Below are 57,671 nucleotides of genomic sequence, written 5' to 3'. Positions count from 1 at the left end.
GCCACATCCAGAGTGGAGAAGCCGGATGATCCGGAGAACGGTGATGACTCCCCTGCTCCCGCGATCGCTTCCCGGTTTCTACGCGACTCCAGCCAGGAATAGGCGAAGGCGGTGGGACGTGCGGTGGCTCCGAGGTTCGGGACGTTCATCCCCACCTTGAACCAATCCGAGCGGATGGCGGCGGCGGTTTCCCTGCCCATGCCCTCGAGTTCGTAGGAAAGGGTGTTCGTCTCGACAAAGATGACTTCGGCGGATGGCAGCAGCCCCTCGTCGATGGCGCGGAGGGTGATCACGGCACTGGCCCCATCGCAGCCGAGGTTTCCCGTCTGCGGACGCTCCGGCAGACGACCCGTGAGGGAGGAGCCCAGGAACAGCACCCGGGGGTGGTCCTTCGCCCCGGTCTGGAGGCGGGAGATGGAGGAGAAATAGTTCGACTCACTCTTGCGCGTCTTCCCGCCCACCAGTTTCAGGGCAAACGTCTGCGCACCGAAACATCCGGCGAGGGCAACGAGGAGGATGACGGGGTAACGGGCCATGGTCGGTCAGAACTGGAAGTAGATGAAGCCCCGCGGCGCGCCGGGGTTGGTGATGACCAGGAACAGCATCACCGCGTGGACGATGCCCTCCGCCCATGGGTTCCCCGCCTGTTTCACCCAATACGGGCGATGCTCCTGCAGCCATCCCCAGAGGTGGTAAAGCACCGCCATGCCGCCATAGGCGAGGAGGGCGAAAACGGGCTGACCTTTCACGCTCCAGCCGCCACTTCCCATCATCTCGAAAAACAGGCGGATATGCGCCATGTCCGGCATGAGGAAGGTGAGCCACAGGAACATGACCGCATGGAAGGCATACGCCCAGCGGAAGCCGTCACGCAGCCAGCGCCACGGACCGGTGGATGCGAGGGAACCCGCGCGGCTGCGGAAGACCAGCCGCTCGAACGCCAGCAGGCCGCCGTGGAGGGTACCCCACAGCGCGAACTTCCACTCCGCACCGTGCCAGAGGCCGCCCAGGAACATCACCAGGAAAAGATTGAAGTAGGTGCGCCCGGAACCTTTCCGGTTTCCACCGAGGGGGATGTAAAGGTATTCCCGCAGCCAGGAAGAGAGCGAGAGGTGCCAGCGCCGCCAGAATTCCGTGATGCTCAGCGACAGGTAGGGAAACCTGAAGTTCTCCGGCAGGCGGTAGCCGAACATCAGGCCGAGGCCGATGGCGATGAGCGAATATCCGGCGAAGTCCGCGAAGATCTGCAGCCCGTAGCCATAGAGCATGGCCATCAGCGAAATGGGACCGCTGGTCCGCAGGCTGCCCTCCACGGTGAGCAGGACAGTTTGCTCCGCAAGGTTGTCCGCGACGAAGATCTTGAGGAAGTAGCCGGTCACCAGGTAGCGGCGGACCAGCGTCCAGTCGATGTTGCTCCACAGCTTTTCGCGGATCTGGTCAACGAAGTCGTGCGCCTTGACGATCGGCCCGGCGACGAGCTGCGGGAAGAAGACAATGTAGAGCGAGAGATCCCCCAGTGATGCCGCGCGCCCGGCACCGGACCGGCCGAGGCGGCGCTGCGTTTCCTGGCTCACGTTCCCGCGATGGACATCCACCAGCAGGCTGATGGCATGGAAGGTGTAGAATGAGATGCCGATGGGCAGCGGGATCGAGCGGACCCAGGCGACTGCGGACGAATGCACACCCGGTATGGTTCCCAGCAGGATGCCCGCGTACTTGAAAAAGGCGAGAAAGCTGAGGTTCAGCACGATGGCCCACACCAGCCAGCGCTTGGCCGCCACGGCGCGTTCCTCCCGCTTCGCGGACAAGATCCTTTCGACGGAGATGGCGTTGAAGACACAGGAAACGCCCAGCAATATCAGCAGCCGGGGATCCTCCCAGCCGTAGAAGATGGAGCTGGCGGAAAGCAGCACCCCAACCTGCCAGACACGCGCCAGGCGCGCCGGCACGGGGACATAGTACAGGACGAGCGTGATCGCTAGCAGGACCAGGAACTCGAACGAGTTGAAAAGCATGGGGGGAGGACCTATCAGATACGGTCCTTCCTCCTGTTTCAACCCCCGGCACTCACGTGATCGCGTGTCAACGGAGCGCTGGCTTCAGTTCAATAGTAGGGCCGCAGCATCAGGTAGCAGACGGGGCCGGTGGCGGCGACGTAGAGCCACATCGGGAAGACCCACTTCACCAGCCGGCGGTGGGCGGCAAAGCGGTTCGTCCAGCCGGAAATGAAAGCGAACAGGATGAAGGGCAGGCTGATCCCCGCCAACACGATGTGCGTGATGAGGAGGAAGAAATAGACGGTCCGCATGGCTCCTTCCCCGCCGTAGCGGGTCTCCACCGTGGTGAAGTGGTAAGCCACATAGCACAGCAGGAAGCCGACCGACAGCGCCATGGCGGCGAAGATGAAATTCCGGTGCAGCGCGATCTTCCCCTGCTTCACCGCCACCAGCGCGCCGATGAGGGCGATGGTGACCAGCGTGTTGAGGACGGCGTGCACGGGCGGAAGGAAGGACATGGACCAGCCTTCAGGCAGCGGGATCTTGTAGGGGCTGCGCATCATGACCACCAGCACCAGCACCACGGCGGTGAGGATCCATGCGGTGATGCCCAGTTTCCTGGAAAGGGCTTCCTGCGGGGGGCGTGACAGCCACGCTTTGTGTTCAGGGGTCATCGGGAAAGATTCACTTCTTGGCGAGTTCCAGACGGATGCGGTCGAAGAGTTCCTTCTTCATCCGCTCATACATCTGCGGGTCACGTTTCTTCGCTTCCTCGGAGCGGGCGTCCGCCAGCGGCCACTTGCCGATGACGTTGAAATTCCGGTCCACCAGCAGGAAGCCGAGGTCGTGCTGGTAGCGGCCGTTCGCCTCGATGTCCAGCGGGTCGGAGCGCTCGCGCACGCCGAAGAACTTCAGTTCCTTTTCCAGGTAGCTGTGGGTCGCCTTGGCTTCACCGGCGTTGAGGAACCACCAGTTCTTCGTGTCCGCGCCCAGCACCTTCGCATACTCCTTCAGCTTCTCCGGCTTATCCTCCTCGGGATCGACGGAGATGCAGGCGATGTGGAAATCCGGATCAGATTTGAACGCCTCATAGATCTCCCGCAGCTCGGAGCCGTTGCGGACGGCACAGTGAGGACACACGGCGAAGAACTCCGCGGCGACCCAGACCTTTCCCCGCAGGTCGGAGAGCTTCACCTGTTGATCGTCCTGGTTCACGGCGGGGAGGTCCCTGCCGATCGGGAAATAGTCGGTTGGCGTGGTTTTGCCACTGTCGATGATGAGCTCCTGCGATGCCTTCTCGCCGGGGAAAGTGGAACGGGTGAGCACCGCCGCGGCGATGATGAGGGCGGAGACGACGGCGACGCCGGTGTAGAAGAGGAAGATGGTTGTTTTGCGGCTCATGGCTGTTTCATGGATTCCGGAGGCGTTTCCGGGATGAGAACACGAAATACACGACTCCCCCGATGGCGAGCGCGACACCCGCTCCGAGGAAATACAAGGGGGCCTTGCTGTCGGACTGCTTCTGGACCGGCTCCGTGAGCAGGATGTCGATGGTCTTCACCAGGAGAGCTTCGAGTTCTCCGGCGTTGGAGCGTTCCGTCCCGGTTTTTATTCCACGTTCGTCCCACGAAGCGGCCTGGTCGAAATCAAACGGTCCCACATACGGGGAACCACCACGCTTCTGGGGGACGACGGGCTGGCGGACGATGCCGTTGCGGTCCAACAGCACCAGGGAGGTGTCGAAGACCCATTTCCCGTCTTCCTGGTGGGGGAAGATGGCCGCCTTGAACTCCTTTTTCACATACTTGTGGAGCAACTCCGCCTGGTTGGTCCCCACCCACCACTTTGGCAGGCTGGCACCCAGGGCGGTGGCGGCGGCGGTGAGTGACTCGAGGGCTTTCTCCGGAGGTCCGGGATCGACGACGAGGGAAACGAGGGCGACGCCGTCGTTGGCGGCGTATTCCTCCGCCATGCGTTTCATCACGCCGTTGGTCCGTGCGGAGGTCTCCGGCTGGGCCGAGCTGACGACCTGGATGAGGATGACCTTCCCGGAAAGGTCGAGCAAGGCGGCCCGGCCGCCGTCCTGACGGACGAGGGGGAGATCCTTCTCCGGCGTGAGACGGTTGCTGTTCATCGCCGGGCGGTCGCTGGTGGCCTGCTTGCGGTTGTAGCTGCGGTAGGCTCCCAGGATGGCCACGGCACCCACAACCATGATGACCACCAGGATGAGGGCGGTCATCCAGAGCTTGCGGGGATCCGGCGTTACGGGTTCGAGCTGGACGGGAGGCTGCGGCATGCGCGCGAGAGCGTAGCCCCCGGACGCGGCTTGGCAAGCCACAGGGTCAACAGGACCTCAGGGCGCGGAAATCCGCCCCCGGAAAAACCGCCGGGGCCCGGTGGGCAAAGGGATTTCCAGCGTCCTCTCGCCCGCCGAAGCTGGAAAAACGGGCGAATTTCCCGGCACATCCCACGGCTGCCAGGAGCCGGGAGCGAGCGTTTCGCTGGTTTCGATGACCATCGCGCGGTTCGCGGGCAGCGTGTGGCGGAAACGGAGCTGGCCGCCGGAAATGTCCGTTTTCAGGAGCGATGGCGGGTTCCCGGACTCCGGCGGGGTCCCCGCCAGATACTCCGTGCGGTTGTCCAGCCCGTCACCGTCGGGATCCTGGTCCGGCGCGGCCTTCGCCGGTGGCGGATCCCCGAACATGGCCACCTGCCACTGGGCGAAACTCCGCCGTGCGGGCAGGTCCGCGTTGATCCAGTCCGTGAGGAGGGCGACGCCGGAGGAGTCGATGACGTTCGAACCGATGGGCGGCATGCGCGACGGGATGCCCTGCATCCTCCGCAGCGCCACGGAGTGGGTGACATCCCCCGGCACGACGAAGCGGTTGGCGGCATTCCCCGCGGGATCGAGCAGGACGCCGTTGACGATCATCGCGGCATCCGTCTCCACCGTCGCGCGGGCGTCCCAGTTCCCGCTCGCGGGACCGCCGGGCTGGTGGCACTGGGAGCAGTTCACTGCCAGGTAGGAGCGCACCCGCCACTCCCGGCTCTGGGTGGCATCGTCCGGCACGGCATAGGCCGGGAGGGTGTGGACACCGCCGACGGTGTTGGAGAAATAACCCGCGACTTCCAGTGCGGTGAGCTGGTTCCGCGTCTGCGCGCCGTAAAGGTGGTCGCGGTTGAGCTGGCGGGTGTTGAAGGAAAGCGCGTGGCCGCCCACCGAGGTGTGGCAGTTCATGCACTGCCCGCGGCTGGGGAACCGCCATGTCTGTGAGGTGGGGGAACCATCCACGGTGATGGTGAGCGGATCATCCCTTCCCTCCTCATCCACCAGATCCGCGTCCGTCTGGTCCGCCCGCCAGCGGTAGGACAGCCCGTAGGTGCCGCCCGTGGTCTTCACCAGGATGCGGGTCTCCAGCTTCCGCGCGGAGGATGGCTGGCCACGCACCGTCTGGATGTCGAAGTGTTTCACCCACACCATCCCGGCGGGCAGGGTCCAGTTCCCGTCACGGCTGTAGGTGACGTCATCCGTCGTATTGCGGATGGAGAACCACCGGCGCTTGATGGCGTGGTCGCTCCAGAACGGAAGATTCACATTGTAGGGCACGATGCCCGCGTGCGGGGTGAGGGTGGCGAGATTGGAAAACGCACCCACGGCGGAAAGGGTGGCCGGAGGGGCGGTGCCGGTGGTTTCCGAGCGGACGAACCGCTTCACCTGTCCATTCGCGCAGAAGAGAAGTTCACCGTCCCGCGGATCATGCCCGAAGTGGACGATGCCGCCCTCCGAACCCAGTTTTTTGGCCGTCCACGTACCGTTGTTTTCCCGCAACGCCACGATGGGTCCGCTGAGGTCCGCGAAGACATAGGCACCGAACAGCTCGGTCAGGCGGTTGCCCCGGTACACGGCCCCGCCGGTCACGCAGTTCCCTCCCAGCACGCCGTTACTGGAACGGCCGTAGTCATAGATGGGATCGATCGGGAAAAAGCCGTCGGCAGGCGGATCCGCCGGCGATGGCGGGCTGTTGTATTCATGGGTGCCCTCGCGCCAGGACCATCCGTAGTCCCCGCCTCGGGTGATGATGTTGATTTCCTCCCACCTTCCCTGCCCCACGTCCCCGAGATAGAGTCGTCCCGTGGGCCGGTCGAAAGACCAGCGGAAGGGATTGCGCAGGCCCGTGGCCCAGATCTCATTGCGGACATCCGCCGGATCGATGTCGATGTTGTGCCAGGTCATCCGTCCGATGAAGGGATTGTCCGCCGGGACCTTGTAGGCGGAGGCGTTCACCGCGGAGGGGTACGAGGTGGAGTTCTGCTGGTGGGACTGCGGCGTCAGGTTCCCGGCGCGGTGGTCCACATCCAGCCGCACCATCTGCCCCCAGAAGCCGGTCCGGCCCGCGGCGGGGTCCTGGGTGATGAAGCGCGCATTGTCATGCTGATCCCCGCTACCGCCCTCGTCCCCCAGTGAAAGATAGAGGTACCCGTCAGGACCGAAATCAATGGTGCCGCCGTTGTGGTTCGAAGCGCGGTCATAGATCGTCAGCAGGGGTTCATGGGAGGCTATGGCGGCGTTGTTCGTGGTGGATCCATCCATCACGACGCGATGGAGCCGCTGGAACAGTTTTCCGTCATCCGCGACGAAGCTGAAATAAACGAACAGCGTCCGGTTCACGGCGAACTCCGGATGGAACGCAACAGAAAGGAAGCCATTCTCGCCTCCCCGGGTGAAGGTCTCTCCGGATCCCAGCAGGTCGCGCAGATCCAGGTATTCCGACGCGACCGGCTGCGCCGGGGTGAGGTTCACCACCTTCAGGATTCCATCCCGCTCCGCGACGAACAGCCGGTGCGTCTCATGCCGCACGGACACGACGGACATGGGTTCATTGAATCCGAGGCCCCCCAACGCGTTCTCCGTCGTGTATTCCGTGGCCGAGGGCAGGGACGCAGGGAGATTGAGCGTGGTGTTCGGGACGCGGACGAGCTGGCCACCCGCCATGGCGGAAAGCATCAGTGTGAGCAGAGCCGCACGACAACCCCTCATCCGGACACCGGTAACCCGTATCCGGAAGAATGCGACGGCTTTCTATCTCAATCCGCCAGTTTCCAGCATTCCAGGAAGCCGCTGGCGAAATCCGCAGGCCGGTTGGCGATCCACGCCGCCACCTCCGCGACGGGGAACCACATCGCGGCGTCGATCTCCGCGCAGGGGAATTTCACGGAGCCATCATGCCGCGTGCGATAGAGGCGGACGTGTTCCCAGCCGGTTTCCGGGCAGGGCTTTACGCGCCCCACTTCCTCCACCGCCGCGCCGGAGATGCCCATTTCCTCCTCCAGTTCGCGGATGGCCGCGGGTTCATAATCCTCCCCGGAATCCAGGTGCCCGGAAACGCTGGAATCCCATACACCGGGATGGGCGTCCTTCAGCAGCGACCGCCGCTGGAGCAGGATGTCCCCGCGCTTGTTATAAACAAAGACATGCACGGCACGGTGGAGCAGCCCTCGCGCATGCACCTCCGCCCGGGTGGCGGTGCCGGTGACCTGGTCGTCCGCATCCACGACGTCGAAAATTTCCCCGTCCTTCTGCGGCAGGTCTTTCAACGGATGGGGATCAAACGCCCGGGAGAGATCCACCCACTGCTCCAGCGTCAGATCCTCCCCGCGAACGGTGAGAGGCAGGCCCAGCGAACCCGCGACCTCTTCCCATGCGGGTTCCTTCGGCATCTGCTTTTTGAGCTGCTTCCTGCGCTGGGCGAAACCACGGCGGATGATCTCGTCGAAAAGCCGTGCATCAAACGGCGGCAGGCCACCTTTGCGTGGCGTAAGCACCGCCACGCTGGAGTCGATCTTCGGCTGTGGATAGAAGGCCTCCGGCGGCACGGTGCGGAGCGGCCGCACCTCCCACTCCGACTGCACACGCAGGGAAAGCATGCCGTAGTCGTCGGTCCCGGCGGCGGCGGCCAGGCGGTCGATCACCTCCTTCTGCAGCATGACCACCGCTCGGGAAAACGGGTTCGGCCGACTGAGGAGGTTCTTCATGATCGCTCCTCCGGATGAGTAGGGAAGATTTCCCAGGAATTTCAACGGGCGGTGTTTGAAGAGTTTCCGGCCATCGAACTTCGCGCCGTCCTCATGGTGGACCTCCACGGAGGGGTCATCCTTGAACCGCTCCTTGAGCGCGGCGGCCAGACGGGCGTCGAACTCGATGAGGATGACCTTCCGCACGGTGCCCACCACATGCTCCGTGAGCGCCCCGGTGCCGGGTCCCACCTCCACCACGGCGTCATCCGGGGTCAGTTCGAGCCGGGAGACGATCCAGCGCGCCATGTTCGGATCGACCAGAAAGTTCTGCCCGAGCTGCTTGCTGGGGAGCACCCCCGTCTGATCCAACACTTCACGAACTTCCCGACCGGTCATCGGGCCTTTCATGCGCCATCCGCCCGGGGAGCGCAATCCCCGCGTTCACCGGGGAATTGACATTTTCCTCAGCCCCCCTTACCAGAACAGGGAAAATGAAAGCCCTGTTCCGCGGTGTTTCCCTCCCGGTTTTTTTGATGCTGGTGGCTTCCGGCACGGCACAGGCGGTGATCGTCGGTGGCACGCTCGGCACCGGCACCAACAACGGCTCGGAGTCCAGCCTACAGAGCTACCTTTCCTCATCTTCCCAGGCGTCGTTCAACCACTGGGGCAACCTGCTGCGGGTGAATGACGCGTCAGGCGTCTATCTGGGCTACAACCAGAGCACGGGCAACGGATGGGTGCTGGGTGCGGGCCATGTGGGGAATCCGGGAACCATCACCGTTGCGGGGACCAGCTACGCGGTCGTCCACTCCCAGACGGTCACCGGCACGGACCTGCTGCTGATGGAGATTTCCGGCGTTGCAGGCACCGCCGCAGCCGCCCTCCCCACCGTCAATCTCGCAAGCACTTCCGCCACGACCAACGAGTTCGTCCTGATGATGGGACGGGGATACACGACCGCCACCGGCACCAGTGACCCCTATCCATGGGGTTCGACCAGCGCCTCCGACGCCCAAGTCATGCGCTGGGGCACCAACCGGGTCACCTCCGTACAGAACGCGGTGGTCAGCGGGGTCACCAGCATGAACATCATCACGGACTTCGACCCTCCCGGCCCGACAGGGGGACCTGGAGCCGTCACCGCCTATGAGGGCCAGGTGGCCATCGGCGACTCCGGAGGCGGCATGTTCGCCTACCGTGGCGGCCAATGGGTGCTGGTGGGCATCGGCCATTTCGCGGACGACGAAGGTGGATCCGCGGCTGACTCCGCCGAATATGGGGACCGTTCCGGATATACGGATGTTTTCACCTACCGCACGGACATCACCGCCATCACCGGAACCCTGATCCCGGAACCATCCGCCGCACTGCTGCTTCCGCTGGCCGGAGCACTGGTGTGCCGCCGCCGCAGGAGATGAAACGCTGGCTGCACGGTTGACGCCGTGCCCGCCATCGTCTCCCATCCCGGCATGTCCGAGACGAAGCGCAGCAAGCCGATTTCCTCCCTGAGGTGGATCTTCGGCTACCTGATGAAGGAGAAGGTGGTCTTCATCCCGTCGATGGTGGCGCTGTTCCTCACCGCCATCCTCTCCCTTGCCTTCCCATGGTTCCTCAAGGAACTGATTGGCAACCCGACAGACGCCCTCAACGACGGCATCAATCCCACGGAGATCCTCGCGAAGTCGAACCGCATCGTGCTGGAGCTGGTGGCGGTGCTGGCGCTCCAGTCCATCGTCGCGTTCTTCCGGGTCCAGGGCTTCATCCGTTCCGGGGAATCCGCGCTCAACCACATGCGGCGGGACCTTTTCGGCCACATGATCCGCCTGCCGATGCCGTTCTTCCAGGAGCAGCGCGCGGGTGCCCTGAGCAACCGCATCTCCGCGGACCTGAACCTGGTGCGAGAAACGGTGCTGACCACCATCCCGCAGGCGGTGCGCCACACGGTCATCCTCGTCGGCGGCCTCATCGCCATCTTCATCGCCACCTGGAAGCTCTCGCTCATCCTGCTGGGCAGCGTGCCTATCGTGGTACTGGCGATCGCGGTGTTCGGCCGCAAGGTGCGGAAGCATTCGCGGGACGCGCAGGACGCGCTGGCCGACGCCGGCACGGTGATCGAGGAAAGCGTGCAGGGCATCGCGGATGTGAAATCCTTCACCAACGAGCCGCTGGAAGCGTCCCGCTATGACCGCTCCCTCACCCGCTTCCTGGACGTGACAAAGCGCGGCGCGCTGGCCCGCGCGGCGTTCCTGTCCTTCATCATCTTCGCCCTGTTCGGCACCATCGCCTTCGTCTGCTGGTATGGCGCGCGGATGATGGCGACGGGTGAGATCTCCAGCACGGAGTTCCTGTGGTTCGTGCTGTTCGGCGTGTTCGTCGGAGCTTCGCTCGGCACCTTCCCGGAGATCGTCTCCGCGCTGCAACAGACGGCGGGTGCGACGGAACGCCTGCGGGAGCTGATGCACACCGCGACCGAACGGGCAGATGGTGAGGATGGCGTGCGCCTCGGTGGAGCCCTGGCTCTGCGGGATGTCTCCTTCCGCTATCCATCCCGTCCGGACGTACAGGTGCTGGCTGACCTGGGCTTCCAGGTGGAGCCGGGCCAGCGGGTCGCACTGGTGGGGCCGTCCGGCGCGGGCAAGTCCACCGTGTTTTCCCTGATCCTCGGTTTCAACTCACCGGAAAGCGGTGACGTCCTGTTCGACGGCCGCCCCGCCTCGTCCCTTTCGCTCCACGCGCTGCGCTCACAGATCGCCATCGTGCCGCAGGAGGTGCTGCTGTTCGGCGGCACCATCCGTGAGAACATCGAATACGGCAGGCCCGGTGCCACGCCCGAGGAGATCCAGGCCGCCGCGAAACAGGCGAATGCCCATGATTTCATCTCCGCGCTGCCAGAGGGATTCGACACCATGGTGGGCCCCCGCGGCACGAAGCTCTCCGGCGGCCAGCGCCAGCGCATCGCCATCGCCCGCGCGATCCTCGCGGACCCACGCATCCTGCTGCTGGACGAGGCGACCTCCGCGCTCGATTCCGAAAGCGAGAGGCTGGTGAACGAAGCGCTGGAACGGCTGATGGAAGGCCGCACCAGCCTGGTCATCGCCCACCGGCTTTCCACCGTCCGCCACGCCGACCGCATCCTGGTCTTCAATCAGGGCAGGATCGTGGAAAGTGGCACGCACGATGAACTTTTGGCGCACAACGGCACGTATCGCTTCCTCGTAGAAACACAACTCGTCTGATGACCACGACCCGCCGCCGCTTCCTCGCCTCCGCAAGTGCCTTCACCCTCGCAGCCGCCGGATGGATGCGGGCGGCGGAAACGGGGACCGCGAACGCCTTCTCCCCCATCAAGGGAAAGCTGGCCGCAGGAAAAGATGCGATCCTCTTCATCAACGGCGACAGCACTTCCTATGAGCCCAACGGGCCGTATTTCCTTTTTGCCAAGGCCATCGGAGAGGCGATGGACTGCAAGGTGGTGATGCACCGCTGGGGCGAGTGGGAGATGGGCAAGCCGACCGGCCCGAAGCAATACGAGGCCCCCGTCGCGCTGCGCGACACCGGCAAGGCGACGCTCACCGTCTATCTGGCCACCCTGCCCGGTGCCTCCGCCACGGAGATGTTCACGAACGCAAGGCGGGCGCAGGCGATCGACGCCATCCCACTGCCGGACTGCTGCATCCTCCACCACGGACACAACATGCTGGGGGCATTCCAATCGCTGCCAGGTGACAGGACATCCCTGCGCGGCTGGCTTTTCGCCGCCATCGGCATGACCTCGCTGAAATGGCCGGGCGTGCCCCAGGTCATCACCAACCAGAACGCGTGGAAGCGGATCGACAACTACAAGCGCGCGCTGGAGTCCATCCAGGCGGTCGCCGTTCTGCATCCATCCCTCACGCTGGTGGACTCCCACGCGGCGTTTGTCACCGCCGGAATGACCGACGACCTTTACCGGCCAAACGATGTCATCCACCCCAGCGACGGTCCGTCCAACCACAAGGGCGCGGGCCTAGTCACGGCGGCGCTGATGTCCACCTGGACCACTGCAGCGGCGGGCCAGCCATTCTCCACCCCCTCATGGCCGGCGATGCCGGACAAGGGCCTGGCCGATTGGGCGGAACTTCCGGATAGGAAGAATGTGGAGGCCGGAAAATCCCGGGACGGGAAAGCGCTGGAAGTGAGCTTCAAGGATGCGGAGTCATCCATCGGCAAGAAATTCTCCGTCGGGGAAACCGCCGCCATCAGCGGGAAAACCATCAGCATTTCCGCACTGATCGACGTGCCGCCGAAGATGAGGGTGACGGGCAGTTTCCACTGCAAATGCGAGGGGGAACCACGGCTCTTCATCCTGCGCAGCGGAGGATTCAGCGATGGCCGGATGCTGCTGGTGTGCGCGGGCATCAAGGTGGATGCCGACCAAGGCGGCATGCCGGTGGAGCTGAAATTCTCCTCCGCCCTCATCCCCAACGAGCCGTTCGTCGGAGGTCCACTGCGGATCAGCGGCGTGAAGATCACGGAAGGCGGACTGCCGAAGGGTGTCACGGCCTGATGATCGCCGTGAGGCAAAGGGAACGCCACAGGCGCGGCAGCGTCATGGAGTGCTGCGGCCCTCCGCCGCTTTGGGGGAGGACATCACCTGCCGGACGATGTGGTAAAAATCACCACGCCCCAACTTGCGGGTGGCGTTTTCATTTCAGGGAAAATCCCGCCCGCGACTGATAGCGGCAGAGGACTGCCGCACTCCATGACGCTGCCGCGTGAACGGCGGACACATGAAAATTACCCGCGCCTCCGTCCAAGCGCCCGCCCGACGAGCAAGCCCACAACGAGGGCGATGGCGGAACCGGCGATGGCCAGTGTCTTCACCGCGTTGAGCAGAGGATTGTCCAGCACGTTCATCGAGACGTGGTAGCTGGAGAGCAGCCACTTGCCGTCCTGCTTCACCATGGTGGCGGTCCACCGGTTGTTCATCTCGAAGTCTTTTCCCGCGAGATGGAACACGCCGACGTTGTAGCCATAGGCGACGCCCGCGTTGTTGCCCGCATGGAGGATGGTCGGCTCGTCCGCCGTCGGCGGCACCTTGTAGCCCTGGAAGGTCTTCTTCGACTTCGCCGCCATGTCCGCGTAGAACTTGCGGATGGCCGCCGGTCCCTTGCACACCTGGCCGTCCTGCCAGGTGACCACCACGTCCGGATGCAGCAGCGGATCGATGAGGTCCATGTTCCCCTCGTTGATCCCCTTCACCAGTTGGTCCTTCAGCGCGCGGAGTTCGACATGGTCGGGATCCATCGGCACCGTGGCATCCTGCGCGCGGGCAGTGTGGGAGAGGAGCAGGGTGATGGCCGGAACGAGGGCGCGGAGGAATCGGAACATGGCGATGAGCGGAGTTTGAACTTGGAAATCCAAGGGATGCAGCTTACCCGGTGGTTGTTTGAGCACCAGACTAAAACACCGCTGGAGCATCGGCCACAATTACCTTTCCGGAATCACCGCTGCCGATTGGTGGCGGCTTCTCGACGCCAACCGCTTCCAGGTGGACGCGGTGTATTGGCACCGGGCCGCGGTCATCTCCCTGCTCAGTCTTTTCAACTCCTTCCACCGACGGCGGGAGGAACGCCTGTTCGATAAAAAGATCGAGGCGACGGAGATCACGCGGCCACCGTTGTTCATCCTCGGCCACTGGCGCAGCGGCACCACCCACCTCCACAACCTGCTGGCGCAGGATGATGTGAACTTCGCCTTCGCGAACACCTATCAGGTGGTGAACCCGCACACGTTCCTGACGACGGAGGAAGCGAACACGCGCCGCTTTGCCTGGATGATCCCGGACAAGCGACCCATGGACAACATGGCGCTCAGCTTCGAGTCGCCACAGGAGGATGAATTCGCGCCGCTGCTCATCAGCCTGATGTCCTCCTACCTGGGCGTGTCATTCCCGCGCCGAGAAAGCTTCTACAACCGCTACCTGACCTTTGATGACGCGACGCGGGAGGAAACGTGGCAGTGGATGGAAGCGTTCCGATGGTTCATCAAGAAACTCACGCTGAAATACGGCCGCGCGCTGCTGCTGAAATCCCCGCCGCACACCGCCCGCATCCGCCTGCTGCTGGAGATGTTCCCGGACGCGAAGTTCGTCCACATCCACCGCAGGCCGGACGAAGTCTTCCAGTCGTTCCGCCACTACTATGACACGGCGATGTGGCACACCTACCTGCAGCGCCCGGACCGCAGCCGCATCGATGACGAGATCATCGCCCGCTACCGGGAGCTGTATGGCGCGTTCTTCCGCGACCTGCCGCTGATCCCGGCGGGGAACTTCCACGAGGTGGCTTTCGGTGACGTGGAGCGGGATCCCATGGGAACTGTGGAGGGTATCTACCAGGCGCTGGACATCCCGGCGTGGGAAAAGGTTTCCGAAAAGATCAGCCGCTATGTTTCCACCCTGGATGGGTATGAGAAAAACCGGCTGACGACCCTGACCGCCGCTGAGAAGGACAAGCTCCGCTCGGAGTGGGGCGGCATCTACCAACGCTGGGACCACGACATCCCATGAAACGCTCCGCCCCATCTCCACGCGGGGGATTCCTCACCGGCCACCTGCACCGCATCCGCCACGACGTGCTGGGCCTGCTGGAGGAAAGCACGCGCGACCATGGTGACATCGTCCGATTCAAGGTGGGGCCGCTGGTTTTCCACCTGATCAACCACCCGGATCACATGACGCATGTGATGATCCGCAACCGCAGGAACTACGACAAGGCGTCCCGCAGTTCCGAAAACATCGGCCTCATCTGCGGCGAAAGCCTGCTCACCTCCAACGGCCCCGCGTGGCAACTGAGCCGCCGCACGATCCAACCGATGTTCCACCGCAGCGCGGTCGCCGGATTCGTCTCCAGCATCGCCGCCTGCACCCGTGACATGCTGGACGGATGGAAGGGAAAGGACGAAACGGACGCGGCGTCCGAGATGATGAAGCTGACCTTCCGCGTGGTGGGGCAGTGCCTTTTCGGAGCGGACCTGGGACGGGAGGCGGAGACGGTGGAAAGCTCCATGCACCGGATGATGCTCCACACCTACCACCGCTGGCGCAGCCTGCTGCCTCCGCCCGCGAGTTGGCCAACCCCGGCGAACCTGCGTTTCCGCAGATCACTCGTGGAGGTGGATGGCATCATTTCGCGGCTCATTTCCGCGCAGCGGGTGGACCCGCCGGAAACGCCCAACCTGCTGTCCATGCTGCTCCACGGGGAGGATGCGGAAACGGGTGCCGCGCTGGGCGACCAGGCCGTGCGGAACGAGGCCATCACCTTTCTCCTCGCCGGACATGAGACGACCGCCAACGCGCTGGCGTGGACGCTCCACCTGCTCTGCCGGCATCCGGAATGGATCACCCGCATCCGGGAGGAATTCGATGCCGTCTGCGGCGGCCGCACGCCCACCATGGAGGACCTGCCGAAGCTGGCGGACACACTGCACGTCTTCGAGGAAAGCATCCGCCTTTACCCGCCGATCTGGGCGATGGAACGCAGGGCCATCTCCGATGACGAGATCGGCGGCTTCCACATCCCGCGCAACTCCGGCGTCATCCTCAGCCCCTACATGCTGCACCGCCATCCGGACTTCTGGGAGGAGCCGGAGGTCTTCCGCCCCGACCGTTTCCTGAAGCGCGACCACGAGTCCTACTACCCCTTCGGTGCGGGTCCACGCTTCTGCATCGGCAGCGAATTCGCGCTCGCGGAAGCCCGGGTGATCCTGCCGATGATCCTGCGGGAGTTCGATCTGGAGGCCGTGCCCGGCCAGACCATCGGGGCGGAACCGTCGATCACCCTGCGGATGAAGAATGGATTCCGGGTGAGGCTGAGGGCGCGCGCCATGCAGGGGTAGCGAAGCTCGTGAGAGCTTCGGCTGGGAGGACCTCCCACACCAAAGCCGCTCCGGTTGTCCATGGACTTCCCCACCACCGGAAGTCTCACGACTTCCGCTACATCTTCAGACCCTACCTTCCTTCCAGCAGCTTCCGCAACGCCGGATAGTCGATCTTCGCGTTGTGCCTGCGGTCGAGCGGCAGTTCCGGCAGGTTGACCACGCGCTGCATCCCGAACGCCGTGGCCATTCCGGAAATCGCGGCGTGTTCCTCCGTCGAAAGGTTCTTCCCCACCACCAACAGACGCTCCCCCTTCCACTCCAGCGCGGCCATGCGGATGCCTGGGAAACTTTCCCGCAAGGCGCACTCGATCGCGAACGGATAACGGAACGCATCCGCCGGCAATCCACCGGCAGCAGGGAATGCGGGCAGTTTTTCCGCACAGCGTCCCAGCAACCAGATCCTGCCGTGGGCGTCCAGCCATCCGGAGTCCCCGGTGCGGTGCCAGATGGTTCCGTCCACATGGATCTTCGTCTCCCGGTCGCCCATCCCGTCCAGATACCCCGGCAGCACGTGATCCCCGCTGACGATGATCTCGCCCGCCTGACCCTGAGTCTGCTCCAGCGCGTCAAAGGCCACGGCATCCATCGGCCCCAGTGGCCTGCCCCAGTGGTCCCGGATGACGCGCAGCGAAATCTCCCCGACCGGCAGGCCGGAACAGAGGCCGGCGCCTTCCTTCGTCAGGGCGGCGGCTTCCTCATCCGGATGGTGATGGGCGATGGGTTCGGCCTCCGTCGAGCCGAAGACGGAGTGGATCTCCGCGTCCGGCAGGACTCTGCGGAGCCGTCGGAGGAGATCGGGAAAGACCGGCGCGCCGCCGGTGTAGATGCGCCGCAGCGGCGGCAGGCCGTCCGGGGAGCGCAGGAATGCCTCGAAAAACGCGGGCGATGCGGCGCAGCGGGTGACGGCGTGGCGTTCGCATTGGCCGCGGACCGCCGCCGTATCGGGTGAGCCGGGCTTCGCCAGGTTCGTCGCCGCGAGGACGCTCGTCAGGCCGGAGGCCAAGTTCGCCAGCACGAAGACAGGCAGCGTGATCAGATCGACCTCGCCGTCACGGAAATCGAGCGACCTGGAAAGAGCGCGGTGCTGGGCGAGCAGGAAGCCGTGTGTCCTGACCGCCGCCTTCGGCACGCCCGTGCTGCCGCTGGTGAAGGTGATGAGCGCCGGTTCATCCTGCGGGACGTCCATCAGGTCATCGGGAGTGGCATCCGTCCTCCACTTCACCGTGCCGGGAAACCATGCCCCGGTGCGGAAGCGCATCGGGCATTTCCGGATCTCCGGAATGATCATGCCGAATGCCTGTGCCTTCCATGAACCGAAGAACGCGGCGGGCCGCACCCGCTGGCAGCAGAGGGAGATGAAAGCCCTGCCACCGGACGGGTCCGCCAGCATCGCCCGGACGCCGAGGTGGAAAGCCGCGAGCAGGAATTCATAAAGCTCGATGGATACCGGGTGCAGCAGCAGAACGGTGTCGCCCTTTTTCAAACCGCTCCGCTTGAGAAAGGAAGCCCCGCCCGCCACGCGGTCCATCAACTCCCGGTAGGTCAACACACGATCCACACCACCCGCCGAATCGACCAACGCCGGACGGTCCGGGTGCTCCGCCGCACGCTCCACCAACAACGCGACCAGATTCATATGCTGGTGCCCAGGTGAATTGGAGCGCGGACTTCAGTCCGCCCCGGAGAATCCGGACTTCCGGAAGATGCGGACTGAAGTCCGCGCTCCGTTCCCGCAACACCGTCCAACGATGGGTGCAGATCTTTCGAGAAAAGGACATATCTCCGGAACGCACGGCCCTCATGCCTGCCGGTGATCTTCAGGGAGGTGTTCGTCTGGTGCTGCAGCGCGTGGATCGCCTCCGTGTATCCCTTTCCCCGGGCGATGCGGTGCAGTTCATCCACCAGCAGGCTGCCAAGTCCAGCGCTCCTGGATGAGGGATCGACGGCCAGCGTCTTGACGATCACCGCAGGACGCTCCCCCCGCGCGGCGGACTCCAGATCCGGAATGCCGAAGGCGAAACCACATGGCGCTTCGTCGCGCTCCGCGATCCTGACAAGTTGCGGATCCACATGCTGCTTCACCTTCAGGTAGGAGGCGATGAACGATTCCCTGCCCAACGGAGTGTAGAGGAAGTTGTTCGTGAAGCTGCGCAGGCTGAGATCATGGATGGTCGCCAGTTCCTCCTCATAGCGGTCCGGGTCCAGCGGGCGGATGCTGATGCCGGAGCGGATGATCCTTTCCTTCAACGCGGGAGGCACCGCTTCACTGCCATCCAGCTCCATCACGGATGAGGAATAGGAGGACAGTTCGCCGAATCCAGCGGCCCGCCACCATGCCGGATAGGACTCATGGTTGCGGGGCTCCAGCAGGAACGGCGGCCGCCCCCCGGATTCATCGACGAAACGGTAGCTGCGCCACGTGTTGCCGTTCATGGGGCCGACCGCCAGCGTGCAGTCTTGGGCGGTGAGATGACCGCACGCCGCATCCAACAGGGCCTTGGAGCTTTCCCCACCCAACGCGGTGAATCCTCCCGCCACTCCCAGCCGGTGCTCCGCGTGGGGCGGGACATCGCTCCACCACAGCGCGAGATGGGCCGCTACCTTTCCGCCCTCCATGACGAAGACACGCGCATCCGGCTGTTCGCTTTCCGGAGCCACAGTTGCGGGTGATGGCAGGTTTTCCGCAAGCGACATCTCCGGGATGCCCGGGCCGGGAGTGATGAGGGTTTCCAGCGGATTCATGGACGGAAAAGGAAAGCGGTGAGGGAGACGGCCAGGGCGAGCACGCCCTTGACCATCCACAGTGCGGTGTCACCGCCCCGCCAGGAGCGTGACAATTTGCCGAACCATAGCACGGCCATCAGCGTCGCGCCAAATGCCGATGCGACCGGGATCACCAGCGCGCCGGCATACGGCCACAGCAAGACCAAGCCCGGCAGCGCGGCGATGAGCGCTCCTTTCAGCACCGCCCGCAGCGGCCTCGGTGAAAGCCCAGGCACGGAGTTGCGGGTGGCGGTGTCCAGGATGGCGAGCTGCGCCATCATCGCGAAGGACACGCCCGCCAGACCGAGCGCCACCGGCAACCGGTCCAGCGCCACCGCGACGACCCACGGCATGGCGGCGATGGCATGGGAAACGACCGCATCCAGACGGTGGTCGAACGCCTTGATGAGATGATGCTTCCGCGTGGTGATGAGGTGGGAGATGAAGACACCGGACGGCGGCAGCGCGAACCGCCAGTCCGCGAGGATGGCGCAGCCGTAACCCAGCAGCACGCTGCCCAGCAACGCGCCGCCGTTCAGCGTGGACCAGCGCGATCCCACCAGCACCAGCACCAGCAGGACGATGAGCACGATGAACCGCCAGATGAGCGACGGGGTGTCCAGTAGTAACAGTCGGTCGAGCGCGAAGATGCAGCCCAGCGGGATCACCATGTTGTCGAAGCCCCGGTCGGAGATCCCTTCCGCCATCATCGCCAGGGTGGCGAGGATGAGGGCCACCCACAGCGCATGCACCATCTCCAGCCGTCCGCCCAGGAAGAGCGGCAGGAACACGCACAGGAACGCGGTGGTCAGGAAAATCAACGAGCCCTCCACCGTCTTGAAACCCTCCCCCACCCCATAGTGACGCCTGCCCCAGCGGGTGCCGCCCACGGCGCTGGCCGCATCAGCCAGTGTCAGGATCCCGATGGGGATGCCGTGCAAGTAGGGATCCCCACCGGAGAAATGGAACACCGCCGCCACCGACGGGGCGAACAGCACCTCGCCATACGATGGCCGCTTGATCCCGTGCAACGCGGAGCCGACCCCGCTGCGCAGCGCCGGGATGGAGCGCACCACCGCCAGCGGGATGGTGGCCGCCGCCGCGAGCACCCACACCGGCAACGGCCGGCCGAACACCCATGGGAAGGAAACACAGACCAGCCCCATCAGCACATGGACCGACTTCCGGGAAACCTCCGGCGAGGCTCCGCAGCGGGCGGTGATGGCACGGACAGATGGCAGGCCTGCGGCGAGGATGAACACCACCACCAGCACGCAGAGCCATTCGTAGCTGGTCACTCCATGACCTCCTCCACGACGAAGCGGCTGTAGAAGAACGCGCGGTCCATTCCGAAAAGATCATCCGCCGGGATGGGCCGCAGCCGGTGGGCCAGCGATGCGGGACGCGACCGCGGGGCCAGCATGTTCCAATACGCCAGACGCGCCCCGGGGACGGAGGCGTCCGTGATTTTCCCCAGCAGCGCGGCGGTGTTGTCCTCGCTCATGTATTCGAAGATGTCCGAAAGGTTGAACGCACCATAACGCCGGTCAGGCTCGGATTCGAGCAAGGCCTCGATCGACCCGGGCGCGATGCGGAACCTCCCCGCAGCGATGGCTTCGCGGATGAGCGGGAAATTCCGCTCCTCCAGCGCATCCGGCAGCGCATCCCCGTGGGTGCCGGTCAGGATCCAGTGCAGGTAGGGATTTTCCGATGGATCCAGCACCGCCAGCGCGTGCCGGGTGCGGGACAGGATGCGGTCCGCGACGGAACCCTCCACGTATTTGAAGAACTCCGGATCACGGCCCAGCGCCCCCATCACGGTCCGGGAAAAGAAGATCCGGAAGATCCACCTCCAGCGGCGGTTGTTCCATTCCTTCTGGTAGAAATGCAGCCGCGCACCGGGATCGCGTGGTTCCAGCAAGGAAAGCACCCGCTTCCGGCCATGGGCCAGCGGCAGCACCCGGCTGCGGAAGGTGGCGAAGTAGCGCTCGAACTTCCCCGCCGAGCCGACACCCGCCGCGACCGCCTCCGGGCGCGCGTCCCAGAATGCACGCACCTCCTCCGGCAGGGCGTTGCGGATTTCCCCATAGATAGCCTGCCGGTCGTCACACGGCCTGGAGCCGATGAGCTGCAGCAGCCCGTCATGGTCCAGATGCAGGTACGATGCCTTCCGTAGTTCGATGCACGCGATCTGCGCCGCGTTCATTTCGGCGGCGGTGACGGAGGCCGCGCCCGCCGCCAGCAGCGCGAAGCTGTTCTCCCCGGCGGAGCCGATGCTGAGGCAGTCCCGGCCCGCGGGCAGCATGCCGCCAACGAGCAACCGGGAGTCCTCCCAGCACTGGGCGTAGCGGATTTCCGAAAAGTCGGCGCGGTGCTGGATCTCGGAGGTGGTCATCGTTCGGAGGCACGTTCGAGGATGCGGATCACTCCGGTCGCGCCGTTCATCTCCACGCGGTCGCCTGTCTTCAGGATGCGGGTGATGTTGGCGAGTGATACCACACAGGGAAGCCGGAGTTCACGGGAAACGATGGCTGAGTGGGAGAGCAGGCTGCCACGCTCCACCAGCAGGCCGGACGCGGCGGGGAACAACACCACCCACCCCGGGTCCGTCTGCAGGGCGACGAGGATTTCCCCCGGCTCCAGCCTGGCACCTCGCGGGTCCCGCACCACCCGCACCTTTCCGGTCACCACGCCGGGGCAGGCACCCTGGCCCTTGATGGCGTCCCCGGTCGCATCGATGCTTACCGCGGCATGCTCCCATGACTGATGGCGGTGGATGGGCCCGCGCGTCTCGAACCGGTCCGGAGGGGCTTCCTCCGCGCGGAAGCCATCGAAGTCCTTTTTCCGCAGCGCGGCCAGTGCGGCCAGGTCATGCGTGGTGCCGGTGCCTTCACAGGTGGCTAGAACCTCCCCGAGTTCGAGATAGAAAACATCCGCCGGATCTTCCAGGCGTCCGTCCGCCCACAGCCGCCTGCCGATTTCGCGCATGATCGTCCGCACCCGCCCGAACAGGCGCGTCCGCTCGAAGCGCAGGTTCTCCCGGCAGCGGACGCGCTCGCGGGTGCGCTCCAGCACATGACGGAAGATCATCCGCCGCAGCGGGTTCCCGATGCGCGGGGCGTCCGTTGCTTTGTGCGGGGATTCCTCCATGCGCTCACGCGCCCTGCCCCCAGCGGCCAGCGCGCCGATGGAAACCAGTAGAGTTGAGGCATCGTCACGGACAGTCGGGGATTCCAGTTTCAGCTCCTCCAGGCAACGGTCGCCGAAGTCATCCAGATAGCTCCGGAAAGCCGCCGCCAGTTCCGCGTGCGCGGCAACCAGCTTCAGCTTAACATCCTCCCGCAGATCCGGGTCCGCCAGCTTTTCAGGAAGAACCGGCACCTCCGCCGCCAGCGCGGCCATCCTCATGATGCGCCGTGGTGGCTCCGCGCTGATGATGCCGCCGGTGTGCGCCAGCAGGTCGTTCTGCAGCGTGCCGTCCTGGTCGCCCAGCCACTTTTTGCAGAGACCACGGAGGACGCCGTAGTAGATCATGGCGAAGAAGTCATTCACCAGCGGCGCGTCCCACTTTTTCAGGAGCTGGCCCTCCAGTTCCCGGTAGTGCGCCGCCAGCATCTCCGCGGAGGAGTCTTCCAGCGATGGTACACCGGAGAGATCCAGCGCCCGGTCGAGCCGCAACTGGAAACGGGCGATCTGCTTTTTCAAACCGGAGTTCTGCCGGATGAGGCCGATGCACGTGCCAACCAATGCCAGCGTGTCATTGAGTCGGGCCGTCTTCGACTCCGCGAGGATCTGCTGGACCAGCGGCTCCGGCAGCGATTGCTTCACCCCCATCATCTGCTCCATGAAGGAACGGTTGAGCTGGAAGCCGGGCAGCAGGGCCAGCACGCGGTACCAGCTCGCAAGGTTATAGTAGGTGCGCCCGCGGATGAGGCCTAGCATCTGCGGGAAGACATCATCCGCACGCTCGATCCGCTCGCGCGGCACGGACATCAGCGTGCAGAACTCGCGGTAGACGTGCTCATAGATCCGGCGGGCGAAAGAAAAAGTGAGCGGGGTGGTCACACCGCCGTAGCTCTCCGCGATGTTGCTGTTGTCCCACACGCGGAGCGTGTCGCCGGGGTCCGGCAGTCCGCCGAGCGTGGTGATGGGGCGGGACTGGAGCAGCCACAGCTTTCCCTCCCGGTCGATGGCCCACTCGATGTCCTGCGGGCGTCCGAAGTGGCGCTCACAGGCGACTGCCAGCTCCGCGACCGCCTTCGCATCGTCAGTGGAAAGGAGGGCGTCGTCGGGCTTCACGGTGATGGTTCCGTCCCGCACGATGTTCCATGTTTCCCCGTCCTCATCGCCGGAAACGAGCTTCTCCCCGGTCCCCGAGACAGCGGCGACCACCGTCAGCGAACGGCTTCCGCCTACCGGATCCGCGCTGAAGGCCACCCCTGCGCAGCGGGGATCGATCATCCGCTGGACGAGGACCGTCGGCGGCGAAGGAGGCGGCAGATTTTTTTCCCGGCAGTAGGCCAGCACGGCCTCCGCCTGCGTCGACGCCCGCACCTGAGCGACGCGCTCCGTGATCCGCTCCGGCGGCACGTGCAGGAAGGTATCGAACTGGCCGGCGAAGGAATGCGCCGCACCGTCCTCCGCCGTGGCGGATGACCTCACCGCATGCTCACCGGACAGCGGCGGCCAGCTCGCCGGATCGATGGCTTCGTCCGGCGGAATGGCGAACCACTCCGGCACGGGAAATCCGGCACGCCCCAGATGGAACAACGCGGCCCCCTTTCCGCCGAAAGGGGCGGTGGCGTTCGCGGTGTCAGGAAAGAGCGGCATGATGACGGATTCCTGACAATCCCGCAGGATCTAACGGAACGCAAGCGGCACCAGCCCCAGCAGGAGATAGAGAGCCAGCGTCCACAGCGCGGAGAAATTCTCGATCCACTTGCCGGAGGTTCCTTTCGAAAGATACCGGATGACGATCACCACGGCGGCTGCCAGCAACACACCCAGCCCGATGCCGATGGGCGGGACGAAGGAAATGGCGCGCGCCGCCATCACCGCACAGCCCAGCGTGGAGGCCAGCGCCACCAGCCAGACCATCGCGCCGCCACGCCTGCCCCACAGCCGGGAGTAGGTCTCCACGCCTTCCTCCTCGTCCGCCGGTTGCCGCAGCTTCCGCCCGATCTCGATGACCACGCCGTTGAAAAAGCTGGCGGCCAGGAACCACCCCAGCCCGGCGGGTGCCTGCCCCGCGCCGGGCAGCCACTCGCAGGCCGTGCCGAAGAAATCCACCAGCGGCATGATCCCCATGTGGGAGACCAGGTAGATGACGGGACGTTTTTTCAACCAGTCCCGGCAGAAGAACTCCACGCTCATCAGCGCGAGGTAGCTCCACGCGATGCCCAGCACGATCAGCAGCCGCTCGTCCAGCCACAGGGACACACCCGCCTGGATGACGGCGGCGAGGATGAAGACCACCCGCAGCGAGGAAAGCGTGACCAGCCCGCGCGGCACCGGCCGGTAGGGACGCCAGCGCGCGTCCTCCTCCGCGTCCTTGAACTCATCCGCGATCCGCAGTTGCAGGAACATCAGCAGGCAAACGGTGAAGGCCGTGAAATAGGCGGCCCACCCGGGAGGAGGCGCGTCCCGGAGCATTGAGGAAAAGGCGACCGCGCAGGCGCTGAACGCCGCGATGAGCGGGCCGTGCGCCAGCAGCGGGAAGCGCTCCTTCTGGTAGGTGTGCCAGCGTTGGAAAAACATCACGGGTCCGTCTTCCGGGTGCGGGCGAGCTTGCGGTGGGCGCGCGAGAAATGCCCGGCGCTGAGCGCGGCGATGATGGAGAGTTCCCCCGCCAGCAGCAGGCCCGCGCAGACCTCCGCCAGCGCGCGGGATTTCCCATCCCCATACAGGCCCATCAGTTCCAGGCAGGCCTTCTGGGTTGGCAGGCCGGTCCCTCCGCCGACCGTCCCCACCATGATGCCCGGCAGCGTGACGGAGGCGTAGAGATCGCCTTCCTCCGTCACCTCGAACCGCGTCACCCCGGTGGCGGACTCCGCCACGCACGCCACATCCTGGCCGGTCGCGAGGTAAAGCGCGGCCAGACCATTCGCGAAGTGCCCCTGGATGCCGATGGTACCGCTCAGCACCCCGCCGATGGCGGACATCTGCCAGTAGTCGCGCATCGCCTGCGGGGTGGTGTGCAGGTATTTCTCCACCAGCTCCGCGGGCAGCCTCGCATCCGCCGTCACTTTTTTCCCACGGGCGGTGGAGAAGGCGCGGGCGCTGGCCTTTTTGTCGCCGGACAAATTCGACTCCACATAGTGGCGGACCGGCAGGACCGGACTGGCCTCCAGGATATAGTCACAGACCGCCTGCGTCGCCAGTGTGACCATGTTTTGCCCGGAGGCGTCTCCGGTGGTGTATTCGAAATTCAGATACACGTGGTTCCCCTCCACGGTGGAACCCACGTCGATCAGCTTCCCGTGGGAGGTGGTCGCCGCCACCTTTTCCCGGAAAACGTCGAACTGGGCCAGCGCCCAGACGACGAACCGGCAGGCGTCGGACGCGGTTTCAAATGCGAAGGCGGGTGCCCGTGCGATGCTTTCGTAAAGGACCATCGCGGACGCACCTCCCGCCATGGTGAGCACCCGGCAGCCCCGGTGGTAGCTGGCGACCAGCGCCGCCTCCGTGGTGGCGAGCGGGATGGGGTAGTCCCCCTTTGCCGACAGGCCGTTCACCCTCAACGGCCCCGCCAGGCCGATGGGCATCCTCATCACGCCGATGGCGTTCTCGATGTTCCCTTGGTAGCACTCCAGTTCATCCGCCGACCGGTCCAGCAGGATCTCCCGCCACTGCGGATCCCCGCCCATCTGGTCCCAGATCCGCGATGCCCGCTCCCGGTTGACCTTCGCGCTGCCGATGGGGATCTCCGGGAGGTCCGCGCAGTCCGGCTCCAGCCGGGCCGCGGCATCCTCCACCGTCCTCCCCGCGAGAATCCGGTCCGCATGTTGCTGCGTGAGGCCTCCTTTTCCCGTCATGCCTTGGAACTATCGGCACCGTCCCCGGCAGGTCAACCGATTTGCGGCATTTCCCGGGGCCCGGGGGCACTCCAATCTTTTCCCAAAACCGGCCTTGTCGCCCGTGGGTCCCCTCCCATAAATTCGCCCAGCCCATTTTCAGCGTGCCCATTTCCGACTCCACCACCCACATTATTGGTATCCTGCCCGCACGCTGGGCCTCCACACGCTTCCCCGGAAAGCCGCTCCATGTCATCGCCGGCAAACCCTTGATCCAGCACGTTTGGGAACGGTGCCAGGAATGTTCCAACCTCGATGACGTCATCGTCGCCACCGACGACGAGCGCATCTCCGCCGCCGTCACCGCCTTCGGCGGAAAGGTGGTGATGACCAGCCCCGACCACCCGACCGGCACCGACCGCATCGCGGAGGCCGCCCGCGCCATCCCGCAGGCCACCCACATCATCAACATCCAGGGGGATGAGCCGCTCATTGATCCGGCCCTCATCGACGAACTCGCCGCCGCCATGGCCGCGGACGCCACGCTGGACATGGCCACCGCCGCCAATCCGCTGGACCCTGCGGACCCCGCCGTGGCCGACCCGAATGTGGTGAAAGTCGTCACCGCCCTGGATGGCCGCGCGCTTTATTTTTCCCGCTCCCCGCTCCCTTATTTCCGCAACGCGGTGGAGAACCTCCCCGTCTTCCGCCACAAGGGCATCTACGCCTACTCCCGCGGCTTCCTGGAGAAATATGTCACCTGGGCACCATCTCCGCTTGAAAAAGCCGAGTCCCTGGAGCAACTCCGCGCCCTCGAGAACGGCGCCTCCATCAAGGTTCTGGTCACGGACGACACCTCACCCGGCGTTGACACACCCGGACAGGCTGACGAGATCGAACGTCTTCTTTCCACTACTCACTGATCCCTGCTCACTTTCCACTTATGAAATACATCTTCGTCACCGGCGGCGTCGTTTCCTCTCTCGGCAAGGGTCTTGCCGCCGCATCCATCGGCACGCTGCTCGAGCACCGCGGGCTGAAGACGTTGATGCAGAAGTTCGACCCCTATCTGAACGTCGATCCGGGCACCATGTCCCCCTACCAGCACGGTGAGGTCTACGTCCTGGATGACGGCGCGGAAACCGACCTCGACCTGGGCCACTACGAACGCTTCACCTCCGGCGTCCTTTCCCGCATGAACAACCTGACCTCCGGACAGGTGTTCGACTCCGTGATCAAGAAGGAGCGCCGCGGCGAGTACCTCGGCAAGACCGTCCAGTTCATCCCCCACGTGACGGATGAGATCAAACTCCGCCTCCACAAGGTCACCACCGACAACCCCGAGGTCGATGTTCTCATCACCGAGATCGGCGGCACCGTCGGCGACATGGAAGGCCTGCTTTTCATCGAAGCGCTCCGCCAATTCGCCCTGGAGGTGGGCAAGGAGAACGTCTGCTTCATCCACGTGACGCTGCTGCCGTTCATCAAGGCCGCGGGTGAGATCAAGACCAAGCCGACCCAGCAGTCCGTCGCGAAGCTCCGTGAACTGGGCATCCAGCCGGACATCATCATCTGCCGGACCGAAGCGGACCTCGACGAGGACAACCGCAAGAAGATCGCCATGTTCTGCAACGTGGAGAAAAAGAACGTCGTTGCCTTCCGCGACGTCGCCCACTCCATCTACGAATGCCCGCTCGACCTGCGCCGCGACAAGATCGACCGCCTGGTGGTGGACAAGATCGGCCTCGGTGACACCCCCGCCCCCGCCCTGGAGGACTGGGAGCGCTTCGTCCAGCGCGTCATCCACCCGCTCCACAAGGTCACCATCGCCGTCGCCGGGAAATACATCGAGCTGCAGGACGCCTACAAATCCATCTACGAGTCCCTCATCCACGCCGGTGCCCACCACGACACGAAGGTCCACATCGTCCGTGTCGAGGCGGAGGCCATCGAGGACCACGGTGCCGCCGCAGTGATCGGTGATGTCGATGGCATCCTGGTTCCCGGCGGCTTCGGCGACCGCGGCATCGAGGGCAAGATCCTCGCCGCCAAATACGCCCGCGAGAACAAGATCCCCTACTTCGGCATCTGTCTGGGCATGCAGATCGCCACCATCGAGTTCGCACGCAACGTCTGCGGCCTGAAGAAGGCCAACTCCACCGAATTCGAGAAAGCGACCGAACATCCCGTCATCTGCCTCCAGGAGGAACAGAAAGGCATCGAAGACATGGGGGCCACCATGCGCCTCGGCTCCTGCGAGTCCATCGTCTTCGCCGGAACGAAAGCGGCGGAACTCTACAACGGCGCGGACCGCATTCACGAACGCCACCGCCACCGCTACGAGTTCAACTCCGACTATCAGGAACAGCTCACCGACGCCGGACTGGTCATCTCCTCCGTGTCCGCGGACGAGGGCCTGGTCGAGATCGTCGAGATCCCGGACCACCCATTCTACCTCGGCGCGCAGTTCCACCCGGAGTTCCAGTCGAAGCCGAACCATCCGCACCCGCTGTTCGCAGGCTTCGTCGCCGCAGCCCTGGCGAAGGCCAATTCCTGATCAGGGACACCGGGAGCGCCGCCATTCACGCCGGCGTCCCGATGGATGTGATCAGCCCGCGGCCCATGATCCTCACTCCTCCTCTTCTCCGGACTTCGCCTCTCCGCCTTTTCCGGAGGGATCGTATTTCGGGTTCGGAGTGGGCATCTGGGCGTTGGATTTTTCGCGCCATGTCTTGAGATCGGCCAGCAGTTCGGCGGTTTTCTGCGGGTTCTCGCCGGAGAGGTCCTTCTCCTCCGAAACATCCTGAGCGAGATTGAAGAGTTCGGTTTTGCCGTCCTCGAACCATTCGATGAGCTTCCAGTCGCCGTCGCGGATGGCACCCGCGGGACCTTTCCGGTGGTAGTGGGGGAAGTGCCAGAATAGCTTCCCGCGATCCACCGTCTCCCCTTTCGTCAGGGCAGCGTTGAGGTCCTTGCCGTCGATGCCCTCCGGAGCAGGCGCGCCGATGACACTGGCGAAGGTCGGCAGGTAGTCGATGCCGCTGAGCAGAGTGTCATTCGTGGTGCCCGGTTTGATGCGGTCCGTCCACCGGGCGAGCACGGGGACACGGATGCCGCCTTCATGCAGCGTTCCCTTGCCCTCGCGCAGCGGGTTGTTCTTCGTAAAACGCACGGCACCGCCGTTGTCGGAGGTGAAGATCACCAGCGTGTTCTTCGCCAGGCCCTTCTCATCGAGGAAATCAAGCATCTTCCCGACGCTGTCATCCAGCGCCTCGATCATGGCCGCGTAGCCCGCATCCTTCTGCCGGGGGCCCTTGATCTTCTTTTCGTCGATGATCTTCTGGTACTTCGCGGCAACCGCCGGATCAAAGCGGTTCGGCGAATGGGCGGCGTAGTGGGAGAGCGCGATGAAGAAGGGCTTGCCCGGATTTTTCCCGATGAACTCCATGGCCTGCCGGTTCAGGGTATAGACCCCTTTGGGATCCTTCGGGTCGTTCTTGTTGTTCTCGTTCCAATCCTGGTTCCCTTCGTCGAAGCCCGCCGCCTTCGCCCCTTCCCCGCAGTGCCATTTGCCGAACCAAGCGGTCGCGTAGCCCTGGGACTTCAGGAGCTTCGGCAAAACGACCTCCTCGCTCGGGATTCCCTTGCGCGCCTGCGGTGCGAGCAACTTTGCCCCTTCAGGCGAGGATCCGGGAATCGTGTAGTGGAGCCGGGCGGGCGTCCTGCCGGTGAGGATGGCCCCGCGGGAGGCGGAGCAGACATGCGCGGCGGCATAGCCCCGGGTGAACTTCATCCCTTGCGAGGCGAGTTTATCCAGATTCGGAGTCTGGTAGAGGGTGGAACCGGTGCAGACGAGATCGGAGGCCCCGAGGTCGTCGGTGAAGATGAAAAGGATATTGGGCTTCTCCGCCGCACCAAGCGGCTGCAAGGCGAGGAGCAAAGGCAGAATGAGGAATTTCAGTGGTTTCATATCGGTGTTTGTGAATTGGATGCGGGCCGTCCTACTTCGCCGGTTTGCCCTGGAGATCGGAGGTTGCGATGGACGCGCCGTGCCTCGGCTTCCGGGGAGGTGCTGCCGCACCAAGCGGCGGGTAGGCCAGGAGCAGCGGAATGATCAACAATCTCAATGGATTCAACGGATGGATGGCATGGAGATCCCGAAAATAGATGAGACGGAGGATGCCGGACAATCCCGGAGTCCTACCTGCTTTGGGTGATGACACCGCCGGCTGCAGCCTGCGACCCGCTACCAGCCTAAGGAATCTTTGCGGATCACCGCATCAGCGCTCCGGCATCCGGTATTCCGTTGCTGCCGGACCGCGGAGCATCTTCCCGATCTCACCCGTCAGCCACAGATAGTGGTCGGGTGGGTGTTCTCCATAGGTCACGAATCCGCTGTCACCCACCGGAGGGTTGTTGGACGCCTTCAGGATCGCGGTGCTCTCGTCCACTTCATCAAACATCGCGACATAGATCATCCCGGCACCCGCTTTCTTCGCCTCCACCGCCTGCTGCCAGAGAAAGCGCCCGTCTTCCCGGGGGATCGCATTCAGAGGCGCGTCACGCCCCCTGCCCTTCTCCAGGTTCCGCCAACTGAAGCCGGGAAAGATCACCGGGATGTAGGAAAGCTGATTTTCCTCAGTCCACGCCAGATCCCCCGCCAAGCGCCCCGGCAGGGATTTCGCCACCGCATCCGCCCCCCGGTATCGGCCCACGGCCCACGGACTGATGATGTCCGCCTTTTTCAGCAGTTCCAGCAGCGCCGGATCCGCAATGGCATCGCGTCCGAGATCCCGCCAGAAATACGGCACACCCAGCATGACTGCATTCCCCTCCCCTTTCAGGAAATCCACCAACCGGGCGCACTCCTCCAGCCCATAGGCCCGGTTGTCATTGAAGCCGACACCCCAGATGGTGACCAGAGGCTTCCCACGGTGGTGAAGGTACCCCGTATCATCCAGGATCCTCCCCTTCTCCACCAATCGGTTCCAGTCCTCGCGGATCACCGGCACCACATCCTCCCCCTTCATCCCGGACAAGTCGTACATCACCGACCATTTCCGGCCGTGGGTGGAAGCACCGTTACGGACGTTCCGCATCACGGTGGTGCCGAAATCGTAGGACTGTGGTGACTTCAGGGTCACTCCGAACCGTTGGAGCATCACACCATCGATCCCGTAGTCCGCCATCCATTTGAAATGCCGGTCAACCGTCCGCGGATGATAGCTGCTGAACAGCGTGGCCACCTTCCCATCCTCATGACGGAAAGCGGTGGGATAGCGTTCATCATCCCCCATCTCGCTCATGTCAGGCCAGAGATCGAAGCTGCAGTTCCCCGGCCCCAGGTTCTTTCCACCATAATGCTTCCAGCCAAGACCCGAGCCATCCCCCTCCGCTGCGAACCAACCTTGGTATCCCGCCACCACCAGCCCCGTCAGTTCAGACCTTCCGGACTTCTGCCCGGCGATCGGCGTGACACGGGCGATGGCTTCATCCCATGTCCGCGCAACCTCAGCCTTGGCTCCCCCCAAAAGCAGAACACCCATCACCGCCGATCGGGCGATGGGTCCCACGAATCCCTCCATCCTCCTGCTCAACCACCCGGACTTTCCAATCATGGGAAGATCGAGGCAGATCCCCCGGATCGCCACAAACCTTGATTCATGCAAACCGGAAAATTTCCCGTTCCATCGGGCGGGCCTAGGCTCCGAAAATCTTCAGCGCCCGTTTCAGATTCTTCAGATCCGGAAGAGGCGGGTAGCGGAATGGCAGGTCCCACCGCAAGCCGCGGTTGAGGACGATCCTCTCACGCGAGAAGGCATCGAAGCCAGCCCTCCCCCGGTAGCGGCCCATGCCACTGTTCCCCGTGCCCCCGAAAGGCAGATCGACACCCGCCACATGCACCACCACGTCGTTCACACAGACCGCGCCGGAACGCAGTTCCGCCCGGATACGCTCCACCACCCCGGCATCCTCCGTGAACGGATAGACCGCGAGTGGGTCCGGGTTCGCACGCGCACGCCGCAGGCCATCCTCCAGGTCATCGCAGGGGATGACCGGCAGCACGGGGCCGAAGATCTCCTCCTTCATCACACCGGCGTCATCCGCCACGTCGGTGAGGATGGTGGGTGAAATCGAAAGCGTGGCTTCATCGACCACCCCGCCATGGAAAATGGTTCCCTGTCCCAGATAGGCCCGCACGCGGTCGAAGTGCCTGCGATCCACCATCTTGCCATAGCCATCCCGGCCAAAGGAATCGAACGCCCTTTTCAGGGCATCCAGCAGCGGCTCATAAAGGTCCCTTTCCACCAGCACGTGGTCCGGCGCGACGCAGGTCTGCCCGGCGTTGAGATACTTCCCCCAGGCGATCCTCCGCGCGGCGGTGTCCAGCCGGTCCCGGAGTTTCGTGCCGCCGGCTCCACCGCCGCTGAACATCATGACCGGACATTTCCCGCCCAGCTCCAGGGTTGCAGGCACCCCATGACGGGCGGCCGCCGCCGCTACCTCCAGGCCTGTCCCGCGCGAGCCGGTGAAGAAGAAATGATCGAAGCGCTTTTTCAGCAGCTCCTTCGCCGTGCCGCCGTCCCCTACGATCACGGAAACCAGACCGGATGGGAACGCCCCTGCCATCATCCGATCAAGCACCTCCGCGACCCGCGGCGCACGTTCCGATGGCTTCAGCACCACGGAGCATCCCGCCGCCAGCGCGCAGGCAACGGGCGTGAGCGAAAGGAAGACCGGATAGTTCCACGGTGAGATCACCAGAACGGAACCACATGGCTCGCGATGCAGCACCGCCCGTCCCGGCCACGCCATCGGCGGCAGCTTTCTCCGCTCCGGCTTCATCCACCGGTGGAGATGGGCCAGCGCGTGGCGGCACTCCGAGCGCACTCCCTCCAGTTCCGACACGTAGGCTTCGGAAGGCGACTTGCCCAGGTCATGATGCAAGGCGTCAAGCAACTCCCCTTCCGCATCCGCCAGGGCACGGAGCATGGCCTGCAATGCCTGCCGCCGGGCCTGCTCGTCTTTCATCCCGCCATCCTCCGCCGGGTGATGAAACATTTCTAGCGGAAACGTGACGGCGTGCGAGATTGGACACCGCCCATCCCCGCATGACCCCACCATCCGCAACATCCCTTGGCTCCCGCGGCAAGCGGGTATTGGTTCTAGGCGCCGGTCTGGGAGGTATCTCCGCCGCCATCTCCCTCGCCCAGGAGGGCTACGATGTGACCATCATCGAAAAGAACCCCCGCATCGGCGGAAAGCTCAACGTGCTGGAGACGGATGGCTTCACCTTCGATCTCGGTCCCTCCATCCTCACGCTGCCGCATCTGTTCGAGCGGCTGTTCGAGCGGTCCGGAAAAAAAATGGCGGACTACATCCCCATCAGGGAGTTGCTGCCGCACTGGCGGAACTTCTTTGAAGACGGGGCGGTGATCGACCTGCATCCAGATCCCGGGGTGATGGCGGATGAAGCGGTGAAAGCGGGCGAAGATCCGCAGGCAGTGCGCGATTTCCTGGAGTATTCCTATGGGCTGTATGACTTGGTCAACGACGGCTACTTCGAGCAGGGACTGGATACGGCGAAGGACTTCCGTGCCCACTATGGACTGAAGAATTTCACGAAGTTCGATCTCTTCCGCACCATGCATGGCGGGGTGAAGCGGTTCCTCAAGACGGACCACATGCGGGACATCTTCGACTACTTCATCAAATACGTGGGATCGTCCGCCCACCGGGCACCCGCCTTCATGAACTGCCTGCCCGCCATCCAGTTCCGCTACGGACTCTGGTATGTTGATGGCGGGCTGTACGGCATCGCCCGCGGTTTGGGCCGCCTGATGGAGGAGCTGGGGGTGAAGGTGCTGCTGGACACAAAGGTGGAGGAGATCACGCGCAGCGGAGGGATGGTGAACGGTGCCCGCACGACGGACGGCACCATCCACCCGGCGGACATCATCCTTTCCAACGTGGAGTTCATACCCACGCACCGCCAGCTCCTGGGCACGGACGAGGCGGCGGTGCGGAAGCTGGAGAAGAAATATGTGCCCGCCTGTTCCGGCCTGGTGATGGAGCTGGGACTGGACCGCACCTACCCTCAACTGGCCCACCATAACTTTTTCTTCTCAGGCGACCAGCGGGCGCATTTCCGCAGCGTCTTCGTCAAGGGCGAACTGCCGGAGGATCCCACCATCTATCTGGTGGCGGCGTCCCGCACGGATGCCTCAGTCGCGCCGCCGGGGTGCGAGGCGCTGAAGATCCTGCCCCACATCCCGCCGCTGGATGAGAACCTTCCGCTGACCCCGACTGACTACGATGCCTTCCGTACCCGGGTACTGGAGAAGCTTGAGCGGATGGGACTGGAGGATCTTCGGAAACACATCGTGGTCCAGCATACGTGGACACCGCAGGACCTGCTGGAGCAGTACAACTCCAACCGAGGCTCCATCTACGGGGTGGCTGCGGACCGTTTCAGGAACCTGGCGTTCAAGGCACCCCAGCAGAGCACGGACTACCCGAACCTTTTCTTCGCGGGAGGCTCCGCCAACCCCGGAGGCGGGATGCCGATGGTGGTGCTGGGCGGCCAGAACGCGTGTCGGAAAATCGTCGCATGGGACAACAAGCGCACATCACCCTGATCGTCGTTCTGGGCGTGTCCTGGTTCCTTTGCTGGCGTCTCGCATTCCGGTTGCTGCCACCGGAGATGGCGGCACAGCCGCCACCGGCGGACACCGTCTCCATCATCATCCCCGCACGGAACGAGGCGGCCAACCTGCCCGGCCTGCTGGATTCCCTGGCAGCCCAGGAAATACAGCCGCTGGAGGTCATCGTCGTCGATGACGATTCGAGTGATGACACCTCCGCCATCGCCGCCGGGAAAGGAGCGACCGTCATCCATCCCGGTCCGCCGCCTCCCGGTTGGAGGGGAAAAACGTGGCCATGCCGGAAGGGCGCGGAAGCCGCACGGGGAAAGCTCCTGCTGTTCCTCGATGCCGATACGCGTCTGATTCCCGGGCACGGGCTGTCCCGCATGCTGGACCGCTATCCCGGCGGAGCCTGGTCCCTCATTCCCTGGCACGACGCCGGGGGAGGCGGTGAGGCACTCTCCGCGTTCTTCAATTTGATGATGGCTCTGGGAACCATCCCGCGGGGATTGGCCGGTCCATGCCTCATCATCCCGCGGGCGGAGTATGAGGCCTTCGGCGGGCATCGAGCCGTGAAGGACCGGATCCTGGAGAACGTCCATCTGGCCGGTGTGCTGCTGGCGCGCGGAGTCCCCACGGCCTCCGCCGCGGGAAAGGGCATCCTTGGTTTCCGGATGTATCCGGGAGGCATCAGGGAGCTCATCCCGGGATGGAGCAAGGGATTCGCAGGCGGGGCGGCCACCACGCCGCCCGGGACGCTGCTGCTCATCATTATGTGGATGAGCTCGCTGTGGGGGGCTGCCGGGACACTGTTCCTGTCGCCGGTCTTCGCGTTCATCTATCTGCTCTACGTGGTGCAGTTGGGCTGGATGCTGCGACGCGTGGGCCATTTCCCCATCTGGGTCCCGTTGTTCTATCCGGTGTCGCTCGCCTTTTATCTCGTGGTCTTCATCCGCTCGCTGGGACCCGCCGGAAGACAGGTGACGTGGAAGGGCAGAAAGGTGGTGGCGGATGTGGATTGAACTGCCGGTGCCGTGGATCATCGCGCTGAACGTCATCACCCTGCCCGTACTCCAGATCGGCTGTGCCTATGCGTTCACCCGCCTGCCGGACCGCTGGTTTGACTCGCCCGTCCCTTCACGACCACCCGCGAAGCCGACGATGCCCGTCTTCCTCAGGAAATGGAAGCGGCTGCTCCCCGACGGTGCCTCATGGTTTGCAGGAGGGTTCCGCAAGCGGTCGCTCGCCTCGCGGGATGCGGGCTACCTCCGCCGCTTCATCTCCGAGACACGGCGCGGCGAAGCGTGCCATTGGGTGGCGCTGGGGCTGTGTGCGATCCCCTTTCTGTGGAATCCATGGTGGGGCTGTGGCGTGATCTCCCTCTACGCGCTGGCGGCGAATCTGCCGTGCATCCTTCTGCAGAGGATCAACCGCGCGCGGCTGCTGGGGCTGCTTTCCCAAGGTGGTCAGGCCAGCAGGGCAGATGCGAAGTCCGCCCGCTCATAGGCCACGCCGTGGCTGTCGCAGATCATGTTGGAGGAAATACGGGCACTCTCGTAGATGGTGGGCAGGCCGCTGCCGGGGTGTGTGCCGCCGCCGACGAGATACAGGTTCTCATACCCGCGCATGAGGTTGTGCGGACGCAGGTAGAGCATCTGGTCCAGCGTGTGTGCCAGATTGAAGGTGGCGCCCATGAACACATCCAGCCCGTCCCTCCAATCCTGCGGGGTGATCATCCTTTCCTCCACGATGTGCTGCCGCAGATCCTTCATCCCGGTCCTGCGTTCCACCCGCTCCAAGACCTTGTCCCGGTATTCTTTGGCCTGAGTCCGCCAGTCCGGGTTGTGGCGGGTGTTGATCGTCGGCACCAGGATGTAGAGACCGCTTTTCCCGGCGGGAGCGACGAGCGGATCGTTCACGCAGGAGTTCCGTATGTAGATCGACATGTCGTCCGAAATACGGCGTTCGCCCTGGATGTCCTCCACGTTTCGCAGATAGTCGTCCGCGAAGAGGATGTGGTGGTGCGGCTCATCCGGATAGATGGTGTCCAGCCCGAGATAGAGCATGAAGGTGGAGCAGGAGAATTTCTTCCGCTCCATCTCCTCCCTGGGCCGGGAACGACCGTTCATGAGCGTGGTCACCGCGTGCGCGTAGTCCGCGTTCAGGATCACGTCATCCGCATCCAGGCGGGTGCCGTCCTCCAGGGTAACGCCGGTCGCGCGTGCGCCGGAAAAGCGGACCTCCTTCACCGGGGCCTCCAGCCGCAGGGTCCCCCCATATGCGGCGAAGACCCGAGCCATCGCGTCGGAGATCCGGCAGAGGCCGCCACGCACGTGGTAGATGCCATACTTGTACTCCGTGTAGGAAAGGATGCTGAACAGCGCCGGGCAGCGCCAAGGGGACATGCCGAGGTATTTCGCCTGGAACGTGAAGGCCAGCTTCAGCCGGTCATCCCGGAAATAGTCATCCAGCACGTCCACCACCGACTTCCGCGTCAGGACGTAGGGCAGCGCCTTCATCAGAGTGGTGGACAGGTAGGCCTTCAGCTCGTGGTAGGGACGCTGCAGGCAGGGATAGATGGTCCGCATCTTCACCGCGTGGTCCGCCATGAAACGGCGGTAGCCCTCCTCATCCCCGGGAAACGCGCGCGCGATGCCCTCCGCCATCCGCGTGGGATCCGGGGACGTCTCCAGCGACACGCCGTCCCAGGAAAGGCGGGTCATCGGATCCAGCGCCACGAAGTCCAGATACTCCGCCGAATCCCGCCCGGCCTCTTGGAACGCCTCATCCAGCGTGAACTTCTGGTGGAGGAAGGTGGGGCCGGTATCGAAGGAATAGCCCCCAACCTTCAGCTCCGCATTCCGCCCCCCGACGTGAGCCTGCTTTTCGACAATGGTGACGTCAAAGCCCCTCCGCGCGAGAATCATGCCCGCCGTGAGTCCTCCCGGTCCCGCTCCTACGATCACGATCTTTTTGTCAGCCATTCAGCCCGCCAATCTAACGCTTCCAGCTCCGCGATCTAACAAAAGTTCGCAATCCTCTCCGCATTTTCCCCGGACACGAAAAAGGGAGCCTTGCCGGCTCCCTAACTCGTCTTTATTAAAGAAGTGCTCGAAAGAGGACTCGAACCTCCACGGGGTTGCCCCCACTAGAACCTGAATCTAACAAATTCAAAGATTCAACCTCTCACTGAACCGACTCAGCACCGCCACAAAACCCTTTTACTTCAGTGATTTCCATTGATTTGTCGCCCAGTTCAAGACACCATGAGGAAAACATGCAGCCAGACAAGAAGTCGCATAAGAATAGCATAAGATCCGAGCCCCCCTCCCCCACCCCGAAGCGACGGAACCGCTACTCCAAAAGCCAGCTGAAGCACTGGGAAGAACGGGTTTTCAAACAGACCATCGGGACCTGGACCGCTCCCACCTACAGCGTGCGTTTCCAATCCCACGGAAAGAACCGACTCGTTACCCTCAAATCCACCACCCAACGGGAAGCCGCAGCGGAAGCAAAAGAGCTCTGGATCGCAGTTGAGAAGGAAGGATGGGACGCGGCAAATCACTATGCCCGGAAAGGGATCAATCCTCTCACCCCCATTCTCATCGATGGCCCCCTGGAAGCCTCTGAGCCTCCCGCCAAAAAACCGGAACCTACCGTTGGCAGCCTAATCCAGTGCTATGTTGATAATGTGGTTTCGACTGGCGAGACAACCCGCCGCGCCTACGTCACCGCCTTCCGGGCAATCGTCGCAGATATCGCCTCCATTCCACGCACCGGATTCAAGCCGAACCAGCGGAATGAGAAGATCGACAAGGTCTCACTCCAAAAGGTCACCCGGGAGGCCATTCAGAAATGGATCGCCACGGGAACCCGGAAATGTACTACTCAATCGGACCGGCGCACCATCCGATCCCGCTTCGTGAATGCCAAGAGCCTCTTCCACAAGAACGCACTGGAAGCCTTCAACCGGACTCACAACATCACGCTCGTATCCCCTTTCACGGACATCACCCTGCCGAAAACAGCTCCCGTTCGCCACTTCTCCAAGGTGGAGTTGGGGCAACTCATTGAAATGGCGAAAGTGGATCTTTCCGGGTCCACCACCGATTTCGAGCAATGGCAGATCCTGATCCTTGTGATCAGCGCCGGCCTCCGGAGAAACGAGGTGGACAAACTCCGCTGGGCGGACATCGACCTGAAGGCGCAGAAACTCCACATCCGGGATGCGGAAGGACACACGCTCAAAACGCATTGCTCGGTTGGGAGTATTTCGCTTGATGCCCGAACCTGTGAGCTAATCGCCGGATGGAAACCTCTCCAAGCTCCTGTGTATGTGATTTCCGAGGCTCGTCACCCGTCCATGAAACACATGCGCTGCGGGGATCACTTCAACCGTCTCTGCCAGTGGCTCCGGAATGTCACCGTTGATGGGGAGAAACCTTTGGCAAACGTCCAGAAGCCCCTCCACGAACTCCGGAAGGAGGCAGGCAGCCGGGTCAACGAACTCCACGGTCTCCACGAAGCTTGCCGCTTCCTCCGCCACACCAGCATCAACACCACCTCCGACTACTATCTGAACAGTGATAACGTCACCGTGGGGATGGACGCACTGATTGAGGGCGAGCAGCAGACACCTGCCAACACAAGCGGAGCAAACGATCCCGATGAGGACATTCTATTCATCACCAACGATGGTCCTACCCCAAAATCAATCCGGTTTGTTCCTTGATTGGCCACTGAGATTACCGCCGACGGCCTGGCTTCCGCCAGCCTTTCCGTCATGCCCAGTCGTGTCGCGGAGCGATACCTAGAAATCTTCATTAAGGGAAAATTCTCAATTCATCCGTGACCTCACGGCTCTTTCGTGCCGCAACTTTAGCTTTCGCGGCCTGCCAAGTGTACCAGGTTATTCAGATGAGTTTTTGAATACATTTGGCAGTTTTCACCTGTGCCTGCCACCTTGATCCCCGTATGCCTTCTCGTTCGTGTCTCCTCCAATCGGCAGGAGTCCGACCGGCAAGTGTCCGAATTGACCGCTTACGCGGACAAGAAGGGTTATGAGATCGTCGAAATCTGCCGGGAAACGATTTCAGGCCGCGGATGAATCCGAACGCCCCGGTTTGCGTCGTGCGGAGGACCTTGCGGCGGAGGGGCGCATTCAAAAGGTGCTTGTTCACGAAGTTTCACGCCTTGCGAGGCGGAACAGCATCGTTCACCGCTTCGTTGAGACGTTGGAAGAGCTGCAAGTCTCACTCTACTGGCACGCCCAAGGCATCGAAACCCTCCTCCCTAGCGGAAAACGGAATCCCGCCGCGCCCATCATGCTCGCTTTGCTCGCTGAAATGGCGCGGAGCGAGGTGGAGACTCTTTCAGTGCGGATCAAGTCGGGGCTGGAAGAAGCTCGGAGAAAAGGAAGGAAGCTCGGCAGGCCAAAAGGAACGGTGTTAGAAAAGAAGGTATTGCTTTTGAAGTATCGAGATGTGGTTCGCCAGTTGAAAGCAGGACAGTCCGTCCGAAATACGGCCAAGATTACGAGAAGAGGAGCGAGCACGGTCCAGCGCGTAAAAGCGGTGTTGGCTTCAAACTGAATGTCTGGAGGAAGGGCGGCGACCCTTGATTGCTGCCGCTCGTGCCTCCTGTGGTAGTAGTCCTTTTCGCAATTTCTAACCGAATATCTTCAGCTATGTTTAGATCGCGGGAAACTCGAAAGTAAGCACGACTTCTGACCTCATCCTTGCCGCCAGCTGCGATCCGTCCCTCGCCGGCATGGGAAGATATCTGCGATTTGCAGGAATTTCTCTTTCGGCTCTCTTCGACAATCTCATTCCTACCATTTCTGCCGCTTTAATGAAGCAGCCCGAATTTTTGATGAAAACGCCCTTTAAGCATGAGTCTCCAACCACCAGAACCGCCTTTCCGTCTGATTTCAAAGTTCTGGAAATTTCGGACATCAAACGGTATGAATCGCCGGCATATCGGGTAATCATCTGCTGGGTTCGAGGATCGACCACATATCCGCTCAGCATTTCATCACAAATTTTTTCGAAAGTATCTACCTCCTCTTTCGATTCTGGGCCCCTTTCTGCCCCGATAGTGCTTGAGCGAATTTTTCGCAACTCGGAGCAGGTATAACCCAGCCAAACGAGCGCTAATTTGTGACCCCGCATGTAATCGATCGCGTTTAGGTAAGGGGGAGAGGTGAAAACCAAGTCTATCGATCGATTTTCGATGGTCGTCATATTCCGAGCATCCCCTCTGGAAACTTTGACGAGACCATGAGCCCCATTTTGCTCTAGCAGTTTTGAAATGTTGCTCAGTGACTTCTGAAAACCTGCTGTCACATCATAAACCGACCAATGCGTCACCTTGTGAGGGCGACTGTGCGAAACGTCTCTTGCCAAAGAAGCGCCATTCTCCTTCGTTACAATGATTCTACTGAGTGCAATTCTCATCAAATCGAAATACGACGGCAGATGCTGAGCTTGGTTCTCAAGCTGTATGTCATTGATTGCTTTTATGATACGGCGAATTTCCAATTCTTGTCTTGGGCCAAACCAGAATTTGATAAATTTCAGGGTTTCAGCATCTCCATCAATCCATGGGAGTTCGACTTCTTGATCGGTGAAGTCATTGATTCGGTTAAGAATTTTTTTGAGAATCATCGCCACCTCATTAAGGTCGTAACCGGTGTTGAATACCTGTGACATCATCACGGCAAGCGGGTCCATATCCAACCCTATCGCTTGATTGCCTGCCACCGACGCGTGTTTTAGAACGGTTCCCGACCCCGCCATTGGGTCCAATATTATTGAGTCCCGGTAGCGGGATAATTCCTCCATGGCTAGGTTCGGAGCCATGCGAGCCGGAAAAGGATGAATAGGCTTAATCATTTAGACTGTTGTCGTCGTGTCTTCGATGGGGTTTGTGTCGTGAAGTTTTTCGAGCTGGGCCATTACGGCAGCGGCTACCTTCCCCGCATTAGCATTTACCACGATTTTGTCGATATCCACGCCTACAAGGTCTGGCACGAGTATCGCCAAACCCTTTGCAAGAGCAACAACGTGAGGCCCAACAACCGAAACCGCTCCTAAATTTTCTCTGCATACATAGGCAATCATTTCTGCCGGCAATGCATCAGGTATTTTGCCTTTGAGGAGTTCTAGAGCCTTCAAAAAGGTATCTAGAGTTAGAGGTCGTTGTTGAACCAGCCATGGCTCTAGTTCCTCGACCCAACGAGAGAGGTCATTGGGGTCGTAGAATTGAAACATTTCCCGGAGTTTCGTCAGTGGTATGGCTCCGTGACGAACCGTGTATTCAAGGAGCTTCCCAAGATCCGAGGCGATCATTGGAGTAATTTGCTGCTGGGTGCATCGTGCCACGAGGGACCCCTCGCTAAATCCGGGCGCAACAACGAGGGCGTAGTTCGCCTTATGTTGCTTCATATGATCACTTATGCCCGCAAGATTCAAATTGTTTGTGGCTGCTCGATCATGTTTTGTGCTCTTGGCATCAAAAGAAAAGCTGTAAAGCGGAGGATTTGGCTCGGCCGCGGTGGGTAGGATAGTGCTCGGAGATGCAAAGGCTTTAGCTAGGCCTTCCGGCTCTCCGGGCTTCGCCATGTCTACAACGTGAAATCCAAGATACCGAAGTGCGTCAGAAAGCACGGCTTCAAGATACTTACTGTTGTCGCTATCGTGTTGAGTCTGAAGAAGGAGCTTAGCAATATGTGTCCCGGAACTTCTGGACTGCATTGCTCGGAACCTCATAAGTCGGTCTCTATACTCCCTAATGCTTTGAATGGCAGCCGGTTCAATGCCGATATCCAGAGCGAAAACGTCCGAAAGTAAGCTTACCATAGCCATCGTTCGCATTAGTTCCTTTTCGGCTTTAGAGCGGCTATGCTCTACAACGAAGGGATGATCAGAGTTGACCACTATAGTATTGTCAGAAATACGAAATTGGACAAAACTGTCGTCATCGATCTTTTCGTATTTCACGACGTCGAGCGCGGACTTGATATTTTCGCCAGTGTTCTCCTGCCATGAGCGGCGAGCAGCCTCCCTGTCACCGATTCCTCTCTCGTCGAAAAGGCCAGGAAGCATAGGCTGATGGGATCTAAGTGCTTCGGAGACGACGTTACGAAGTGGGTTTAGAGAGAGCACTCCAAGAGATTTCACCAAGAGATCTCCACCGTCGGGCATTCCTGCATTAGCATCGCTATCGTAAAATGACCGAGCTTTGTTGAATACTCGGCGTAAGAAAGCTCTGAAAACCAGCAGGCGTTCATCGTTTTTGAATTTTTCACGATCTGTTGTTATTAGATCGTTCAGGCCATCGGCCCTCACATTCATTCGAAATCGTGCCCATGCTGCGTGGCTGAGATTCTTCTCTCCAAAGCTGGGATCACCTTGGTTAACCACTCTTCCTAAGATATTAACACTAAATCCATTCGATGCGCCTCGTTCTTCGCTTTTTCCCGTTGCTACACGATCCTCGAACAAGATTGAACAACCTGTCACCATACCTATGCCTTCAACATTGGCGTGAGGAACTGGATTAGAACCGTAAGTGACCGTGTAGCGCTTAGGGGTTGTGGGAATCGTGGGATTACTAGCTTCCGATTGCTCAGCTGGAGATTCTGACTCATCGTAAATTTCTACATGGTCAATGCCTAGACCCGGTCCTATTTGCCACTCCTTCATTTTGGGCAAAGCTGCCTTTGAGGAGGTCAATGGACTTCCATTCATATTTATTCCCATCTCACTTCCGAATGGCAACGCAGCCTGAAGCATCCGGCCCAAAATTCCCTTTTTAAGTGCGCGACCGGCGGGCTTCAATTCTGATAGAATGACAAGCGTCCACGTGTTGCTAGCAGCCTTAGTGAGAGTAGATTTCGGTGCACCGAACTCGTCTTCGTAGGTATGGGCCTGAGAGGTCGGGAAATTTTTCGCGATGATTTCCAGTATCTCCGCTCCACCTTCAACTGGACCAAGGGCCTCCGATACTTCCGATTCGTTCACTTCAAACAAATCGATCTTCAAGTCTCTGATGAGTTTCTCGGAATCTTTCTGCGCGTCGATACTGCCATAATCCATAGTTACCCGACGAATAACACCGTCTGCAGCTCGGCAGATGTAAGTCATTTTTGATGCGAGAACGTAAGTGGCTAATTTACCGATACCAAATTTTCCAATGACTTTTCTTCCGTGAGAAACCGGATTCCCTTTTTTGGGAGAAAACGCTATGTGCCAGAGTTGCCGGAGGCCCTCCTCATTCATGGAATGTCCGTTGTCGAGGACGGACATTGTCGCTGAAGGATTGGAAAGGTCATCGGGTATTCTGACGTCCACGTAGTCAGCTCCTGCATCCCAGCTGTTCGAAATAAGCTCCTCAAACGCTTTCTGAGGCGAGGAATACATCTGCTCGCTAAAGTGCTCTAGGAAGCGGGTGCTCAATTCCACTGAAATCTCGCCCGTGGGATGCCCGATATTTTCAGGAGAAGCTTGAGTCTTGATGGATTGGGTCATTTTTCTTGAACCGAAATTCACAGAACCTCCGAGTCAAGACGAGAACAATTTGCCAGCTGCAATGAGCGTGGAGCGGTGTCCTCGTAGTAGGAAGGTCAACAGCTACAATCTGCGGCTTCACGCGACAAGGGAACAGGGTGATTTTGCTTGATCTGTAGCACCAGAGTGCGACACCCATGATCGATCCTCGGTTGTAACCATCTGAATATCAGAACGTGAATCTGTCATTTGGCGATTCCCTCCCTGTCCGACAATCCCTCCCTAGTAGACACCGACCTCCGACCTCTCCGACTTCTTTGCGATCGTGCAACAGCGCCGATTTCACTGAGTTGCCAAAATGGAAAGCAGCTCTCCGAGCGGATCCGCCTGAGGCACGGATGCGGGCTGAATTGACGGTTCTCCGGGTCGGACGCGGTTGCACGATCTGAAGCCGAGATCTGTAACACGCTGAATGTGTGCAGCAGTTGTTGCACGATTTGCCCTCTTGAAATCAACTTGCAACAACCCTACGCACTCATCATCAACGTAATGGGACAATATTCCTCCTGTTGCACGCGCGACACCCCCTCCCGTCGGATTCAAATTGTATTTTCGCTCTCCACGGGACAACGGAGGAGGTGGACGGTGGGGCCATTCACCGGAGGCAATTCCCGCCCCTTCCGTGCTATATACCTCTGAATAGGCACCTCTGCCTCCAACCGCTCCATGAAGCCCGGTCATCACGACCGGGCTTTTTGTTGCCCTGATTCCAACCCCATCCACCGAAACCATGGCCATCAAGCTCACCGCAACCTACTGCAAGCGGCTCGGTCTTCCCGGGTTCTCGTCCCACCAGTTCTCCGTTTCCCTGGAGACGGAACTGGTGGCCACCGACGACATCCCCGCCGAGTCCGAACGCCTTTACCAACTGCTCCAGACCAACGTCGATGAGCAGATCCAATCCACCGGCTTCGTTCCGCCCCAGGACTACGGGATGGACGATTCCCCTCCCCCTGACCGGACGACTACCCCCAGACACACCCGCCCAAGGCAGAACGGTTCCGCCCATCCGTCAGGCTGGTCACAGGGTCCGGTATGGAAATGTTCCGACAAACAGCGGGATCTCATCCTCCGGGTCGTCGAGGAACATCAGCTCGACAAATCCTCCATCGAAGCGCTTTCCAACGAGCGGTTCGGCAAGGGAGTCAAATCCCTCAACAAAATGGAAGCTTCCGGGTTGATCGACGAACTGTTGGACACCCACGGTTCGTCCCAACCTCCCCAGCAAACCAGCGGCCAGCGAAGGACCAATGGATCCGCGTATGCCAACGGAAGGAGGGCACGATGATCGCTCCGGCATCCACAGGTCGTTTTGAAACGGGATTGTCCGCTTGCGCGGGAACCTTCCCGGATCACATCAGCCCGTCCGCCGCGAAATCCTACCTGAGCTGTTCCCTCCGCTTCTACTTCGAGCGGGTGGCCTGCATCAGGAAGAAGACCACCGTCGCCCTCCATCTGGGGAAAGCCGTCCACGCAGCATTGCAGGCCTTTCATCTGGCCCGATGGCGTGGAACCGACGATTCCCCCGAGACCGTCTCAGCTGCCTTCCTGAAGGCATTCAGCGACCTGGAGCGGGACGAGGGGCCGGTGAACTACAAGGACGACAAGGAGCGGGAGAAAGCCCGTCAGGATGGGTTGCGTGTCGTCGCCGCCTATCTGGACAGTCCGGAGGTTCCCAAAGTTCCTCCGCGTGCCGTCGAGGTGAAACTGACTGAAGAGATCCCCGGCCTTTCCGTTCCCCTCACCGGGGCAATGGATCTGGTCGAAGGAAACCTCATCCCGGTCGACTTCAAATCCTCGGCGGCTAAACCCGATTCCTCCCACGCCGTCTTCGACCATGAGATCCAGCTGGTGTCCTACCAGCTCCTCATGGAAGCCTCCATCGGTGAAAGCCCCCCGTCGCTGGATCTGGTGTTCCTGGTGAAAACCAAGACACCGCAGGTGATCCGGGTGAAATCCCCGCCCGCCGACGAACACCGGAAACACCGGGTGGTCGCCCTGCTCGAAACCGCCGTCATGGGCATCGTTTCGGACAGGTTCCACCCTCAGCCGGGAATGCAGTGTTCCTGGTGCCAGTACCGACGCGAATGCGCGGCCTGGCTCCCGGAGCGGGTGATGGAAAGGAGGGCCGCATGAAACCCGTGCTCCTCCCTCTCCTGCTGATCGCCTTTCTCGGCTGTGTCTCCTGTGAGCCATCCAGACCTCCACCACCTGTCCGGGTCACCGACACCGGTCCCGTGGGGGAAGGACTGAAGGTGATCGGGTTCTGCTTCCTGGGAGCGATGGTCGTCCTGACGGTCGGCCGTTGTTTCCGCTGATCCCCCGTTCCCATGAAACCATCCCATTACATCCACATCTTCGCTGTGATCGCCATCGTCGCCCTCTGCTTCCAGATCTTCTCGGATTTCTGGCTGCCGATGACGATAGGCGCCCTCGCGATGTATCTGTTCGCACTCACGCTGCGGAAGTCTCCGTAGCATCCAACCAACCCACTCGACCTTCGGAACACACCCGCCCCGGCATCACCGCCCGGCGGGTGTTTCCGTTTCCACACCAACCATCCATCCCATCATGTCCAATCCACCGAACCAACCGCTCCTCGACGCGATCTGCCGCCGGGGTGTCCTCGTCTCCCTCAGCATTCGTTACTGGCGGGGCTGCAAGAAACTGACCGCCGAAGACCTGGGACTCGATCCCGCCAATGTCAGCGACCGGCTGATCCAGCTCGGCCACAAGCGTCTCATACCCCGAGAAGCCCTGTCGAAGTTCTCGCTGGTCGAATCCCGCGCCCATGCGCTCACCGAATCATGCAGCTTCCCCTTCCTCGGAGGCATCGCCAGGTTCGTTCCCAATCCCCGGCTGGCGGAACTCACCGACAAGCTGGACCGTTTCCGGGAGGAGTTCCGTGAGGAAACCCTCGATTTCGTCGCCGGCTACACTCCCCTCCGTGAAAAAGCGCTCGCGGAATGGCGGGATGCCGCGGCGTTGCTCCAGGGAAGTTCGGAACGGCTGATCGCCACCATCGAGCAGTCCTTTCCGTTCGCTGGGGGGATCGCCAGACGGTTCTCCTTCGAGGTCCGTTTATTCCAGGTCGCCGCTCCCGACAGCATCCGGCTGGATGTCGTGGAAGGGGTCGAGCAGATGGAAGTGGCGGAACAACGGCGCCGGATCGCGGATGATGCCTCACGCAGACTCCAGAACGATCTGGACGGCTTCATCCGGGAAAGCGTGGCGACCCTCCGCACGGAAACCGCCAGGCTCGCCACCGATGTACTGGCCACCATCAATGGCTCGGAGAATGGCATCCACCAGCGGACACTCAACCGTCTCACCTCGTTCATCGACCAGTTCCGTTCCCTCAACTTCGCGGGTGACCAACAGCTTGAGGACACGCTCGAACGCTTCCGCCGGGATCTCCTCCAGCGGAGTGCCGACGACTACCGCAACAACAGCGGGGCGATGCGGGATCTCACCACCGGACTGAGCCGCCTCCGGGAAACCGCCGTCCAGCTCTCCGGCAATGACGCCAAGGACGTTGTGGCGCGTTTCGGACAATTGGGGGCACGGAGGTTCTCGGCGGTCGGCTGAGCAGCTCCTCCGTACTCCGGAAGCCCACTGGCGGGCACCTGGGATCCGTTCCGGGTGTCCGTCTTCATTTTCCCTACTGCGAAGCCGAACCTGAACCACACCGGAAGCCTACCTCCTCCCATCAGCCTGAATGAACCAACCCTACCTCATACCCCTGAAACCGGAAAACCCCGAAAACCTCCAAAACCCCTCAAACCAACCACCATGTCACACTTCACCACCATCCAGACCGAAGTCCGGGACCTGGAAGCCCTCAATGACGCCTGCGCCGAAATGGGCTTCCAGCTTCTCAAGGACGACCATTGCCGGGGTTTTGCCGGTGTCCTGAGAAAAGCCGATCATGTCATCAAACTGAAAGGCCCCTATGACATCGCCGTCGATCCCGTTGAAGGAGGCCGCTACGGGTTCTCCGCCGATTGGTGGGAGGGCCATGTCGCGAAAGAGGTAGGTCCCGGCTACGGTCGCCTGCTCCAATCCTACGGTGTCCACAAGACGCTCCGGACGGCGAGAACCAAGGGGCTGCGTGCCACCCGGAGAATCGAGTCCGATGGCACGGTCCTCCTCACTCTGGAAGGAGGGAGCCTGTGAGCCGCAGCATCGTCGTCAGGGTTTCGCCCTCGGGTCAGATCTCCGTCGAGGCGATGGGATTCCAGGGAAAGGGCTGTGAGGCCGCGACCCGGGCGATTGAAGACGCCATTGGGGAACGGAAATCACGCACGCTCAAACCCGAGTTCCACCGGTCTGCCGTTACCAGTCGGAACATCCAACGACTCGGAGGTGACACGCCATGAGCCATGTCCTGCGATTCGACACCACGGGATTGGTCGGTTGCCTCTACACGGAGGTGATTGATCTACGCTCCCTCGGGAAACTCCAGGTCAGGAGGGCGGCCGACATCGTCTTCAACCACCTGGAGCAGGAATGGGAAACCAGGGATCTCTCCACCGGGGAGGTGCTCTTTTCCGATCCGTCCCGTGAAGCCTGCATTCGGTGGGAACACGACAACCTGCAGCCGGAGTGATCCGCTTCAGCCTGTGGTATCGCCATGACGGGAAACCTCGATGGCTTTCTTCAGGCTGAATCCCCCCAGCAGGTCCGACACATCGCGGTTGAGGACTTTCGCCAGGACGACCACCTCCGCATCGTTCACGCGTCGGAGACCGGCTTCGATCTTGGCGAAGGTCCCACGGCTGATGTCCCAACCTGCCGCCTGGCATTTCGCCGCCAAGGCATCCTGCGAGATGCCCTCCACGGTCCTCAGTTTCCTGATCCGATCTCCCACAAGGTTCTGTTTCAGTCCTGCCATTGCTCCGATTCCAGAGCTTGACCATAGCCGTCTCCCACGACCTTAATGCTCCGCTATTGGAGCAATATAGTCCACACCTCCTCCACCCCCACCTTCCCCATGAAACGACGACAACCATTCCTTAGATCCAACCTCTTCGCCTGTCTCCTCGCGTTCGCAGCAATGGGCGGCTTCGCCGGACTGGTCTGGATGAAAATCAAACCTATCAAAGCCAAAGTCTCAACCTACTCCCTGCGGGAAGGGTCCGATCACTCATCGCGGTCATCATCCATGCCTATCGGGAGCGCCCATACAGACCATGACTACATCAAGCCAGGGGAAATCTTCCCTCTCAAGAGGTTGATTGAAGACTGTGACACCCTTCCCAGAGGCGAGACGTCATCACTCTGTTACGACCGGGTGAGAAAATGCGTCTTTCTGGTGACCCGCCAAAGGGTGATCCGCGAGTTCACCGCCCCATCGTCGGCCCGAGATGTGACCGTCGAACACCGGGACGCCTATGGAAACAGAACAACCCGGAGACTTTCACCCACCTACTCGAAGGTGGATGTCGCTGATGTGCTGATCACCTATTACGACGCCGAAGGGAAAAGATCTGATGTCCCGGTTCCAATAGAACGTCCTGAGATTTTCAGGATCGAGATGCGGCCGAAGGTCAACCTGGAGGACATCTATAATTCCTAGAGCAGCCTACTCCGGCATACGCCCCCCAGCCCCGGTTCTCCATGCGAGGACCGGGGCTTTCCTTTTCCCACCCATTCCCTCCTCCCCACCCACCAACCATCATGCAAAACCAACTCATCACCTACCTGCGTGCCGGTCATCCCGGTCTTGTCATCATAACCCATGAGGAAGTCCGCGGCGAAGCGGAGATTTCCTCAGCCGTCCGGTCCTGCGAACGCCGACTCCTCGTCTGGTCGTCTTCGGACGGCTGGGTCGATGCACAGGAAAATCGATCCCATCCATGCCCTGATCCGTTGGATGCCCTCCAGTGGCTCGAAGGACAGTTCACGGCCAATGATCCACGGAAGGTGGCCGTTATGCGCGACCTCCAGCTCCATCTGGACCAATCCGATCCGCTCCTCGTCCGCCGCCTGAAGGATCTGCTGCGGATGGCGAAAACCCAGGGACATTGCCTGATCCTGCTGGGCTGCCGTTCAAAACTGCCGGATGAACTATCCCACGAGTTCACCACGCTCGATTTGCCCCTTCCGGGGGCGGACCAACTCAGGGTGGTTCTCGATGGCATCCTGTCCTCCGCCGGTCTCCCCGCGAGCGCACCCGATGAACTGGGCGAGATCCTTTCCTCAGCGCAGGGCCTCACCACCACGGAAGCGGAGAATGCCTTCGCATTGTCGGTGGTCGAGGCTGGGAAACCCATTCCCCTCATCATCGCCCGTGAAAAGGCCAGGACGTTGAAAAGCGGCGGACTGGTGGAAGCGGTCGATGCGAAGGTCACGCTGGAACAGATCGGCGGACTGGATCTCCTGAAGCAATGGCTCGTCACCCGCAGCCGGGCATTCAGCCGGGAGGCACAGGGTTACGGTCTGCCGGTGCCCAAGGGGCTTCTCATCGTCGGCATCCCCGGCACCGGCAAGAGCCTCACGGCCAAGGCGACCGCCGCAGCGTTCGGGATTCCCTTGCTCCGCCTCGACATGGGACGGGTGTTCGGTGGCATCGTCGGCCAGAGCGAGTCGAATCTCCGCTCCGTCATCCGCACCGCCGAGGCGATTTCCCCCTGCGTTCTGTGGATCGATGAGATCGAGAAAGGATTCTCCGGTGGACATGGGGGCGGGACGAATGACGGCGGCACCTCGTCGCGGGTGTTCGGCAGCTTCCTTTCGTGGATGCAGGAGAAGGAAAAGCCCGTCTTCGTCGTGGCCACCGCCAACGATGTGTCAAAGCTCCCGCCCGAGTTTCTTAGAAAAGGCCGCTTCGATGAACTGTTCTTCGTGGATCTCCCGTCCCGAACGGAGCGGAGCGCCATCTGGGACATCGTGATCCGGAAATACGCCCGTTCCATCGTCCGCTTCGATTGCGTGACGCTTTCACGCGCCACCGACCAATACACCGGGGCGGAAATCGAGGCGGTCTTCGTGGAAGCCCTCCACCATGCCTTCGAGGAAGGAAGGGATGTGACCGAGAAGGACGTCTTCGCGGCCATCGGCGACATCATCCCGATGGCCACCCTGATGGACGGCGAAATCGGCCGTCTGCGCCACTGGGCGAAAGGCAGGGCACGGGAGGCTGCTTCCAAGGTCTCCCCCACCCGCAGAACCCGCCGCATCCAGGACAACTGAAAACAATCCTCCTCCCGGTTCCATCCCGGGAGCCACTTCCCTTTCCCAACCAAATACCAACCAATGAAACAAACCACCCTGTATTACCGCGAAGACCCCTCGGACAAGATCTACCAAGCCCGCATCGAACCGAAGGACGACGGATACATCGTCCGCTTCGCATACGGCCGCCGGGGTTCCACCCTGCAAACCGGAACGAAAACCCCTGCCCCTGTTTCCCTTGAACAAGCCGAACGGATCTTCGGAAAGCTCATCAAGGAGAAAAAGGCCAAGGGATACAAGGAGGAGGGCGAACCCTCTTCCCTGCCGGTCCCTCCGAACGCTAATGGACAGAACATCGGCATCCGTTGCCAGCTCCTCAATCCCGTCGATGAATCCGAGATCCCCGGTCTCCTCCGCGACGACCGCTGGTGCCTCCAGGAAAAATTCGATGGACGCCGGATGATGGTGAGGAAAGCCGGACAAACCGTGACCGGGATCAACAGGAAGGGATTGATGGTTTCACTTCCCCTTCCCATCGTTGAAGCGGCTCAAGAGATTCCGTTCGATTTCCTGATCGATGGGGAGGCCATCGGTGACGTCCTCCACACCTTCGACCTGCTGGAACTCCGGAAAAGGGATCTCCGTCCCCTCCCCTATGCGGATCGGCTGACTTATATGGTGCGGTGGATCGACACCAGTGCTGCCATCCGGCTCGTTCCCACTGTATTTGGATCCGGCGACAAATCCGCCCTCCACACGCGGCTGAAGAAGCAGAACGCGGAAGGAATGGTGTTCAAGGATCTCAATGCCCCTGTGATTCCCGGAAGACCTGCCAGCGGAGGAAGCCAATTGAAGTTCAAGTTCGTGGAAACCGCGTCGTTCATTGTCCTAGCCGTGAATGCCAAACGGAGCATTCGCCTCGGTTTGATGGATGATACGGGAACGATGGTCCCTGCGGGGAATGTCACTATTCCTCCGAACATGCCCATTCCTGCGGTGGGGGCGATTGCGGATGTGCGCTACCTCTACGCCCAACGGCAGAGCGGATCCGCCTATCAGCCCGTCTATCTGGGTGAACGGGACGACATCAATCCGGCAGATTGTGTGGTTTCGCAGTTGAAGTTCAAACCCGATGACGGAGTGAACGCAGCAGCGTGACCCAAGAGAAATCCCCCACCCACCAAAGGATGAGGGATTTCTTTTATCTGATGATTGCCTCTCCACTACACCTTCACCGAACAGGCACTCAACCTCATCATCCGCACCTCGGAAGGCACGCTCAGGGCCGTCGAAAACCTCTGCGTCGGCTCCCTCATCGAGGCCGTCCGCGACCGCACCAAAACCGTCGATCTTAAACAGGTAAACGCCGTCCTCCCCCGTAAGCGTGGTCTGTGGCCCCCCTGGAACTCCATTGCAGGAGGGGTATCGTTGTCGTCATAGGCATAGTGGCTATGACGACAACGAAAGAAGACGGGAAGTTGATCAAGGTGGACGCCATCGGCAGGGTGAGGACGGCGGCCGCGCAGCGGGAGGCTTTGCTCGATGCCTATGAATCGAGCGGCTTGAGCGGTCCTGAGTTCGCAGCCCGGCATGGAGTCAAATACCTGACCTTCGCGACCTGGCTCCAGAAGAGGAAGCGGCGGACAGGAAGCTATCCCGCACTGGCCCATCCTGATGGAACGAAGGCCTTCCCCGTGCTGCTGGCGGAGGTGGTGTGTTTGATCCCGTGTTGGGCGGCGAAGCGGCTCGCGCTCTGGCCGCTATTCCAAAAGGCATCCAGCAAACTCCGGCGCTGGTCGGCGGTGAACCGCAGCCGCCCGATCTGATCGGTCCTGATGAAGGTATCCATAGGTGTGGGATATCCGACACCTACCATCCGGCATCTCCAAGAACCTACCGATGGTGCTACAGACCACGCTTACAAAAGACCGCCATCCTCTACACCATCGTGGAGAATTGCCGCCGCCCGGGCATCGCCCCGGCGGACTACCTCACCGATGTCCTGGAACTGCCATTAGGCATGGCGGCCCGTGAAGGCAACCGCCTCACGCCCGCTGCATGGCTCGCGGAACGGCGGGCAAAGCACAAGCCCGTCGCTTGAAGTCATTATCGTCATAGAGCCTCTCACTATGACGACAACGATACCGCCGTTGCAACAGTGTCCAGAAGGCGCTTGGGCGCACGCTTACCGCGATGAAGAGTTCGGAGATCGATCTTGTTCTTCCCCGGAACTGGAAGCCAGCCGGCGAACCGGCTATCGTGTGAACAAAGTGGCCTAAACCTTCAACGGGTGCTGCGCGGAGCGCTTACACTGCTAGTCGGGGCCAACCGCACCGTCCCCTTCCTCCCAATACTTGCGATTTGTTAAATCAAAGTAATACCGAATATCCTTACCCTCAAATCTCGAAACCACCACAACCACCCCTTCGTCGTAACTTTCAACAAAATCTATGAACTCCGGATTCGCTCCATTCACACTCATACCCAATCGATTCGAAAGCCGAAATGCAATTCGATTATCACTAACACGTGAATGGAAATTCGCAATATTAACGCCGTCACCCTCAACTTGAACAAAAAATATATAATCCGATTTCGGAACCGCCAGATAATACGGCTCATACCCCCTAAGATTCCAATACTTTTCCCCATTGACAGACAACCAACTTCGTCCACTAGAATGAACATTGAGATACTTTAGAAAGTTTTTCGTTCTTCCATATCTGATTTCACCAGAATCTGAACTACTGAACAGCACCCAAAAAGCGATGATCCCAGCGACGATAAAACAGAAACAATATTTACTCTTTAAGAATCTCCAAGAGATCTGCTTCAAACCTATTTTTGACATATTTATAAGGCATTGGTTGGGTTGTATGAAAAATAGCAGCTGTTTCCCGACGCGCATGCATGATCATTAGCGGAACCTGATCAACCCCCAATCCACCCCAGATCTGAAATCCTGCATGGGCTGGAGAGGTTGAATCGGCAACCGGATGCTGAGCCTTACCTAATCGGGTAATAGCATTTCTAATCTCAAGAAAGGCGAGGAATTTGGTTGCTTTAACCTTTGACTTTACATTCCTACGGGCCGAATTAGCCATTTGTTTTGCCAAATTCACCTCACTCTCGATAAACACTCTCATAGCTAACTCCGCATGAATAATAGCCTGCTCTGGGGCTCGCATTGCATGCTGATACGAATTATACTTACTCTGCGCAGATATAAAGTTCTCGTATATTTTCTCACCGGTTCCATCGACCAGATCGTTTCCATTTTTTAACATTTGGGTGACATTAATATTAAGGCAGTGCCAGTTGTATTTACTATAAGTAGATCCCGCAGGCAGCTTATCTCTGCTAGATTCCATCCAAAAGTCTATCAATTCGTAATGCTCCGACTCTTTCCACATCCCGAGATAATCAATAGAATTGATCGGAGCATTATCTACGAATCCATAAAGATTAACTCCTCCTAACTCTTCGATTGGATCTCTCGCCGACCATCTCCCGGCAAGAGGGTCGTAATAGCGGCAGCCATAATAGATCAGACCACAATCTCTCTCGAGTGGTTTAGTCGAGAAACCGTAATCCACCTCTCCCTGGTGCCCCCCTAGAGGTCCGCTTGCATCAACACTCTTTAAAATAATATTACCAAAAGAATCATAGTCTTGACTCTGTTTGATGGTGCCGTCCGCTCCGCTCCAAGCAAGAATATTCCCATTACCATCATACGAGGCATACACCTTGCCCAGCGCGCTCGCGTCACTGACTTTCCTCACGTCTGCCGCCAACAGCCCACCAACGCCTCCGGCTCCTTGAATCTGTGCAACATCCCCACTCTGCTGACCGGAGAGGTCGAGACCCCAGAGGTAGGTTTGAGGCGCGTTGAAAGTGATGGAACTTCCATGAAGCGTCCATTCCGCCACCACGTTCCAGCCTTCGTAAAGGTAGCGCTTGTGCGTCACCGTCACTCCTTCCGTGACTTTCTTCGCAATCCGGCGACCCTGCCAGTCATAGACGAACTCGATCGTCAGATCCGGGAAAGTTGCATTAGTCGCGGCATCAGTAGCTTTCATCTCGCGGAGGCGGTTCTCACTGTCCCACTTATACTCCCACATCCCGTCACTGGCAAGGTTTCCGGCCTCGTCATAGGTCCGGATGGTAGAGGCTGCTGGCACCGCCAAATTGCCACTGGAAACCGGGGACCCAAGATTATCGGTCACTTCCACCGCGAGATTTACCGGGCCGCCGGTGTTCGACACACCGATTTCATGAGAGAACCATGTTTCCTGGCGGCCTGCAAGCTGGGTGTTCACATAAACATCATCCAAGGCAGGCGCACGTCCGACCATCCATGCTGTCGCGGAAGTCGAAGGAATATATTCGATCTTGGAGTATTGATTGTGACCATTTCTAGTGTATTCGAGGTGGGTCAACGCTCCGGTCTGGCCGCCGCCATATTTCATCCAATTGCGATTGCCAATATCGTCATAATAGTACTCCCGTGCAAGACCGTTGATAGCATCACCGGCAGTATTGCGTCTCAATGCGCCTGTCACCTCGCCGCGACCATTGTAGCTGTAGCTCCATGAGGTTCCGTCTTCCCGCCGGGTTTGCGTTCGGCGATCCACCAAATCATAGCTATAGCCAACCGATGCGATCATCCCCCCAGAGCCATTGCGGGTGGTAACCGACGACACTCGGCCCTGGAAATCCACCGGGCGGGTCTGGGTCACCACGCCCCCCGAAAGATCGCCGGTGTAGCCAGCGACGATACCGCTGCCAGGATGGTAGCTGTAGCTGAAGGTGCCGTGTAGCGATCCGACCGATGCCAGCCTGCCTTCATCATCATAGCCGTATGCCACTTCCATTCGGCTGGTCGCACCATTGAATACTTCATAGCCCTTCGGAAGTCCGCTTGCCGGGTCCGGAGTTTCGTAATCCAGCTTCACTCCAGGAAGATAGCTGTGCCCTCCATCATACTCGACTCCACTGACACGTCCTGCGGTGTAGCTGAAGGCGGTGGAACCGCTACCCATGGCACCGCCATCCGCGTCCTCATAGTTCTCGTTTACAATTGCTACCAGGCCCGCATTATTACGGGTAAAGATGACATCCTCGCCGTTTCCATCGCCGCCGTAATTAATCGTCATCGTCTCCCCAAATGCATTATAGGTGTATTTGGTAACTTTACCTCCGACGACCTCTTTCTGTTCCAGCCTTCCGAATGGATCGTAGGTGTACTCGATCTTATCCACATCGCCGGAACCGTGATTATAATACTTGGCGGCTAGCAGGCCAGCAGCATTATACTCCCAACGAGTCACGCTCGAACCTGAAGCGCTGGTGGTGGTGAGAGTCTCCTTGTCACCATATTCGTTGTAAGTGAAAGATTGCGGATACTCCACGGTGCCCCCAATAGAATCGATTTGTCCGCGCACGGTATAGTTGTAGATGGTCGTTTGGCCATCCGGCCGGGTGATCGCGGCCAAGTTCCCTGCTCCGTGAGAGGTTGAATTGACGTAGCTATAGGTTGTCGCCCGACCCAGCGTATCGAACATCTTCTCCACTTGTCCAACGCCATTGTATACAGTTCGGGTAACGGCGCCGCGATGATCTCGGGTATGCGTTACCCTGCCCAAGCTGTCATACGTCAAAGTCGCACGATGGGCGGCATCCGACGAATGTTTCCCCTGCTGCCATTGAATGCGCCCATTCACCATGAAAATAATCTGTGGAATCAGACTCCTGTTGCCACTAACTGTGGTGGTAGATTCCTTCTGTCCTCGGTTAAAGACTGTTACTGTCGTCTCTATCTCTCCATCGGGGGTTAGATCAATATTTTTTAGACCATCGCCCTGCCATAGCCGGGTCATGGAATAGGTTTGCTGAAGGGCATCCGGCTCCTCAATACCCTTACTTTCCGTTACCTTCTTCCACCATTTCCCTTCATGCAAAACATATTCTGTGCTTATTTCAATAAGACGACTTGGTCCATTCCACGTATCGGAAATCCACTCCGAGATCCTTCCGCTATAGGTATGCATCCCCATGGACCCAACTGCGTTGAATGCGGGGAAAGACGATGAAGCGATGCTCCCTGGTCCAGCATAGCCGGGGTAGGATGTGTCGCCAACTGTATATCCAAACTTACCCGAATAAGGGAATCCGGAGCCTCCGTCCTCTGTTGTAACTTCATAAGATCCGCTTTTCGCATCCGGATTAAGCGTCCGCAGTAGCTCTCCGCTTTCCCATGAAAAAACTTGCTTCGTATAACGCGGGCTATTAGGTGCGCCCACCCGGGTCGTTGTCGCTTGATGATAATATTCATCCTCATCCTCTTCCAATCCGTAGAAATTGTAAGTGGCAACTACTCCCGTTCCAGTGATAGATTCGACTCGGCCATCCCGATGAACTGCTGTGACCACCGTAGATCCTCCCGGACGCGTTTCCGTCGTCGTCCGGCCGTCGCTAGAATAGCTCCATTCCGTAACCGAACCGATCCGGTCTTCCTTCAAAATCGGCCGACCAGCCAGGTCCACCACTGCCCGCGATACAAGCACCCCATTG

General features: G+C 61.0%; 48 protein-coding genes (2 of these 48 running past the window's edge). 25 read left to right on the top strand and 23 right to left on the bottom strand.

Annotated features, from left to right (window positions below; translation table 11 throughout):
• The 7 genes from OVA24_RS07050 to rsmA all read right to left on the bottom strand — a co-directional run.
• Positions 1-536, bottom strand: the 5' portion of a protein-coding gene (locus OVA24_RS07050) for a hypothetical protein (RefSeq protein ID WP_267674491.1). The gene continues 283 nt to the left of window position 1, outside the view; only the first 536 of its 819 coding nucleotides appear in the window; its start codon is at positions 534-536; its stop codon lies off the left edge, out of view.
• A 6-nt stretch (positions 537-542) separates the two neighbouring features.
• Positions 543-2,015, bottom strand: coding sequence for an MBOAT family O-acyltransferase (locus OVA24_RS07045; RefSeq protein WP_267674490.1), 1,473 nt, complete (start codon positions 2,013-2,015; stop codon positions 543-545).
• A gap of 89 nt (positions 2,016-2,104) precedes the next feature.
• Positions 2,105-2,671, bottom strand: a complete 567-nt coding sequence (locus tag OVA24_RS07040) for a DUF420 domain-containing protein (protein ID WP_267674489.1) — start codon at positions 2,669-2,671, stop codon at positions 2,105-2,107.
• A 10-nt stretch (positions 2,672-2,681) separates the two neighbouring features.
• Entirely contained in the window at positions 2,682-3,398 is a 717-nt protein-coding gene (locus tag OVA24_RS07035; RefSeq protein ID WP_267674488.1) for an SCO family protein, read from the bottom strand.
• Positions 3,399-3,405: 7 nt separating this feature from the next.
• Positions 3,406-4,293, bottom strand: a complete 888-nt coding sequence (locus OVA24_RS07030) for a hypothetical protein (RefSeq protein ID WP_267674487.1) — start codon at positions 4,291-4,293, stop codon at positions 3,406-3,408.
• A 57-nt stretch (positions 4,294-4,350) separates the two neighbouring features.
• Positions 4,351-7,002, bottom strand: coding sequence for a PQQ-dependent sugar dehydrogenase (locus tag OVA24_RS07025; RefSeq protein ID WP_267674486.1), 2,652 nt, complete (start codon positions 7,000-7,002; stop codon positions 4,351-4,353).
• Positions 7,003-7,082: 80 nt separating this feature from the next.
• A complete protein-coding gene (gene rsmA, locus OVA24_RS07020; protein WP_267674485.1) occupies positions 7,083-8,384 on the bottom strand; it encodes a 16S rRNA (adenine(1518)-N(6)/adenine(1519)-N(6))-dimethyltransferase RsmA in 1,302 nt (433 codons plus the stop codon).
• A gap of 119 nt (positions 8,385-8,503) precedes the next feature.
• On the opposite strand from rsmA, the gene OVA24_RS07015 reads away from it, so the two are divergent.
• The 3 genes from OVA24_RS07015 to OVA24_RS07005 are packed head-to-tail and all read left to right on the top strand — an operon-like array spanning position 8,504 to position 12,558.
• The gene (locus OVA24_RS07015; RefSeq protein ID WP_267674484.1) at positions 8,504-9,430 is read left to right on the top strand and encodes a hypothetical protein; all 927 of its coding nucleotides are present in this window, start codon (positions 8,504-8,506) and stop codon (positions 9,428-9,430) included.
• 24 nt (positions 9,431-9,454) lie between these two features.
• Positions 9,455-11,248, top strand: coding sequence for an ABC transporter ATP-binding protein (locus OVA24_RS07010; RefSeq protein WP_267674483.1), 1,794 nt, complete (start codon positions 9,455-9,457; stop codon positions 11,246-11,248).
• Entirely contained in the window at positions 11,248-12,558 is a 1,311-nt protein-coding gene (locus OVA24_RS07005) for a hypothetical protein (RefSeq protein WP_267674482.1), read from the top strand. The genes OVA24_RS07010 and OVA24_RS07005 overlap by 1 nt, the downstream gene beginning before the upstream one ends.
• A 230-nt stretch (positions 12,559-12,788) precedes the next feature.
• Here OVA24_RS07005 and OVA24_RS07000 read toward each other — a convergent pair whose 3' ends face one another.
• A complete protein-coding gene (locus OVA24_RS07000) occupies positions 12,789-13,382 on the bottom strand; it encodes a YybH family protein (RefSeq protein ID WP_267674481.1) in 594 nt (197 codons plus the stop codon).
• A gap of 58 nt (positions 13,383-13,440) precedes the next feature.
• On the opposite strand from OVA24_RS07000, the gene OVA24_RS06995 reads away from it, so the two are divergent.
• Positions 13,441-14,562 (top strand): sulfotransferase family protein, encoded by a 1,122-nt coding sequence (locus tag OVA24_RS06995; RefSeq protein WP_267674480.1) that lies wholly within the window; start codon positions 13,441-13,443, stop codon positions 14,560-14,562.
• Positions 14,559-15,890: a cytochrome P450 gene (locus OVA24_RS06990; protein ID WP_267674479.1), complete on the top strand. Its 1,332-nt coding sequence runs from the start codon at positions 14,559-14,561 to the stop codon at positions 15,888-15,890. The genes OVA24_RS06995 and OVA24_RS06990 overlap by 4 nt, the downstream gene beginning before the upstream one ends.
• Positions 15,891-16,002: 112 nt before the next feature.
• Here the strand turns inward: OVA24_RS06990 and OVA24_RS06985 are convergent, their stop codons facing one another.
• From OVA24_RS06985 to OVA24_RS06955, 7 genes are read right to left on the bottom strand one after another with little or no spacing between them, the layout of a single operon-like run.
• A complete protein-coding gene (locus OVA24_RS06985; RefSeq protein ID WP_267674478.1) occupies positions 16,003-17,568 on the bottom strand; it encodes an AMP-binding protein in 1,566 nt (521 codons plus the stop codon).
• Positions 17,565-18,674, bottom strand: coding sequence for a GNAT family N-acetyltransferase (locus tag OVA24_RS06980; RefSeq protein ID WP_267674477.1), 1,110 nt, complete (start codon positions 18,672-18,674; stop codon positions 17,565-17,567). Before OVA24_RS06980 ends, OVA24_RS06985 begins: the two co-directional genes overlap by 4 nt.
• Positions 18,671-19,993, bottom strand: a complete 1,323-nt coding sequence (locus OVA24_RS06975) for a diacylglycerol/polyprenol kinase family protein (protein ID WP_267674476.1) — start codon at positions 19,991-19,993, stop codon at positions 18,671-18,673. The genes OVA24_RS06980 and OVA24_RS06975 overlap by 4 nt, the downstream gene beginning before the upstream one ends.
• Positions 19,990-21,090, bottom strand: coding sequence for a DUF3419 family protein (locus tag OVA24_RS06970; protein WP_267674475.1), 1,101 nt, complete (start codon positions 21,088-21,090; stop codon positions 19,990-19,992). Before OVA24_RS06970 ends, OVA24_RS06975 begins: the two co-directional genes overlap by 4 nt.
• Positions 21,087-23,525, bottom strand: coding sequence for a PEP/pyruvate-binding domain-containing protein (locus tag OVA24_RS06965; protein WP_267674474.1), 2,439 nt, complete (start codon positions 23,523-23,525; stop codon positions 21,087-21,089). The genes OVA24_RS06970 and OVA24_RS06965 overlap by 4 nt, the downstream gene beginning before the upstream one ends.
• 30 nt (positions 23,526-23,555) lie before the next feature.
• Positions 23,556-24,452, bottom strand: coding sequence for a UbiA family prenyltransferase (locus OVA24_RS06960; protein WP_267674473.1), 897 nt, complete (start codon positions 24,450-24,452; stop codon positions 23,556-23,558).
• On the bottom strand, positions 24,452-25,729 hold the full coding sequence (locus OVA24_RS06955) for a hydroxymethylglutaryl-CoA reductase (RefSeq protein WP_267674472.1): 1,278 nt from the start codon (positions 25,727-25,729) through the stop codon (positions 24,452-24,454). The genes OVA24_RS06960 and OVA24_RS06955 overlap by 1 nt, the downstream gene beginning before the upstream one ends.
• 143 nt (positions 25,730-25,872) lie before the next feature.
• Here OVA24_RS06955 and kdsB point away from each other — a divergent pair, with 143 nt between their 5' ends.
• Positions 25,873-26,631, top strand: a complete 759-nt coding sequence (kdsB, locus tag OVA24_RS06950; RefSeq protein WP_267674471.1) for a 3-deoxy-manno-octulosonate cytidylyltransferase — start codon at positions 25,873-25,875, stop codon at positions 26,629-26,631.
• 20 nt (positions 26,632-26,651) lie between these two features.
• Positions 26,652-28,265 (top strand): CTP synthase, encoded by a 1,614-nt coding sequence (locus OVA24_RS06945; RefSeq protein WP_267674470.1) that lies wholly within the window; start codon positions 26,652-26,654, stop codon positions 28,263-28,265.
• 72 nt (positions 28,266-28,337) lie between these two features.
• Here the strand turns inward: OVA24_RS06945 and OVA24_RS06940 are convergent, their stop codons facing one another.
• The 3 genes from OVA24_RS06940 to OVA24_RS06930 form a co-directional block, all read right to left on the bottom strand.
• Positions 28,338-29,678, bottom strand: a complete 1,341-nt coding sequence (locus OVA24_RS06940; RefSeq protein ID WP_267674469.1) for a sulfatase — start codon at positions 29,676-29,678, stop codon at positions 28,338-28,340.
• Between the two features lie 310 nt (positions 29,679-29,988).
• A complete protein-coding gene (locus OVA24_RS06935) occupies positions 29,989-31,254 on the bottom strand; it encodes a glycoside hydrolase family 99 protein (RefSeq protein WP_267674468.1) in 1,266 nt (421 codons plus the stop codon).
• A 154-nt stretch (positions 31,255-31,408) separates the two neighbouring features.
• Positions 31,409-32,770: an aldehyde dehydrogenase family protein gene (locus OVA24_RS06930; RefSeq protein ID WP_267674467.1), complete on the bottom strand. Its 1,362-nt coding sequence runs from the start codon at positions 32,768-32,770 to the stop codon at positions 31,409-31,411.
• 50 nt (positions 32,771-32,820) lie between these two features.
• Between OVA24_RS06930 and crtI (OVA24_RS06925) the strand changes: the two genes are divergently transcribed.
• Genes crtI (OVA24_RS06925) through OVA24_RS06915 form a run of 3 tightly spaced genes read left to right on the top strand, consistent with a single transcriptional unit; the run spans position 32,821 to position 35,859 of the window.
• Complete coding sequence (gene crtI / locus OVA24_RS06925) at positions 32,821-34,347, top strand: phytoene desaturase family protein (protein WP_267674466.1); 1,527 nt, start codon at positions 32,821-32,823, stop codon at positions 34,345-34,347.
• Positions 34,320-35,375, top strand: coding sequence for a glycosyltransferase family 2 protein (locus OVA24_RS06920; RefSeq protein WP_267674465.1), 1,056 nt, complete (start codon positions 34,320-34,322; stop codon positions 35,373-35,375). The genes crtI (OVA24_RS06925) and OVA24_RS06920 overlap by 28 nt, the downstream gene beginning before the upstream one ends.
• Positions 35,365-35,859: a glycosyl-4,4'-diaponeurosporenoate acyltransferase CrtO family protein gene (locus tag OVA24_RS06915; protein ID WP_267674464.1), complete on the top strand. Its 495-nt coding sequence runs from the start codon at positions 35,365-35,367 to the stop codon at positions 35,857-35,859. The genes OVA24_RS06920 and OVA24_RS06915 overlap by 11 nt, the downstream gene beginning before the upstream one ends.
• Here the strand turns inward: OVA24_RS06915 and crtI (OVA24_RS06910) are convergent.
• The gene (crtI, locus tag OVA24_RS06910; RefSeq protein ID WP_267674463.1) at positions 35,820-37,337 is read right to left on the bottom strand and encodes a phytoene desaturase family protein; all 1,518 of its coding nucleotides are present in this window, start codon (positions 37,335-37,337) and stop codon (positions 35,820-35,822) included. The two genes, OVA24_RS06915 and crtI (OVA24_RS06910), sit on opposite strands and share 40 nt — an antisense overlap.
• Positions 37,338-38,044: 707 nt before the next feature.
• Between crtI (OVA24_RS06910) and OVA24_RS06905 the strand changes: the two genes are divergently transcribed.
• The gene (locus OVA24_RS06905; protein WP_267674462.1) at positions 38,045-39,085 is read left to right on the top strand and encodes a site-specific integrase; all 1,041 of its coding nucleotides are present in this window, start codon (positions 38,045-38,047) and stop codon (positions 39,083-39,085) included.
• A gap of 328 nt (positions 39,086-39,413) precedes the next feature.
• Positions 39,414-39,944 carry a recombinase family protein gene (locus OVA24_RS06900; protein ID WP_267674461.1) on the top strand — a complete coding sequence of 177 codons (531 nt, stop codon included), beginning with the start codon at positions 39,414-39,416 and terminating at the stop codon, positions 39,942-39,944.
• A 99-nt stretch (positions 39,945-40,043) separates the two neighbouring features.
• Here the strand turns inward: OVA24_RS06900 and OVA24_RS06895 are convergent, their stop codons facing one another.
• Positions 40,044-41,213: a TRM11 family methyltransferase gene (locus tag OVA24_RS06895; protein ID WP_267674460.1), complete on the bottom strand. Its 1,170-nt coding sequence runs from the start codon at positions 41,211-41,213 to the stop codon at positions 40,044-40,046.
• Between the two features lie 33 nt (positions 41,214-41,246).
• A complete protein-coding gene (locus OVA24_RS06890) occupies positions 41,247-43,883 on the bottom strand; it encodes an ATP-binding protein (RefSeq protein WP_267674459.1) in 2,637 nt (878 codons plus the stop codon).
• Positions 43,884-44,652: 769 nt separating this feature from the next.
• On the opposite strand from OVA24_RS06890, the gene OVA24_RS06885 reads away from it, so the two are divergent.
• The 7 genes from OVA24_RS06885 (at position 44,653) to OVA24_RS06855 (ending at position 48,531) form a co-directional block, all read left to right on the top strand.
• Positions 44,653-45,210 (top strand): hypothetical protein, encoded by a 558-nt coding sequence (locus OVA24_RS06885; RefSeq protein ID WP_267674458.1) that lies wholly within the window; start codon positions 44,653-44,655, stop codon positions 45,208-45,210.
• A 35-nt stretch (positions 45,211-45,245) separates the two neighbouring features.
• Positions 45,246-46,058 carry a RecB family exonuclease gene (locus tag OVA24_RS06880; protein ID WP_267674457.1) on the top strand — a complete coding sequence of 271 codons (813 nt, stop codon included), beginning with the start codon at positions 45,246-45,248 and terminating at the stop codon, positions 46,056-46,058.
• Complete coding sequence (locus tag OVA24_RS06875) at positions 46,055-46,240, top strand: hypothetical protein (RefSeq protein ID WP_267674456.1); 186 nt, start codon at positions 46,055-46,057, stop codon at positions 46,238-46,240. The genes OVA24_RS06880 and OVA24_RS06875 overlap by 4 nt, the downstream gene beginning before the upstream one ends.
• A 12-nt stretch (positions 46,241-46,252) precedes the next feature.
• Complete coding sequence (locus OVA24_RS06870) at positions 46,253-46,399, top strand: hypothetical protein (protein ID WP_267674455.1); 147 nt, start codon at positions 46,253-46,255, stop codon at positions 46,397-46,399.
• A 94-nt stretch (positions 46,400-46,493) separates the two neighbouring features.
• Complete coding sequence (locus OVA24_RS06865; protein ID WP_267674454.1) at positions 46,494-47,510, top strand: DUF3150 domain-containing protein; 1,017 nt, start codon at positions 46,494-46,496, stop codon at positions 47,508-47,510.
• Between the two features lie 204 nt (positions 47,511-47,714).
• Positions 47,715-48,098 carry a DUF1257 domain-containing protein gene (locus tag OVA24_RS06860; protein WP_267674453.1) on the top strand — a complete coding sequence of 128 codons (384 nt, stop codon included), beginning with the start codon at positions 47,715-47,717 and terminating at the stop codon, positions 48,096-48,098.
• Between the two features lie 199 nt (positions 48,099-48,297).
• Complete coding sequence (locus OVA24_RS06855) at positions 48,298-48,531, top strand: hypothetical protein (protein ID WP_267674452.1); 234 nt, start codon at positions 48,298-48,300, stop codon at positions 48,529-48,531.
• 6 nt (positions 48,532-48,537) lie between these two features.
• On the opposite strand, the gene OVA24_RS06850 is transcribed toward OVA24_RS06855, so the two are convergent.
• Positions 48,538-48,816 carry a helix-turn-helix domain-containing protein gene (locus tag OVA24_RS06850; protein ID WP_267674451.1) on the bottom strand — a complete coding sequence of 93 codons (279 nt, stop codon included), beginning with the start codon at positions 48,814-48,816 and terminating at the stop codon, positions 48,538-48,540.
• A 99-nt stretch (positions 48,817-48,915) separates the two neighbouring features.
• Here OVA24_RS06850 and OVA24_RS06845 point away from each other — a divergent pair, with 99 nt between their 5' ends.
• From OVA24_RS06845 to OVA24_RS06820, 6 genes are all read left to right on the top strand, one after another.
• A complete protein-coding gene (locus OVA24_RS06845; protein WP_267674450.1) occupies positions 48,916-49,500 on the top strand; it encodes a hypothetical protein in 585 nt (194 codons plus the stop codon).
• 101 nt (positions 49,501-49,601) lie between these two features.
• A complete protein-coding gene (locus tag OVA24_RS06840) occupies positions 49,602-51,116 on the top strand; it encodes an AAA family ATPase (RefSeq protein WP_267674449.1) in 1,515 nt (504 codons plus the stop codon).
• A 63-nt stretch (positions 51,117-51,179) separates the two neighbouring features.
• A complete protein-coding gene (locus OVA24_RS06835) occupies positions 51,180-52,256 on the top strand; it encodes a WGR domain-containing protein (RefSeq protein ID WP_267674448.1) in 1,077 nt (358 codons plus the stop codon).
• Between the two features lie 54 nt (positions 52,257-52,310).
• Positions 52,311-52,538, top strand: a complete 228-nt coding sequence (locus tag OVA24_RS06830) for a hypothetical protein (protein WP_267674447.1) — start codon at positions 52,311-52,313, stop codon at positions 52,536-52,538.
• Between the two features lie 11 nt (positions 52,539-52,549).
• Positions 52,550-52,924 carry an IS66 family insertion sequence element accessory protein TnpA gene (locus OVA24_RS06825; RefSeq protein WP_267674446.1) on the top strand — a complete coding sequence of 125 codons (375 nt, stop codon included), beginning with the start codon at positions 52,550-52,552 and terminating at the stop codon, positions 52,922-52,924.
• A 122-nt stretch (positions 52,925-53,046) separates the two neighbouring features.
• A complete protein-coding gene (locus tag OVA24_RS06820) occupies positions 53,047-53,199 on the top strand; it encodes a hypothetical protein (protein ID WP_267674445.1) in 153 nt (50 codons plus the stop codon).
• A 700-nt stretch (positions 53,200-53,899) separates the two neighbouring features.
• Here the strand turns inward: OVA24_RS06820 and OVA24_RS06815 are convergent.
• On the bottom strand, positions 53,900-57,671 hold the 3' portion of the coding sequence (locus tag OVA24_RS06815) for an RHS repeat domain-containing protein (protein WP_267674444.1). Its footprint extends 2,441 nt past the window's final position; 3,772 of the gene's 6,213 nt are visible here — the last part of the coding sequence; its start codon lies beyond the right edge, outside the window — the gene reads right to left on this strand; it ends in the stop codon at positions 53,900-53,902.

The sequence above is a fragment of the Luteolibacter sp. SL250 genome, from assembly GCF_026625605.1.
Taxonomy (GTDB): Bacteria; Verrucomicrobiota; Verrucomicrobiia; order Verrucomicrobiales; family Akkermansiaceae; genus Luteolibacter.
Note: the sequence above shows the minus strand (reverse complement) of the source record. Positions and strands in the feature narration are given on the sequence as shown.

Bases quoted from the DNA above. Each gene is read 5' to 3' on its own strand.
- OVA24_RS06965 (WP_267674474.1), bottom strand. From the start codon at position 23,525: ATGCCGCTCTTTCCTGACACCGCGAACGCCACCGCCCCTTTCGGCGGA.
- OVA24_RS06860 (WP_267674453.1), top strand. From the start codon at position 47,715: ATGTCACACTTCACCACCATCCAGACCGAAGTCCGGGACCTGGAAGCC.
- OVA24_RS06915 (WP_267674464.1), top strand. From the start codon at position 35,365: ATGTGGATTGAACTGCCGGTGCCGTGGATCATCGCGCTGAACGTCATC.
- OVA24_RS07025 (WP_267674486.1), bottom strand. From the start codon at position 7,002: ATGCTTTCCGCCATGGCGGGTGGCCAGCTCGTCCGCGTCCCGAACACC.
- OVA24_RS06835 (WP_267674448.1), top strand. From the start codon at position 51,180: ATGAAACAAACCACCCTGTATTACCGCGAAGACCCCTCGGACAAGATC.
- OVA24_RS06985 (WP_267674478.1), bottom strand. From the start codon at position 17,568: ATGAATCTGGTCGCGTTGTTGGTGGAGCGTGCGGCGGAGCACCCGGAC.
- OVA24_RS07035 (WP_267674488.1), bottom strand. From the start codon at position 3,398: ATGAGCCGCAAAACAACCATCTTCCTCTTCTACACCGGCGTCGCCGTC.
- OVA24_RS06945 (WP_267674470.1), top strand. From the start codon at position 26,652: ATGAAATACATCTTCGTCACCGGCGGCGTCGTTTCCTCTCTCGGCAAG.
- OVA24_RS07045 (WP_267674490.1), bottom strand. From the start codon at position 2,015: ATGCTTTTCAACTCGTTCGAGTTCCTGGTCCTGCTAGCGATCACGCTC.
- OVA24_RS07030 (WP_267674487.1), bottom strand. From the start codon at position 4,293: ATGCCGCAGCCTCCCGTCCAGCTCGAACCCGTAACGCCGGATCCCCGC.
- OVA24_RS06900 (WP_267674461.1), top strand. From the start codon at position 39,414: ATGAGATCGTCGAAATCTGCCGGGAAACGATTTCAGGCCGCGGATGAA.
- OVA24_RS06870 (WP_267674455.1), top strand. From the start codon at position 46,253: ATGAAACCATCCCATTACATCCACATCTTCGCTGTGATCGCCATCGTC.
- OVA24_RS06935 (WP_267674468.1), bottom strand. From the start codon at position 31,254: ATGGGTGTTCTGCTTTTGGGGGGAGCCAAGGCTGAGGTTGCGCGGACA.
- OVA24_RS07015 (WP_267674484.1), top strand. From the start codon at position 8,504: ATGAAAGCCCTGTTCCGCGGTGTTTCCCTCCCGGTTTTTTTGATGCTG.
- crtI (WP_267674463.1), bottom strand. From the start codon at position 37,337: ATGGCTGACAAAAAGATCGTGATCGTAGGAGCGGGACCGGGAGGACTC.
- OVA24_RS06890 (WP_267674459.1), bottom strand. From the start codon at position 43,883: ATGACCCAATCCATCAAGACTCAAGCTTCTCCTGAAAATATCGGGCAT.
- OVA24_RS06970 (WP_267674475.1), bottom strand. From the start codon at position 21,090: ATGACCACCTCCGAGATCCAGCACCGCGCCGACTTTTCGGAAATCCGC.
- OVA24_RS06930 (WP_267674467.1), bottom strand. From the start codon at position 32,770: ATGTTTCATCACCCGGCGGAGGATGGCGGGATGAAAGACGAGCAGGCC.
- OVA24_RS06960 (WP_267674473.1), bottom strand. From the start codon at position 24,452: ATGTTTTTCCAACGCTGGCACACCTACCAGAAGGAGCGCTTCCCGCTG.
- OVA24_RS06885 (WP_267674458.1), top strand. From the start codon at position 44,653: ATGGCCATCAAGCTCACCGCAACCTACTGCAAGCGGCTCGGTCTTCCC.
- OVA24_RS06845 (WP_267674450.1), top strand. From the start codon at position 48,916: ATGAAACGACGACAACCATTCCTTAGATCCAACCTCTTCGCCTGTCTC.
- OVA24_RS06840 (WP_267674449.1), top strand. From the start codon at position 49,602: ATGCAAAACCAACTCATCACCTACCTGCGTGCCGGTCATCCCGGTCTT.
- OVA24_RS06850 (WP_267674451.1), bottom strand. From the start codon at position 48,816: ATGGCAGGACTGAAACAGAACCTTGTGGGAGATCGGATCAGGAAACTG.
- OVA24_RS06990 (WP_267674479.1), top strand. From the start codon at position 14,559: ATGAAACGCTCCGCCCCATCTCCACGCGGGGGATTCCTCACCGGCCAC.
- OVA24_RS06920 (WP_267674465.1), top strand. From the start codon at position 34,320: ATGGGACAACAAGCGCACATCACCCTGATCGTCGTTCTGGGCGTGTCC.
- OVA24_RS06895 (WP_267674460.1), bottom strand. From the start codon at position 41,213: ATGGCTCCGAACCTAGCCATGGAGGAATTATCCCGCTACCGGGACTCA.
- OVA24_RS06825 (WP_267674446.1), top strand. From the start codon at position 52,550: ATGACGACAACGAAAGAAGACGGGAAGTTGATCAAGGTGGACGCCATC.
- OVA24_RS06865 (WP_267674454.1), top strand. From the start codon at position 46,494: ATGTCCAATCCACCGAACCAACCGCTCCTCGACGCGATCTGCCGCCGG.
- OVA24_RS06955 (WP_267674472.1), bottom strand. From the start codon at position 25,729: ATGACGGGAAAAGGAGGCCTCACGCAGCAACATGCGGACCGGATTCTC.
- OVA24_RS06940 (WP_267674469.1), bottom strand. From the start codon at position 29,678: ATGAAACCACTGAAATTCCTCATTCTGCCTTTGCTCCTCGCCTTGCAG.
- OVA24_RS07040 (WP_267674489.1), bottom strand. From the start codon at position 2,671: ATGACCCCTGAACACAAAGCGTGGCTGTCACGCCCCCCGCAGGAAGCC.
- OVA24_RS07005 (WP_267674482.1), top strand. From the start codon at position 11,248: ATGACCACGACCCGCCGCCGCTTCCTCGCCTCCGCAAGTGCCTTCACC.
- OVA24_RS06875 (WP_267674456.1), top strand. From the start codon at position 46,055: ATGAAACCCGTGCTCCTCCCTCTCCTGCTGATCGCCTTTCTCGGCTGT.
- OVA24_RS06980 (WP_267674477.1), bottom strand. From the start codon at position 18,674: ATGAATCCGCTGGAAACCCTCATCACTCCCGGCCCGGGCATCCCGGAG.
- OVA24_RS06855 (WP_267674452.1), top strand. From the start codon at position 48,298: ATGAGCCATGTCCTGCGATTCGACACCACGGGATTGGTCGGTTGCCTC.
- crtI (WP_267674466.1), top strand. From the start codon at position 32,821: ATGACCCCACCATCCGCAACATCCCTTGGCTCCCGCGGCAAGCGGGTA.
- OVA24_RS07000 (WP_267674481.1), bottom strand. From the start codon at position 13,382: ATGTTCCGATTCCTCCGCGCCCTCGTTCCGGCCATCACCCTGCTCCTC.